The following is a 55,229-nucleotide window of genomic DNA, read 5'->3' on the forward strand; positions in this document are numbered from 1 at the left end:
CAGGGAGATCAGGTACGGGTAGTAGGAGCCGGCGGCGACCCGGATGCCCAGCGGGTGCACGTACCCGTCGCAGGTGTCGGCGCCCAGCGCGCAGCCGGCGGCCAGCTCGGTGACGGTGGTCAGGAACGGGCCGAGGAACACGGTGATGACTGTCGTCTGGAACGCCGAGTTCGCCCAGTCGTAGAGGTACCAGCCGCGCCGCTCCCGGGCGGTGCTGGCAGGCGGCGGGGTCGCCACGTCGGGGGTGACCGTCTCGGCCATCGGTTTCCTCCGCCGATCTCAGGCGGCCCAGTGGCCGCGGCTGCGGTAGACGTCGCGCAGCACGCCGACGTGATCGGTCATGATGCCATCCACACCAAGATCAAGTAACTCGTGCATCTCGGCAGGTTCGTCGATCGTCCAGACGTGCACGTGCAACCCCAGCCCGTGCGCGTACGCCAGGAACCGGCGGTTGACCACCGGCAGCCGGCCGTAGCGCGGCGGCACCTGCACCGCCACCACCGACGGGTGCAGCCGCACCGGCCGTCCGTGCAGCGACGCCACCCGCAGCCGGGCCACCCCGCGCGCGCCCAGCCCCGTGGCGACCCGCCCGTGCGTGGCCGCCCGCAGCCGGGCCAGCCGGGCGTCGCTGAACGAGGCCAGCAGCACCCGGTCGCCGACGGCGACCCGATCGAGCGCGGCGACGGTCGGCGCGATCGCCCCGTCGGCCTTCACGTCGACGTTGAACCGCACCTGCGGCCACGCGCCGAGGACGTCGTCGAGGCGCGGCACCACGGCGGCCCCGCCGACGCGCACCGACGCCAGGTCAGCCCAGCGCAGATCCGCGATGCGCCCCGGCTGCCCGGTGACCCGCCGCAGGGTCGCGTCGTGGAACACCACCGCGACCCCGTCGGCGGTGGCGTGCACGTCGGTCTCGACGTACCGGTAGCCCAGGCCGACGGCGCGGGCGAACGCCTCGGCGGTGTTCTCGTCGCCGTGGGCCGCGCCGCCGCGGTGGGCGAACGCCAGCGGCGCGGGCGCGTCGAGGTAGGCGGAGGGGGAGGGCACGCCCGGCAGTATGCCCCGCCGGGGCCGACGCCGGATGACCGGCAGGTGAGCGGCCCGCCACCCCCACGCGTCAGGGGCGTCAGGGCAGCCGGCGGCGGTGCGCCCGGGAGGTGTCGACGGGACGGCCCGGGTCCACGTGGCGCGGCACGTCGGGCTCGTCGGGGCGCAGCGGCACCAGGGCGTCGGTGATCGCGTCGATGATCCGGTCGGTGACCCGCCGGGCCGCGCCCGGCGCGTCGGCGGCGACGTCGCCCAGCACTACCGGGTCGCCGAAGTGCACCCGCAGCACCGGCCGCCGCCACACCGCCCGGGCCACCGCCCGCAGCATGCCCTTCGGCGCCCGGTACGGCAGCACCTCGTGCGAGCCCCACTGGGCCACCGGCACCACGGTCGCGCCGCTGGCCAGGGCGAGCCGGGCGGTGCCCGTCTTGCCGCGCTCGGGCCACAGGCCCGGGTCCAGCCCGATGCGGCCCTCCGGATACACCAGGATCACCGACCCGGCGGCCACGGCGCACGCCGCGTCGTCCAGGGCCCGGTGCACGGCGGCGGTGCCCCGGTCGACGCGCAGGTGCCCGGCGCGGCGCATCGCCGCCCCCAGCAGCGGGGCGCGGAACAGCCCGCCGGTGGCCATGAACCGGGGGGAGACGCCGCGGGCGCGGCAGGCGGCGGCCAGCACGAGCGGGTCGAAGGGGCTCAGGTGGTTGGCGGCCAGGATCAGCGGCCCCCGGCGCAGCCCTTCGGGCACGTCGCCGGTGACCTCGAGGCGGGCCAGGGCGCCGACGACGGCGCGGGCGAGCAGTTGGGCGCCGCGCCAGATCAGGGGCGGGCGCCAGCGGGCGGTGGGCGTGTCCATCAGCGGTCGATGGTCGCACGCCCGCGCCAGGCCCGGGGGGACAGGGGAGTGCGCTGGCGGGGGCCGCCCGGCCGAGGTGATCAAGGTCATTGGTCCCGGGTCGGGTCGGGACCTCCGCCCCTGCCGGATCGTCTACGACGACGAGTAGTATCTACTACGTCTCGTAGTATGAAAGGCTGGGGGTTCCAGGTGGACGCGTTGGACGTCGCCCGCTGGCAGTTCGGTGTCACCACCGTCTACCACTTCCTGTTCGTGCCGCTGACCATCGGCCTGTCCGTACTCGTCGCCATCCTCCAGACCATGTGGCACCGCACCGGCAACGAGCGCTACCTCAAACTCACCAAGTTCTACGGAAAACTCTTCCTCATCAACTTCGCCATGGGCGTCGTCACCGGCATCGTCCAGGAATTCCAGTTCGGCATGAACTGGAGCGACTACTCCCGCTTCGTCGGCGACATCTTCGGCGCACCCCTGGCCATCGAAGCCCTCGTCGCCTTCTTCCTCGAATCCACCTTCATCGGCCTGTGGATCTTCGGCTGGGACCGACTGCCCAAACGACTACACCTCGCCGCGATCTGGGCCGCCGCCATCGGCACCAACCTGTCGGCCTACTTCATCCTCGCCGCCAACTCGTTCATGCAGAACCCCGTCGGCTTCCGGATCAACCCCGACAGCGGCCGCGCCGAACTCACCGACTTCGTCGCCGTCCTCACCAACAAGGTCGCCCTCGTCACCTTCCCGCACACCCTCGCCGGATCGTTCCTCGTCGCCGGCTCCCTCGTGACCACCGTCGGCCTCTGGCACGTCATCCGCAACCGCGGCAGCGCCGACACCGGCGCATACCGCTTCGCCACCACGTTCGGCTCCTGGGTCGTCCTGATCTCCTCGGCGCTCGTCCTGCTCACCGGCGACATCCAAGGCAAGATCATGACCGAGGTGCAGCCCATGAAGATGGCCGCCGCCGAAGGCCTCTACACCACCGAGAGCCCCGCCTCGTTCTCCGTGCTCACCGTCGGCAGCCTCGACGGCAGCCGCGAGGTCTTCGCCCTCAAGATCCCCTACCTGCTGTCGTTCCTCGGCACCGGCGACCCCAACGGCACCGTCCAGGGCATCAACGACCTCCAGGCCCAATACGCCACCCAGTACGGCCCCGGCAACTACGCCCCCATCATCCCCGTCACCTACTGGAGCTTCCGCTTCATGATCGGCTTCGGGCTCGCCGCCGCCGCGATCGCCCTCTTGGTCCTCTGGAGCCAACGCAAGGGCCGCACCCCCACCAGCCGCTGGCTCCTCCGCGCCGGCCTGGTCATGCCCGTACTGCCACTGCTGGCCAACTCCTTCGGCTGGATCTTCACCGAAATGGGCCGCCAACCCTGGATCGTCTTCGGCGAAATGCTCACCCGCAACGGCGTCTCCCGCACCGTCTCCCTCACCGAAGTCCTCACCTCCTTCACCGCCTTCACCCTCATCTACGCCACCCTCGCCGTCATCGAATTCAAACTCCTCCTCCGCTACGCCAAAGCCGGCGTACCCGAACTCAGCCCCGAACCCGAACCCACCGACGACGACACCGAGCGCCCGCTCGCCTTCGCCTACTGACCCGGAGCCCCACCGTGGAACTCACCACCATCTGGTTTCTCCTCGTCGCCGTGCTCTTCACCGGCTACTTCATCCTCGAAGGCTTCGACTTCGGCGTCGGCATGCTCCTGCCCGTCCTCGGCCGCGACGACCGCGAACGCCGCGTCCTCATCAACACCATCGGCCCCGTCTGGGACGGCAACGAGGTCTGGCTCATCACCGCCGGCGGCGCCATGTTCGCCGCCTTCCCCGAGTGGTACGCCACCCTCTTCTCCGGCTTCTACCTGCCCCTGCTGCTCATCCTGCTCGCCCTCATCGCCCGCGGCGTCGCCTTCGAATACCGCCACAAGCGCCCCGAACCCACCTGGAAACGCCGCTGGGACCAGGCCATCTTCTGGGGCTCCGCCATCCCCGCCGTCCTGTGGGGCGTCGCCTTCGCCAACATCTTCCGCGGCGTACCCCTCGACGCCGACCACGAATACGTCGGCGGCCTCACCGACCTGCTCCACCCCTACGCCCTCCTCGGCGGCCTCACCACCCTCGGCCTCTTCCTCACCCACGGCGCCGTCTTCCTCGCCCTCAAGACCACCGGCGACATCCGCCACCGCGCCCGAAACCTCGCCCTCAAACTCGGCACCGGCACCGCCGTCGTCGCCGTCGCCTTCCTCACCTGGACGCTCACCATCCGCGCCAACACCACCGCCATCGCCCTCGCCGCCGGCGCCGCCATCGCCCTCCTCGCCGGCCTCGCCGCCGCCCGCGCCCGCCGCGAAGGCTGGGCCTTCACCGGCACCGCCCTCGCCATCGCCCTCGCCGTCGCCACCCTCTTCACCGCACTCTTCCCCAACGTCATGCCCTCCACGCTGGACCCCGCCGGCACCCTCACCGCCACCAACGCCGCCTCCACCCCCTACACCCTCAAGATCATGACCTGGGTGGCGGTCATCTTCACCCCCATCGTCCTGGCCTACCAAGGCTGGACCTACTGGGTCTTCCGCAAGCGCATCGGCATCGCCCACATCCCCACCCACTGACCACCCACCCGGGGCCGGCGCGACTCCCCACGCGCCGGCCCCACACACAAAACCGCCCCCGCCGCACACAGCGACGGGGGCGGAGGACCAACACCATCAACCCGCCTCGCGCAACTCCGCCAACCGCGCCTCGATCTCCGCCAACTCCGCCCGCAACTTCTCCGCCTGCTGCTCCGCCTCCGCCCGCTCCGCCGCCAGAATCTGCTCCACCGCCTCCTGCACCCCCGGAACATCCACCAACGCCACCATCCGCAACGCCTCCGCCGGCTTCACCACATAAGGCTTCGCCAACGCCTTCGCACCCTGCTGCGCCGCCACCGTCCACTCACCATCCGCATACGCCAACGTCACCGTCAACCCCGCCGGCCCCTTCGGCTTCACCACCTTCGCCGCCTTCACCGGCCTACGCGCCGGCTTCACCTCCGCCAACTCCTGCTCCTGCTCCACCCTCGGCTCCTCCCGCCGCTGCGCCGGCACCCGCGGCGTGTCCAACACGAACTCCGGCTCCACCACCACCGGCTCAGGATCCGGCTCCGGCTGCGCCTCCACCGACACCGCAGCCGCCTTCCGACCCGCCCCCCTCGGCGCCACCGCCACATCAGCGGGGGAGAACGGCAACTCGTCACGCCCGAACCGCACCACCACGAACTCGTCCGACACCGCCGGATCCGTCAACTCCACCACCTGACCCACCTGACCAGCGATCTGACCAGCCGACGAGGTGAACACCACCCTCGGCTTCCGGCCCGCCGCCAATGCCTCCCGGATGCTCTGCACCTCGTCAGTGGACAAACCCTGGCCCGCGGCAACCATCACAACCCTCTTCCGTACACCTGTTTGATCCTGCCTTGATACCAGCCCACCCCGACACCCCGAAGATCAACCCCCCAACGCCCGCAACGCCCGATCCGCATGCTCGTTCATCCCCAACTCGCTGTGCACCACCTCCACCACCCGCCGATCCACACCGATCACGAACGTCATCCGCCGCGTACTCAACGGCCCCAACGGCAACCGCCGCAACACCCCGAACCGCCGCGCCACCACACCGTCGACATCCGACAACAACGGATAGTCGAACCCGTGCAACCGCGAAAACTCCGCCTGCCGCTCCACCGCATCCCGACTGATCCCCACCCGAGACGCACCCACCGCCGCGAACTCCGCCGCCAGATCACGGAAATGACAACTCTCCGCCGTGCAACCCCGCGTCATCGCCGCCGGATAGAAGAACAACACCACCGGCCCCGACGCCAGGAACTCCGACAACCGCCGCGACGCACCCGTCTCGTCCGGCAACTCGAAATCCTCGACCAGGTCACCGACCCGCACACCCGCCACCACAACCCCCTCGCCACGAACCGACGCCGGCAGCGTAAGCGATCACACCCGCCAACGCCCCCACCCCACCGGTAACGTCACCACCACCCCCGGGGGAGGAGCACCCGATGCAACCCGTCACCATCGTCACCGGCGGCAGCCGCGGCATCGGCGCCGCCACCGCCCGCCGCCTCGCCCACGCAGGCCACCACGTCGCCATCGCCTACCGCCGCGACCACACCGCCGCCACCGATGTCGTCGCCGACATCCAGGCCACCGGCCGAAACGCCATCGCCGTCCAGGCCGACACCACCGACCCCGACGCCGTCACCCACCTCTTCGACACCGCCGCCACCCTCGGCCCCCTCACCGGCCTGGTCAACAACGCCGGCGTCACCAGCCCCATCGGCCCCATCACCGACCTGCGCGCCGAAGACCTACGCCACGTCGTCGACGTCAACCTCATCGGGTACGTCCTCTGCGCCCAACAAGCCGCCCGCCGCCTCACCCGAGGCGGCGCCATCGTCAACGTCTCCTCCGCCGCCGCCACCCTCGGCAGCCCGGGGGAGTACGTCCACTACGCCGCCGCCAAAGCCGCCACCGACACCCTCACCATCGGCCTCGCCAAGGAACTCGCCCCCCACGGCATCCGCGTCAACGGCGTCGCCCCCGGCATCATCCGCACCGACCTGCACGCCCTCTCCGGCGCACCCGACCGCGCCGACACCGCCGCCGGCCGCATCCCACTCGGCCGCGCCGGCGAACCCGACGAGATCGCCACCGCCATCGCCTGGCTGCTCAGCCCCGAAGCCAGCTACGCCACCGGCACCGTCCTACGCGTCTCCGGCGGCCTCTGACCAGCACACCCCACCCACCGACACGGCGTGGGCCGCCACCCCAGACCGAGGTGGCGGCCCACGACACCCACGTCAGCCGGCCGACTTCTCCTGGCACGGCACGCAGAAGCGGGCGTACGGCACCACCTCCAGCCGCTGCACCGGAATCGCCCGCTCGCACCTCTCACACACGCCGTACCCACCCTCGTCGATGCGCCGCAACGCGTCGGCGACCTGCTCGACGCCGCGCCGGGCGGCCACCACCAGCGCCGCCCGGGTGTGCGCCTCGCCCGGGTCGCCCGTGTCGGCGTTGAGCTCGGTCAGTTCCCGCAGCCGCGCCGTCTGCGTGGCGAACTCGTCCGCCAGCGACACGCGGAGCTCGGCCAGCCACTGCTGGTCGACGGTGCGATGATCCAGACTCATGGTCGATCCTTCCGATCAGAAACCCGGGAACAACGAGAAACCCGGGAAAAAGAAAAAGGGCCGAAGCTCTACGGCTTCGCCCTGGCGGTCGTTTCGGGGAGGGGACCGCCGCCGGAGGGCCACGGCCGGTCGGGCTCGGCAGCCCGTACGTCACCACCGCGCTCGCCTGGCAGACGACGACCGACGCGGCCGGGACGACCGCACGGCGCGCGACGCGCGCCCGCGTCACGGACGTGACGGCGGGCGCACAGGTCGACGGCGGGTACATCGGACCAGCATAGGTTGATCATCAGGGGGAAGCCAGCGGTAATCGTCACGCCCGGCGGCGATTCGATAATTCACATTATGTCAAGTTGACCGGTCGGGGGCTCCTCCGAGAGGGGTCGAGCCGCGACCCGGCGGCGGCCGACCGCCCTTCCCCCGCCGGTGGCCGCCACCGGGCACCCGCCCCGGTCGCCGGCGGCACGCCCGCCCGGAGCCGGCGCTCATCCTCGGCGGGTCGCCCGCGCCCGCAGGCAGGGCCAACACTGCGTCCCGGCACGCCGCCAGGCCCGGCGCAGACGCCTTCGCGGCCCGTGCGGGCCGGCACCGGCCGGGTGCTCCCGACGGCAAGCGGCCCACGTTATGACCGCCTGCGGCGTCGACCGGGCCGGGCAGGGCGTCCCGCTCCCCCTCGCGGCGGGTCGCCGCGAACCCGAGAATCATGCATAATATCCCTTATGCATGACAAACAGGACGAATCAGTGACGAGCCTCGTCGAGGAGTTCCTGACCGCCCTGGCGACGCGCAAGCCGTCCCCGCACACCCTCGCGGCGTACCGGCGGGACCTGCGGGCGGTGGCGGCGCTGGCAGCGGAGGTCGTCACCCCGGCCCTACCGGCCGAGGCGCTGGACGTCGCCGCCCTCTCCCCCAGGGTCATGCGGGCCGCGTTCGCCCGGTTCGCCGCGCCCCGCGCGGTGGCGTCGGTGCACCGTGCCTGGTCGACGTGGAACAGCTTCTTCTCGTTCCTGGTGGCGGAGGGCGTGGTGGCGGGCAACCCGATGCCGGCGGTGGGCCGTCCCCGCGCCCCGCTCCCCCAGCCCAAGCCGCTGCGCGGTGAGGACACCCCGGAGCAGCTGCTCGCGGCGGTGTCCCGGGAGGACGGCCGGCAGCGTGATCCGTGGCCGGAGCGGGACGTGGCGGTGTTGGCGTTGGCGCTGTGTGCGGGGCTGCGCCTGGCGGAGTTGTTGGCGCTGCGGGTGGCGTCGCTGGCGGGGCGGCCGGGTGAGCGTCGGGTGGAGGTGGCGGGCAAGGGGGGTCGGCCGCGGGTGGTGCCGGTCGAGCCGGAGCTGGACGGGGTGCTGGTGGCGTATCTGGAGAGTCGGGCGCGGCGGTTCGGGTCGCGGTCGGTGCGGCCGGAGTCGCCGTTGCTGGTGGATCGGCAGGGTGAGCCGTTGCGGCGGGGTGGGTTGCAGTATCTGGTGGAGTCCTGTTATCGGCGGGCGGGGGTGGCCGATCGGGTGCCGCGGGGGGCGCGGTTGCACGCGTTGCGGCACACGTTCGCGACGCGGTTGGCGGAGGACGGGGCGAGCGCGGCGGAGATCATGCGGTTGTTGGGGCATGCGTCGTTGGCGTCGTCGCAGACGTATATCGAGGTGACGGCGGGTCAGCAGCGGGCGGCGGTGCGGTCGAACCGTACGAATCGGGTGTTGGGGGGGTTGGTGGCGGCGCGGGGGGACGTGGGGTGAGGGGTGGGTGGGGCAGGATGGGGTGGTACGCGACTGGCGGCACCGGGGATGGGCTTGACCATCGGGGAGCTCGTCGTGGGGGTCGTCCGCCTGGGCCCCTGCGGGCGGGGTGGTGTCATGTCCTCTTCCGTGGATTCCGTGGGTGTGGCTCGGTTGTTGCCGGGTGGGCCGGTGGCGGATCGGGTGTTGGGTGAGGTGGCGGCGGAGGTCGTCGCGTTGCGGGCGGCGGGGGTGACGCCGTCGTTGGCGACGGTGTTGGTCGGTGACGACGATGCGAGTGTCGGGTACATCCGGATCAAGCAGCGGCTGGCGGCGGAGTTGGGGTTCGTGTCGCCGCATGTGCGGTTGCCGGCGTCGGCGTCGCAGGTGGATCTGCATCGGGTGATCGAGGATTTCAATGCCGACCGTGGGGTGCACGGGGTGTTGGTGCAGCATCCGGTTCCGGGTGGGCTGGATTACGGGCGGGCGTTGCAGGTGCTGGATCCGGACAAGGATGTGGATGGGATGCATCCGGTGAGTCTGGGGCGGTTGGCGTTGGGGTTGCCGGGGCCGGTGCCGTGTACGCCGGCGGGGATCGAGGCGTTGTTGGCGTTTCACGGGGTGTCGGTGGCGGGCCGGGAGGTGGTGGTGCTGGGTCGGGGTGCGACGTTGGGGCGGCCGTTGGCGATGTTGTTGGCGCAGAAGCGGGCGACGGCGAATGCGGCGGTGACGGTGGTGCACACGGGGGTGGCGGATTGGCCGCGGTTTGCGCGTCGGGCGGAGGTGTTGGTGGCGGCTGCGGGGGTGCCGGGGATCGTGCGGCCGGAGCATGTGCGGCCGGGTGCGGTGGTGGTGGGTGGTGGGGTGCGGTATGCGGGGCGGCGGTTGTTGCCGGATGTGGATCCGTCGTGTGCGCGGGTGGCGGGGGCGATCACGCCGCGGGTGGGTGGGGTGGGTCCGACGACGGTGGCGATGTTGTTTCGTAATGCGGTGGGGGCGGTGCGGCGGGCGGTGGGTGGTTAGCCGAGGTCGACGAGGAGGGGGCGGTGGTCGGAGATGGTGGAGAGGGGGGTGGCGGTGGCGGTGACGGGTGGTAGTCGGTGGCGGAGGTGGCGGTCGGCGAGGATGTGGTCGAGTTGGATGCGGGGGTGGGTGGCGGGGTAGGTGGGGCGGCGGGCGAGGGGGGTCCAGCCGGAGATGAGGCGGGCGGGGGTGGCGGGGAGGTTGAGGTCGCCGAGGAGGATGCGGGGGGCGGGTAGGGCGCGGAGTGCGCGGACGGTTTGGCGGAGTTGGTGGGCGTTCCAGCCGGGGACGAAGGAGAGGTGGGTGGCGGCGACGGTGATGTCGCCGTGGGGGGTGTCGAGGACGGCGGCGAGGACGACGCGGGGTTCGTCCTGTAGGAGGAGGAGGCCGCCGTCGGGTCCGGGGATGTAGACGGGTGAGCGGACGGGGGCGGGTTTGAGGCGGGTGACCTGCCAGGTGCGTACGGGGTGGCGGGTGATGAGGCCGATGCCGTAGCGGGGTTCGCCGTGTCCGTCGTCGTCGTGGCGGAGGGGGCGGAAGTGTTCGCCGGGGGTGCCGACGAGGGCGGCGGCGAAGCGGTGTTCGGGTGCGTGGAGGGCGTGGGCGGCGATGGTGGTGAGGTCGTGGTTGCCGCTGCGGGTTTGGTCGCGGTCGACTTCTTGCAGGGCGAGGACGTCGGCGTCGAGGGCGGCGACGGCGGCGGTGAGTCGGTGTGGGTCGACGAGTCCGTCGGTGAGGGATCGGCCGTGGAGCAGGTTGAAGGTGGCCAGGCGCACTCTGTGCAGCCTACGTGGGTGAGGGGAGGGTGGTGGGGTGCTGAGGATGTTGGTGTGTTCGATGGTGGTGTTCGTGGTGGTGGGTTGGGTGGGTGTGTGGTTGCGGCGGCGTCGGGGGTTGTGAGGGTGGTGCCGGGCCGGCGTGCGGTGGGCGCGCGCCGGCCCGGTGGGGTGGGTCAGGCGTGGCGGACGACGTCGTCGTAGTCGAGGCGGGGCAGGCGGGGGAACCAGGCGTCGGGGCCGGGCTTGCCGATGTTGACGACGAGCAGGGAGCGCCAGCTGCTGTCGGTGAAGAATTCGCGGTCGACGCCGGCGGCGTCGAAGCCGGCCATGGGTCCGGCGGCGAGGCCGGCGGCGCGGACGGCGAGGAGCCAGTAGGCGATCTGCAGGGTGGCGTTGAAGCGGGCCATGGTGTCGCGGGCGGCGGGGTCGGCGGCGAGGCCGTCGCGCAGTTCGGGGCGGATGGGGAAGATGCGGGGGATGTGGTCGTGGAAGTCGGTGTCGGCGGCGAGGACGGCGACGACGGGGGCGTTGGCGGTCTTGGTGCGGTTGCCTTCGGCCATGTGGGTGAGGAGGCGGTCGCGGGCGTCGCCGGGGCGGATGTAGAGGACGCGGAGGGGTTGGGTGTTGGCGGCGGTGGGTGGGTACTTGGCGAGGTCGAAGATGGCGCGCAGGTGTTCGTCGGTGACGGGTTCGTCGGTGAAGGTGTTGGCGGTGCGGGCGTCGGTGAAGAGTTGGGCTTGGGCGTCGGGGTGGAGGGTGATCAGGGGCGTGGTCGTGTCGGTCATGGTGTCCTCCTGGGGTGTGGGGTTGTTGCTGCGCCTACGGTAGCAGCTAGCTTTTTCGAAGCTGCTGTGGTCGTGGTGGATGCCACGTATCCTGGGGTCATGACGCTGCGCTCCCCCGCCGACGAGGCTCCCCGTGTGTGTGACCGGGGTCTGACGCGGGCGTTCGCGTTCCTGGGCAAGCGGTGGAACGGGGTGTTGCTGGGGACGCTGGGGCTGGGGCCGGCGGGGTTCGCGGAGTTGGCGCGGGCGTTGCCGGGGATCAGCGAGTCGGTGTTGTCGGACCGGTTGGGTGAGTTGGTGCGGGTGGGGTTGGTCAGTCGCACGGTGCGGGAGGGTCCGCCGGTGGGGGTCAGTTACGAGCTGACGGAGCGGGGTGCGGCGGTGTTGCCGGCGTTGGACGCGTTGGCGCGGTGGGCGCACGAGAATCTGCCGGCCGAGGGGTGCCGCTGAGCGGGTTGGTGCGTGCCGAGCACGACCGTGGGTTGTTGGGTCGGCTGCTGGGTCGGGATCCGGCGTTGCACGCGTACGAGTTGGGTGATCTCGACGACTTCTTCTGGCCGTACACGTCGTGGTTTCGTCGTGGTGGGCAGGTGGCGTTGCTGTATCACGGTGCGGTGCCGCCGACGCTGTTGGCGTTCGCCGGGCCGGGTGGGCGGGCGGAGTTGGCGGGGCTGTTGGCGGATCTGACGCCGGTGTTGCCGGCGCGGCTGCACGCGCATCTGTCGCCGGGTCTGGTGGCGGCGGTGGGTGGCGGGTTCGACGTCGGTGGTGGCGTGGGGCACGTGAAGATGGCGTTGACGGATCGGGCCCGGTTGGCGGGGGTGGTGGCCGAGGGGCGGCCGTTGACGGTGGCGGACCTGCCGGAGTTGCGGGGTCTGTACGCGGCGGCGTATCCGGGGAACTGGTTCGACGCGCGGATGCTCGACACGGGCCGGTACGTGGGGGTGCGTCGGGGTGGTGCGCTGGTCGCGGTGGCGGGGGTGCACGTGTATTCGCCGACGTGGCAGGTGGCGGCGTTGGGGAACGTGACGACGCATCCGGGGTTTCGGGGGCGGGGGCTGGGTGCGGCGGTGGTGGCGGCGTTGTGTGGGCGGTTGGTCGGTGAGGTGGAGCATGTGACGTTGAACGTGCGGGGTGACAACGTGGCGGCGTTGCGCCTGTACCGGGGGTTGGGGTTCACGGCGGTGGCGGAGTACGGGGAGTACACGTTGACGGCCCGGTTGGGCTGAGGGCGGTGGCGGTCGGTCGGCGACAACGCCGCGATGACGCCCCGCCCCGCCCGGTCGCGGTTCGCGGGTGGCGCCGGTGTGTCGACCGGGCGGCGGTCAGCGGCGGGGTGTGTCGAAGCGGCCGGCGCGGATTTCGCGCAGGGCCTTGCGTCGGGTGTCGCCGCGCAGGGTGTCGACGTAGAGGCGGCCGTGGAGGTGGTCGGTCTCGTGTTGCAGGGCGCGGGCGAGGAATCCGCTGCCGGAGATGGTGAGTGGTTCGCCGTGCTGGTCGAAGCCGTGTGCGGTGGCGTGCAGGGCGCGGGGGGTCGGGAAGTAGAGGCCGGGGATGGACAGGCAGCCCTCGTCGTCGTCCTGGGTGTCGTCGGACAGTTCCAGGGTGGGGTTGATCATGTGGCCGCGGTGGCCGTCGGCGTCGTAGACGAAGACCTGGGCGGGTACGCCGATCTGGTTGGCGGCGACGCCGGCGCGGCCGGGGGCGCCGAGGAGGGTGTCCATGAGGTCGGTGACCAGGGCGCGGAGGTCGGCGTCGAAGGTGGTGACCGGCTCGCAGGCGGCGCGTAGCACCGGGTCGCCGATGATCCGGATGGGCCGCATCGTCATGTGATCAGGTTATCGGTTGGTGAGGGCGGCGCGGACGGGGTGGGCCTTGGCGGCGGCTTCGGCTACTTCGGCGTCGGGGTCGCTGTCCCAGGTGATGCCGCCGCCGGCCCAGGTGTGCAGGTGGTGGGCGTCGGCGGCGGCGGTGCGGATGGTGAGGCCGAGGTCGAGGTGGCCGGGGGCGATCCAGCCGAGGGCGCCCATGGCGGCGCCGCGGCCGACGGGTTCGCAGGTGGCGATGACGTCGCAGGCGGCGAGTTTGGGTGCGCCGGTGACGGAGCCGCCGGGGCAGATGGCGTGGAGCAGGTCGGCGAGGCCGAGGCCGTCGGCGGGGGCGGCGGAGACGGTGGATTCGGCCTGCCACAGGTCGCACCAGCGGCGTACGGCGAACAGTTCGTCGACGGTGACGGTGCCGGTGGCGGCGACGCGGGCGAGGTCGTTGCGTTCCAGGTCGACGATCATGATGTGTTCGGCGCGTTCCTTGGCGGAGGTGAGCAGTTCGGTGCGGCCGGCGGGGGTGGCGGGGCGGGTGCCTTTGATGGGGCGGGTGACGAGGCGGCCGGCTTCGACGGCGATGAGGGTTTCCGGGGAGGCGCAGCCGATGGCCCAGCCGGGGCCGTGCAGGGTGCCGCCGTAGCGGGCGCCGGGTAGGCGGGCGAGTCGGGCGAGGGCGGGGTGGGGGTTGCCGGTGTAGGGGGCGGCGGCGTGGCCGACGAGGTTGGTCTGGTAGACGTCGCCGCGGCCGATGGCGGCGCGGACGGTGGTGACGGCGGCGGCGTGTTGGTGGGGGGTCCAGCTGGGGGTCCAGTCGCCGACCCACCAGGTGGTGTCGGGTGGTGGTGGTCCGGTGGGGTCGGTGGCGGTGTGGTCGTAGACGACGATGGCGAGGTCGGGCAGGGCGGGGGCGGGGGTGGGTGCGCCGGGTGCGGCGGCGGTCATGGTGGCGGCTGCGGCGGCGGAGAGGTAGAGGGCGGCGCCGCAGGGGCCGTCGGGGCGGTGGGTGGCGGGGCGGGTGAGGTCGTCGGCGCCGAGGCCGTGGGCGGTGAGGAAGTCCTGGGCGAGGGCGGCGGGGTCGCCGCCGTCGGTGAGGCGCCATTCGAGGCGGTCGCGTTCGGCGAGGCGGTCGCGGCAGTGCGCGGGGGCGGCGGGGGCGTCGACCCGCCTCAGTGGGAGCGCTTCCACGCCGTCCGGCCCATTCCGCCTCGTCCGTTCAGTGGATTTCCCGGCAACATGGCGTGAACCTGCTCGATGCGGCTCACTGTAGCTTGGTACTGTGCGTCACTGGTCATGTGAACCATGACACAGTGCCCCCACAGTCCGGAGAACCCGATGTGCCAGCACCAACCCACCTGCCCCTCCGCCGAAGCGACCGACCGGGAAGCCGCCCGGATCCTCGCCTGCTTCCCTGAGCAGGGCTGGAGCCTGCTCTGCAACGGTGTCATCGTTTTCGAGGACACCGGCGAGCTTCTTCCCGACGGCAGCACCATCGCCCCCCACCGCGGCCCCGCCCGACACGCCCTCGTGGCCTGACCGTTCACCCAGCGTCAACCTGACGCACACGTCGACCTCAGGCTAGTCCCCGCTGTCGGGGCCGCCCTCCCCAGGTCGACGCACCGGCCGGGGCGGCCACGTGCACCGCCCCGGCGTCGCGCGCAGGTCCTCGAACCGCGCCACTGCCCCGCGCGCCCGCGGCGCTCAGTCCTCGAACGCCTCCGGCGCCGGACACGAGCAGACCAGGTTCCGGTCGCCGTACGCGCCGTCGACGCGCCGCACCGGCGGCCAGTACTTCCCGGCCCGGTCCACGCCCACCGGGTAGCCACCCACCGACCGTGGATACGGGTGCGGCCACTCGTCGGCCGACACCATCGCCGCCGTGTGCGGCGCGTTGGCCAGGGGGTTGTCGCCGGCCGGCCACCGCCCCGACGCCACCGCGTCGATCTCCGCGCGGATGGCGATCATGGCGTCGCAGAACCGGTCCAGCTCGGCCAGGTCCTCGCTCTCGGTCGGCTCCACCATCAGCGTTCCCGCCACCGGGAACGACATCGTCGGCGCGTGGAACCCGTAGTCGATGAGCCGCTTGGCCACGTCGTCGACGCTGATCCCCGCCGCCTTCGTCACCGGCCGCAGGTCCAGGATGCACTCGTGCGCCACCAGGCCCTTGTTGCCCGCGTACAGCACCGGGAAATGCTCCCGCAGCCGCGCCGCCACGTAGTTCGCGGCGAGCACCGCCACCCCCGTGGCCCGGGTCAGGCCCGCCGCGCCCATCATCCGCAGGTACGCCCACGGGATCGGCAGGATCCCCGCCGACCCGTACCGGGCGGCCGAGATCACCGGCCGGCCGTCGCCGCCGTCGCCGCACGGGTCGCCGGGCAGGAACGGGGCCAGGTGCTGCCGCACCGCCACCGGCCCCACCCCCGGCCCGCCACCGCCGTGCGGAATGCAGAACGTCTTGTGCAGGTTGAGGTGCGACACGTCCGCGCCGAACCGGCCCGGCTTGGCGAACCCGACGAGGGCGTTGAGGTTCGCCCCGTCGACGTACACCTGGCCGCCGGCGTCGTGGACCTTCGCGCACAACTGCGCGATGCCCGTCTCGTACACCCCGTGCGTCGACGGGTACGTCACCATGATCGCCGCGAGCGCGTCCCGGTGCTTGTCGATCTTCGCGTCGAGGTCGACCAGGTCGACGTTGCCGTCGTCGTCGCAGCCCACCACGACCACCCGCATCCCCGCCATCACCGCCGACGCGGCGTTCGTGCCGTGCGCCGACGACGGGATCAGGCACACGTCGCGGTGCCCCTGCCCCCGGTCGGCGTGGTAGGCGCGGATCGCCAGCAGCCCCGCCAGCTCCCCCTGCGACCCGGCGTTGGGCTGCACGCTGACCGCGTCGTAGCCGGTCACCTCCGCCAGCCACCCCTCCAACTGGGCGATCAGCTCGCGGTAGCCGGCCGTCTGCGACGGCGGCGCGAACGGGTGCACGTGGGCGAACTCCGCCCAGCTCACCGGCTCCATCTCCGTGGTCGCGTTCAGCTTCATCGTGCACGAGCCCAGCGGGATCATGCCCCGGTCCAGGGCGTAGTCGAAGTCCGCCAGTCGCCGCAGGTAGCGCAGCATCGCCGTCTCGGAGCGGTGCGCGCCGAACACCGGGTGGGTCAGGAACGCCGACGTGCGCGCCAACCCCGCCGGCCACGCCGCGTCGACGGCGCCGTCGAACGCGGGCACCCCGAACGCCGCCCACACCGCCGCCAGGTGCGCCGCGGTGGTCGTCTCGTCGCACGAGACCCCCACCCGGTCGGCGTCGACCAGCCGCAGGTTCACCCCCCGCCGCTGCGCGTCGGCGACCACCTCAGCGGCGCGGCCCGGCACGGTCGCCACGACCGTGTCGAAGAACGCGACGTCCGCGACGCCCACCCCGCCCGCGCGCAACCCGGCCGCGAGCCGCGCCGCCATGGCGTGGGTACGCCGCGCGATCTGCCGCAGCCCGTCGGGGCCGTGGTAGACGGCGTACATGCCGGCCATCACCGCCAGGAGCACCTGCGCGGTGCAGATGTTGCTGGTCGCCCTCTCCCGCCGGATGTGCTGCTCGCGGGTCTGCAACGCCAGCCGGTACGCCGGGTTGCCGGCGGCGTCGCGGGACACCCCGACGAGCCGGCCGGGCAGCATCCGCTCCAGGCCGGCGCGCACCGCCAGGTAGCCGGCGTGCGGGCCGCCGAAGCCCATCGGCACCCCGAACCGTTGGGTGGTGCCGGCGGCGATGTCCGCGCCGATCTCCCCCGGCGCGCGCAGCAGCGTCAACGCCAGCAGGTCCGCCGCCACCGTCACCAGCGCACCGGCCGCGTGGGCCGCCTCGACCAGCGGCGTGTGGTCGCGTACGGCCCCCGACGCCCCCGGGTACTGCAGGTGCAGGCCGAAGAACTCCCCCGGCAGGTCGTCGGCGTCCAGGTCCACCACCCGCACCTCGATGCCCAACGGCTGCGCCCGGCTGGTGATCACGGCGACGGTCTGCGGCAACGCGTCGGCGTCGACCACGTACACCCCGCTGCGGGACTTCGACGCCCGCCGGGCCAGGGTCATCGCCTCCGCCGCGGCCGTGGCCTCGTCGAGCATCGACGCGTTCGCCGTGGCCAGCCCCGTCAGGTCCGTCACCATCGTCTGGAAGTTCAGCAGCGCCTCCAGCCGGCCCTGGCTGATCTCCGGCTGGTACGGCGTGTACGCCGTGTACCAGGCCGGGTTCTCCAGCACGTTGCGGCGGATCACCGCCGGGGTGTGCGTGCCGTGGTACCCCAAGCCGATCATGGACGCGGCGACGGTGTTGCGGCCGGCGATCTCGCGCAGCTGCGCGAGGGCGTCGTGTTCGCTGGCCGGCTCCGGCAGGTCCAGGGTGCCGTGCCAGCGGATCACCTCGGGGATCGCCGCGTCCATCAGCTCGTCGATCGAGTCGTAGCCGACGACGTCGAGCATGCGGCGCTCGTCGTCGCCGTCGGGGCCGATGTGGCGGGCGGCGAACTGCTCTGCGGTCATGGGCGGCGCTCCCCGGGGTGAGGTCGACAGGTCGGCCTCCCCCTGAGTCGCACCCCGGGCAGGGCGCTCCACAGTGCCTGCCCACGTGGTCCTTCTGCCTGAGAGGTTCCGGGGAGGAAGCTGCCCCTTCGGCGCCGCCCCGAACAGCTCGGGCGGTCTCTCCCACGCGGGGTACCGGCACCGACCACGCTACCAGCGCCACCGTTTCCGGCGGATGTCGTCCCCGGCGGGGATCACCCGCGCGTAACCGCGGCGTCGGCGCCCGACGCGGCCAGGGGCGCGCGGGTGGTGAGGCGATCGGCGAGTTCCGGCAGCACCCCGCCCAGCGGGGCGTCCACGCGCACGGTGGCGTACCCGTCGCCCCGGGTGGGCCCCTGGTTGACGATCGCCACCGGAATGCCCTGTTTCGCCGCCCGGATCACGAACCGGCGCCCCGACATCACCGTCAACGACGAGCCGAGCACCAGCACCGCCCGGGCCCGCTGCACCAGGTCGAAACACGCGGCGACCCGCGCCGGCGGCACCGTCTCCCCGAAGAACACCACGTCCGGTTTCAGCATGCCGGTGCGACACCGCTCACAGTCCACCGGCCGGAACCGGGCCACCTGCGCGTCGGGCAGGTCCACGTCACCGTCCGGGTTGACCGCCGCCACCGCCGCCGAGAACCCCGGGTTCGCCTCCCGCAGCCGCCGGTCCAGCTCCTCGCGGGCGGTGCGGTCGCCGCAGTCCAGGCACACCACCGCGTCGAGACTCCCGTGCAGCTCCACCACCGGCGTCGACCCGGCGGCCGTGTGCAGACCGTCGACGTTCTGCGTGATCACCGCGTCGACGAGGCCGGCGTGCTGCAACCGGGCCACCGCGGCGTGCCCGTCGTTGGGCGCCGCCCGGGCGATCGTGCGCCACCCCAGGTGGCTGCGTGCCCAGTAGCGGCGCCGCGCCGCCGGGTCCCCGGTGAACGCCTGGAACGTCATCGGGGTGTGCCGGCGGGCCACGCCGCTGGGCCCCCGATAGTCGGGGATGCCCGAGTCCGTCGACAGGCCGGCGCCGCTGAGCACCACGACACCACCGCCGGCGAGCAGGCCCGCCACCGCGTCGATCGTCTGCGTCACGTCGTCCATGCTGCCTCGGCGTGCGTCGCGGCGGCGACCGCCGGCCCCGTGACGCTGCTCGCCACCGCTGTGCGGGGCGCGAACCCGGGGCGGGGTCAGCCCGCCCGGCGGCGCGCCCGGCGGGCCGCCAACTCGTCCTGCACGGCGTCGTCGCCCGCCGCCCCCGGCGCCGGCTCGGCCGGCTCCGCCGGCAGGTGCGACAACGAACCCTCGATCTCCTTGAACGCGCCGCCGATGGCGATGCCGAACACGCCTTGGCCGCCCTGCAACAGGTCGACCACCTCCTCCGGCGAGCGGCACTCGTACACCGTCGTGCCGTCCGAGATCAGCGTGATCCCCGCCAGGTCGGCCACCCCGCGCGAGCGCAGCGCCTCGATCGCCTTGCGGATGTTCTGCAACGACACCCCGGCGTCCAGCAGGCGCTTCACGACCTTCAACACCACCAGGTCGCGGAACGAGTACAACCGGGACGTCCCCGAGCCCGAGGCGTCCCGCACGCTCGGCACCACCAGCGTCGTGCGCGCCCAGTAGTCCAGCTGCCGGTAGGTGATGCCCACCGCGTGGCACGCGGTCACACCCCGGTAGCCCACCGCACCGTCACCCTCAGTCGCCGGCCCCGCCGGCACCACACCCGTCTCCTGCGCTTGCGTGCCAGGCTCGGGATCTCGCGGCTCGTGCATCCGGACCAACCTCCCCGCCAGTGCGGTGACACGTCGCATCCGGGACGTGCACCCCTCGACACGGCAACCCTATAGCGCCCTTGAAGAGTTACCGCGCAGGAACGGTCGCGACACGCCGCGCAGCCACGGCAAAGATCACCGACACGCCGGCAGGTCACCCACAGTGACCACCATCCGGTGGGTCGGGAAACGCGGTCAGCCCGCGAAGTCCTCCGGACGCACCTGCTCCAGGAACTCGCGGAACTTCTCCACCTCGTCCTCCTGCTCGTCCGGGATCACGATCCCCGCCTCGGAGAGGACCTGCTCGGCACAACGAATCGGCGCACCGACCCGCAACGCCAACGCGATCGAATCACTCGGCCGCGCCGACACCCGCACCCCGTCGTCGCCGATCAGCAGGTCGGCGTAGAAGACGTTCTCCTTCAGCTCGGTGATCTCCACCGCCCGCAGCGGCGCCTGCAGCGCCGCCAGCACGTCCCGCAACAGATCGTGCGTCAACGGCCGGGCGGGCTTGACCCCCTGCTGCTCGTACGCGATCGCCGTCGCCTCCACCGCACCGATCCAGATCGGCAGGTAGCGATCCCCCTCGACCTCCCGCAGCAGGACGATCGGCTGGTTGCTGGGCAGCTCCACCCGAACCCCGACCACGCTCAGCTCGCGCACCGCCGCCTCCGTGTCGTTGTCACCTACGCCCGTACCGCGACCTTCCCTGCACGGTACACGGACCGCGACACGCACATCCCATGCGCTACCCGCACGCCCCGCGCCAGAGAAGGGTTACCCCGGCAAGCCTACGACACGCCCCCGGAAGCCGATCCCGCCCACCGCGCCCGCCAAACGCCGCGCGGCCCGGGCGTTGGCCCGGGCCGCGCGCACCACCCCAGGGTCACCGACCCAACGTCGAGCGCAGGCCCACGCGCACCAACGCCGCGTGCAACTGCTGGGACAACGCCACCAACTCCCGCGCCGTCTCCGCCGCCCGCGCCCGCGCCGCCGGGTCGCTCTGCCGCACCAACGGCGCCACCAACTGCGCGAACAAACCCACCTCCCGGTCCGCCGCCGTCCGGTAACCCCGCAGGTGCCGAGGCTCCAGCCCGTACGCCGCCAGACCCGCCACCGCCCGCGCGATGATCAACGCGTCCCCGTCGTACCAACCCGGCGGATCGGACACCAACACCCCGAGCCGCTCCAACTCGCCCAACGTCGACTCGTCGATCCCGCTGCGCGCGACCAGGTCGGACCGGCCCAACCGCACCTGGGCCGAATCCACCGGCTGATCCGCCGGCGCGGAACGACCGGGCACCTCACCGCCCGGGCCCACCGCCACCAGCGTCGGCCGCGACGGCGCCGGCCCGTCCTCCGCGTCCCACTGCGCCAACTGCTCACGGATCACCCGCAACGGCAGGTACTGGTCACGCTGCGCGGTCAGCACGAACCGCAACCGCGCCACGTCGTCCCAGCTGTACTTCCGGTAGCCCGCAGCGGTGCGCTGCGGCTCGACGAGGCCCTCGGCCTCCAGGAACCGCAACTTCGAAATCGTGACGTCGGGAAACTCCACCCGCAACTGCCCCAGCACCTCGCCGATGCTCATCAGCGGTTGTGCGCGGGCCGCACCGGGCGGCGTCGAAGCCGCAGGCTCGTTCACCCCCGGCCGGCCTCCTCCTCCGGGCGCGGACCGGCGATGAACACCACTCGGAACTTGCCGATCTGCACCTCGTCACCGTTGCTCAACGTGGCCGCCTCGACCCGCTCCCGGTTGACGTAGGTGCCGTTCAGGCTGCCCACGTCCCGCACCGTGAACGTCCCGCCGTCCCGGTGGAACTCCGCGTGCCGACGCGACACGGTCACATCGTCCAGGAAGATGTCACTGTCCGGATGCCGGCCACTCGTCGTCACGTCGTGATCCAGCAGGAACCGGGCGCCCGCGTTCGGGCCCCGACGAACCACCAGCAGCGCCATACCCGGCGGCAACGAACCGGACATCCGGCTCGGCACCACATCGGTGTCCGGCCCCTCCAGCACTTCGTCGAGCGAACCGAGATTGAGCGTCGAAGTGACGTCGAGCGGGGGGAACTCGTCGTCTGGCCGCGTCATGGGACCACCTCACGGATCTGTTTCGCGTCGGCGTCGGGTGATTCGGGTCTGGCCGCCGGGCAGCACACCCGGCGGCTGGCTCCCCGTGCCCGGAAAGGCAATTCCGCAACGCTCAACTTATGGGTTCTCGGTCGACTGGGCGAGCCTAGCCAGCGCCGAAATGCAGGGCAACCGGACGCGCGGCACGAACACCACACGCCCAACGGGCACTCAGCTCTCGGTGAGCTCGCGGTAAGCCCCGGCGGTCAGCAGCCCGTCCACCGCCGCCGGATCACCCGGCGTGATCTCCACCAGCCAACCCGCACCGTACGGATCAGAGTTGATCACCTCCGGAGTGTCCACCAACGCCTCGTTCCGCGCCGCCACGACCCCGCTCACCGGGGCGTAGATCTCGGACACGCTCTTGGTCGACTCGATCTCACCCAACGAGTCGCCCGCGGCCACCTCCGCGCCCTCCTCGGGCAACTGGACGAAGACGATGTCACCCAACGCGTCCTGTGCGAAGTGCGTGATGCCGACCCGGACCGCGCCCGAACCGTCACCCGCCACCCACTCGTGCTCAGCGGTATACCGCAGATCCTCGGGAATCACCAGACGCGTCCTTCATCGTCGTGCCGACCAGTGGTGCGCCGGCGGACCGGCGCGGGCCGCACCGGTCAGGAGACCGGACGGGCGTGCTCCAACTTCACGGGCGCGTGCAGCGCCGACACGTCGGCGACCTCACGATCCTCGACGATCACGTTACCGCCGTCACCGGCGACCGACGCGGCCACCCCGCCCGGAATCTTCAACGCCGTCGCCATCGTCGTCGGATCACCGATCACCGTGATCGTGAACGGACCCGACAACCGGCGCCCGTCGACCACCAGATCCCCGCCCGAGCCGTCCAGGAAGTACGTCGAGGCGATGATCCGCACCGCCGCGCCGTCGCCGCCCGAGATCTGCATCGCCTCCGCGCCCGCACCCCGCAGCTCCTGCACCGCGTCCAGCACCCGGTACGCCGAGATCGGCTTCGACCCGGCCTCGAAGCGCACGCTCAACCCCGGCCCCCGCGCCGGCAGCGTCCCCGCCAGGATGCCCAACTCGTCGGCCCGCCGCGTCGCCTCCTGCAGCGCCGCCTGCCGCCCCTGCTCACCCGAGCGCAACTGCCGCTGGCTCTCCTCCAACGCCTCGATGTCCTGGCGCAGCCGCTTCTCCCGCGAATCCAGATCCGAGAAGATCCGCACCAGGTCCTCCTGGCGGGTCGCCGCCGACGTCGGATCCGTCGACGTCGTGCGCAACTGCACCACCAGGGTGAACCCCAACAGGCCCAGCAACAACGCGATCATCGCCCCGGCCGACGTGAAGCGCCGCGCCACCGCGGCCGGCCCCGCCGGCGGGGTCTGCTCCGCGCCCGCCGGCGGGGTCACCGACGACAGGTCCACCGTCACCGCGTCGCCGGCATCCGGCTCGTCCGGCGGCGACTGGCGGCCCGGCGGCTCACCCTGCGGCGAAAGCGGCGACATCTCGTCGGAATCGGGTGCCCCCGGCCGCGGGTCCGGCCCGGTGGGCCGGCCCGGAACCGCCGGCTGCGGCCATCCCGTGCCCGTCTCGGACTGCTCCTCGCTCATCGCCTCGAGCCTACGCCCGGAACAGGTGGCGACGGATCGCCGCCACGTTGCCGAAGATCCGCACCCCGAGCACCACCACCACGCCGGTGGACAACTGCCCACCCACGCCCAACTGGTCACCCAGATACACGATCAGACCCGCCACCAGCACGTTCGAGATGAACGACACCACGAACTGCTTGTCGTCGAAGATCCGGTCCAGCTTCGCCCGCACCCCGCCGAACACCGCGTCCAACGCCGCCACCACCGCGATCGGCAGATACGGCTGCAACGCCGCGGGAACCGTGGGATCGAGGTACACCCCGAGCACCACCCCGGCGAGCAACGCCAGCACCGCGATCATCGGCCACCTCCGGAAGGACTGGGAGACGAACCAGAGCCGGACGGCTCAGGACCGGACGAACCCTCGACGCCCGAACCCGACACGGACGGGCTCGGACTGACCGAAGGCTCGGCGTAGCGTAGCCGTGGCTCCGGCGCCGCCGGCAGGGTGAGGTCCTCCACCTCCCGGACCTGGAACGACAGCCCGACCGAGTTCACCAGCTCCCGCATCAGGAAAGCGGCCCGGCTGTCGTCGAACCGGTCCCGCAGCGAGCCCGGCCCGATCGCCGACACCTCGTACGGCCCCGTCACCGGCCGGAAGTCCACCAGGATCGCCGCGCCCGCCGACCGGATCGTCGACGTCGCCGTCAGCCGTTGGCCGTTGATCGCCACCGCCTCCGCGCCCGCCGCCCACAGGTCGTTGGCCACCTTCTGCAGATCCGTGTACAACACCTGCGGCGGCCCGCCCGCGGAGCCGGTCACCGTCCCGTCGTCCTTCGGTGGCGCGTCCGCCAACCGCACCACCACGCCGTCGCCGCGCACCCGCCCCAGGCCGGTGCCCGCCTCCAGCCGCCGCAACCGCGACGCCTGCGATCCGCTGAGCGCCGCGTCCCGCTGCCGGCCGACCTCCTCCCGCAGCCGGTCGGCCCGGGCCGCCATCTCGTCGGTCTCCGCCTCGCGCTCCTTGATCTGCGCCACCAGGTCGGCCCGCGCCTTGCTGCGCCCCGGCTCCTCCGCCATCGTCTGCCGGTACGCCACCGCGAACAGGAACCCCAACGCCACGAGCACCACCAGGCTGACCGACCGCGCCGACCGACCGCGCCACCCCGACGGCGGCGCGTCCCGGCGCCGGGCCGCCGCGTCGGCGTACCCCGGGTCCAGCGGGTTGCGGAACAGCTCGGTCAGGAAGTCCGGCGCGTACACCCGGGCCGCCGGGCCGTCGCCCTGCGGGGCGTCGGGCCGCCGCTGCGGGGCGGTCACGCCGCCGCCCCTGTCGCCGGGGACCGCACCGCCCGCACCAGCCGCGCCGCCTGCAGCACGTAGAGCGCACCGGCCGCCCAATACAGCACCAGACCCCACCAGGCCAGCCCCCAGCCGACCGCCCCGGCCACCGTCGCCGTGACCGCCGACGTGGCGTGCGCCAGCAACAGGACCGGGAAGGCGGCCAGCAGCAGGAAGGTGGCGGTCTTGCCGACGTAGTGCACCGGCGGCGGGCCGTACCCGTGCCGGCGCAGCACCCCCAGCGACCCCAGCAGCAGCAGCTCCCGGGCCAGCAGCGCCACGGTGAACTGCCAGGGCACCACCTCGCGGGCGGTGAACGCCAGCAGGGTCGCCAGGATGTAGAGCCGGTCGGCCAGCGGGTCCAGCAGCTCGCCCAGCCGGCTGACCTGCCGCAGGCGGCGGGCGATCCAGCCGTCGACCCAGTCTGTGGTGCCCCCGAGCGCCAGGACCACCACCGCGGCGACGTCGGCGTGGGCGACCAGCAGCAGATAGAGGAAGAGCGGCACGCCGAGCAGCCGGACGAAGCTGATCAGATTGGGCAGGGTGAGGACGCGGTCCCCGGTCGGCGCGGCGTGCGGGCCGTGGGTCTCATCCGGGGGTGGGCCCCCCGCCGGCCGACGCGACACCGAACCTCCCTCCGCAGCACGGTCCGGCGCCCGGGACGGGCGCTGCGGAGGGACGTGCGCGTTGCCGGGCCGGCCGCCGCCGGCGCCCTCGGATCCCGGGCTGGGACCTCCCCTGGTGCGGCCCCCGATCGCAGGATCAGGGGCCGGTGAGTTGCGCTGCCACTATATCGGGCCTGGTTCCGGCTCCCGGCGGCCCGCGTTCGCCTCGCCGGGGCGGTCGCGTCAATGTGGCTCAGCTCACGTCGCGCTGGTCGTCGCGGCGCGATCAGCCCGCGGCCGATCATGCCGCAGCGCGGGCCGGGGGCGCGGTCAGGCCGTCCGGGCGCCCGGCTCGGGTTGGGCCACCGCCGGCGCCGGGGCCGCCGCCTGGCCGAACGCCAGCAGCGCCAACAGCAGCTCGTGCTGCGTACGCGACGGCATCCGCTCCAGCACCGCGCGGACCGCCCGGTGCCGGCGCTCGGTGAGCTCCCGCAGCAGCGCCTCGGCCGCCGCCGTCGGCACCAGCCGCACCTCCCGCCGGTCCCGCGGGTCGGCGACCCGGCGCAGCAGCCCGATCGCCTCCAACCGGTCACACAGCCGGCTCGCCGACGACGGCACCACGTCGAGCAGCTCGGCGAGGCGGTTCACGTTGGTGCGGGGGCGGGCGCTGATCAGCGACAGCACCCGCAGCTGCGTGGGTGAGACCGTCATCTGGTGGCGGGAGCCCGTGGGGTCGAGCACGCGCACGAGCGCCTCGGCTGCGGCGTCGACCGCCGCGGCGAGATCCGGTTGCTCCACCCGACGTCCCCTGCGATGTCCGTGTCCCGCTACCGCCCCGTCACCGCGCCCCGCCGCCCGGACCGCCGGCCCGGCCGTGCCAGTCGAGGCAGACGACCACCGCGTCGTCGCGCAGATCGGCGTCGGCGTGGTAGGACTGCAGCCCGCGCATCACCGTACCAACTGCCTCGGTCGCCGGCTGCAAGCGCGTCGCGCGCATCGAGCGCGCCATGGCCCGCTCGCCGTACGGTTCGCCGCCGTCCGGCGCCGCCGCGTACACGCCGTCGCTGACCACGAAGAGCCGGTCGCCCGGTTCGACGGTGAACTCCTGCACCTCGTAGCGGGTCTCGGCGAACATGCCCAGCGGCAACTGCTGCTCCAGCGGCACCCGCTGCACCGAGCCGCCCCGCAGCCGCAGCACGTGGGGCGAGCCCGCGTCCACCGCGCGGACCCGCCCGTCGGTGGCGTCCAGCTCCAGCAGCAGCGTTGCCACGTGCCGCTCGCCGCGGTGCTGGAAGAAGACGGTGTCCGAGGCCAGTTCGGCCTGCTCGACCAGGCCGCCGCCGGAGCGGCGGGCGTTGCGCATCGCGTTGACCGCCACCGCCGTCAGCAGCGACGCCGACAGGCCGGTGCCCGCGCCGTTGAGCACGGTCAGCGCGAGCCGGTCGCCGTCGACGGACCAGTCGAAGTGGTCGCCGCCCACGGTGTAGGCCGGCTCCAGCTGCCCGGCCAGCAGGAACGCGCCGTGCGTGACGCTACGGCCCGGCAGCAGGTCCCACTGCATCTCGGCGGCCATGCTCAGCCGCTCGCGGCGGCGGGCCCGGCGGTACCGGTCGGTCCCCCGGTCGGCGGCGCGCAGCGCCAGCGCCAGCTCACCGGCGATGTCCCGGGCCGCCTCCACGGTCGACGCGGCCGGGGTGGCCGGCAGCTCGACCAGGAGCACGCCGAGGCGCTCGCCCCACACGGTCAGCGGCAGGTAGACCCGGCAGCGGCCGTCGTCTCCGCCGTCGAGGACCGGCTGCTGGCTGCTGAAGCAGCGCTGCGCCACGCCGTGGCAGGCGAGGAACCCGGCGTCGGGCAGGTCCGGGTCCAGCACCGGCCACAGGCCGCTGATGCGGTAGTCGGCGACGAACACGTCGGTGCGGGACGCACCGAGAGCAGCGCGGATGGCCCGGTCGGCGGCCTCCGCCAACCGGTCGGGCGGCGCCTCGCGCAGCGCGCGGGACACCGTTCCGGACGCCTCCGGCATGATCACCCTCCGACAACTCTTGCTGTAGGGCAAGCATCATACGGAGGGCTCCGGCCAGCCGGCGGGCACGGTCACCCCGAACACCGTCGGGCGCGTCACCGGGCGCTGTGGCAGCCGCCGTCTCAGTCGGCGTGCCGGACGGCGAGCCCGCCGTGGAAGGCGTCGGGCAGGTCCGCCGGCGGGCCGTCGGGACGCCACCGGGCCACCGGGACGATGCCTTCCGGCGTCGGCGTCCACCGGCCGAGAAGCGGACCGAACGCCGTGGGCGGCCGCATCCGGAACGTCGGGCCCATCATCGCCAGGGCCTGCGGATACGCCGCCAACTCCTCGCTGTCGAAGTCCACGGCGAGGAGGCTGCCGGGGGCGGTGGCCGCGTACAGGTCGTCGAGGGTGCGCCGCAGCGTCGCGTCGTCGAGGAACGCCGCGAGGCCGAGGAAGACCACGCCGACCGGGCGGCTGCCCCACCCCGGCACGAACCGGTGCAGCAGCGCCGGGTCGATCGTGGTGAGGTCGGTGGCGTCGCCGAAGCCGTAGCCGGCCCGGTCGCTGCCGGCCAGGATCCGCTGCCCGATGCCGACGGTGACCGGGTCCACGTCGGTGTAGAGCACCGTCGCCTGCGGCGCCGCCTCGTGCACGTTGCCGCGGGTGGGCACGCCCGCGCCGAAGACCAGGAAGGCGTCCACCCCGGCGGCGGCGATCGCCCGCACGGCCCGGCCGAGGAACGCCCGCAGGTCGCGAAACAGCGGGGCGCACGGCCCGTACGCCCCCTCGAAGGCCCGGGCCGCCGTCACGTCGACCGGGAGGTGGTGCTCCCCGCCGAGCCAGAAGTCGATCATGCGGGCGGTGCTCGGCTGCGCGGCGTCGTCCATCGGCGTCCTTTCCTGCGGAGATGTCCGGTCACCGTATCGGCCCCCGGGGCGTGGGCGGTATCGCCTCGGCGACGGCCGGCGGGCCGCGATACTGACCGCGGGGCGCACGGCGAAGGAGGTACGACGGTGAACGCGGCCAACGGCGCGGCGGTGGTGGTCGGCGTGGACGGCTCGCCGTCGTCCCTGCGGGCCGTGGGGCTCGCCGCCGCTGAAGCGGCCCGCAGGGACCGGCCGCTGCGGGTGGTGCACGGTTTCATCTGGCCGCTGCTGCGGGTGCCGCTCGGCCCGGCGGCCGGCGCCCCGCCCGGCGCCGGGCTGCGCCAGCAGGCCGAACAGCTCGTGGCCGACGCCGTCGCCGAGGCCGAGAAGGCCGCGCCGGACGTCCGGGTCACCGGGGAGATCATCGACGGGGAGGCGGCGGCCGTGCTGGTCGGCGAGTCCCCCACCGCCGCGCTGGTCGTCGTCGGCGACCGAGGGCTGGGCGGGTTCGCGACGCTGGTGCTCGGCTCGGTGGCGGTGCAGGTCGCCGCGTACGCCGACTGTCCCGTGCTCGTGGCGCGCGGCGCGGCGCGCCCCGGCGGGCCGGTCGTGGTCGGGGTGGACGGCTCCGCGCTGTCGCGGGCGGCCGTGGAGTTCGCCGCCGAGGCCGCGGCGGCGCGCGGCGTCGCACTGCGCGCGGTGCACGCCTACCGGCACCCCGCCTCCGCCGGGCCCGGCGACATGCAGCCCCTCGTGTACGACGAGGACCGCCTGCGCGGGGAGGAACAGCGGGTGCTGGGCGACTCCCTGGCCGGTCTCGGCGAACGCTGGCCGCAGGTGCCCGTCGAGGCGCAGGTGGTGCGCAGGCGGCCCGTCGCGGCGCTCACCGACGCCTCTCGCGACGCCCAACTGCTGGTGGTCGGCGGGCGCGGCCACGGCGAGTTCACCGGCCTGCTCCTCGGCTCGGTCAGCCACGCCGTGCTGCACCGCGCCGGCTGCCCCGTCGCCGTGGTGCGCGCACCGGCCTGAGCGGCGGCCGGGGGACGGTTGGCCGCGACGCAGGCGGGTAGACGACCTGCGCCAACGGCCCCACCACCGCGAGGAGGCGGCGATGCCAGGACCACGACCGGGCAGCAACGCGTACGACAAGGAGCGGGCGCGACTGCGCGACCTGATCGAGAACTCCGGACGGGCGGCCGACTCCGAGGCCAACCAGGTCGCCAACCGGATCCTGCAGGACGACCGGGGACAACGCGGCATCGTGCGGGGCGAACGGACGTACGGCCCGAAGGGCGAACGCGAACCGGGCGACCCGAAGTGAACCGGACGCCACTGGTCGACGGGGCCGTCGCCGGCGCGGTCGGCAGCGTCGCGCTCAACGCGGTCAGCTACGTCGACATGGTGCTGCGCGCCCGACCGGCGAGCAGCACCCCCGAGGAGAGCGCCCGGCGCGTGGCCGGGCTGGCGCACGTGGACCTGGGACCCGAGGACCGGGCGGCCAACCGCCGCGCGGGCCTCGGGCCCCTGCTCGGGTACGGGCTGGGCATCGCCGCCGGCGCGGCGTTCGCCGTGCTGGTCGCGCGGCGGCGCACCCCGCCCCTGCCGGTGGCGGTCCTGCTGCTCGGCGGGGGCGTGATGGCCGCCTCCGACGCGTCGATGACGGCGCTGGGGGTGACCGACCCGCGTCGGTGGAGCCGCACCGACTGGCTGTCGGACGTCGTGCCGCACCTGGCGTACGGGATGGCGGCCGCAGCCACCTGGAACCGGCTGCGGCCGCCCTCGTCGCGGCGGGGCTAGTCGTCGCTGTCGTCGTCGGCGACCTGCGCCCCCGCCGGCCCGTACTTCGACACCTGGCCCCGTGGGACGGTGCGTCCCCGGTCGCCGGGCGACGCGCCGCCGTGGCGGGGATGGCCGGACGCGCCGGGGCCCTTGGCGTCCTGCACCGCGTCGTTGCGCGCGTTGCGGCGCAGCTCCGGCTGCTGCGGGTTCGTCACGGGATTCTCCCTTCCGGGTGGACGGCGCGGCGTGGGCCGCGCCACGTCGCGTCTACCCGCCACGGCACCCCGCATGCGGCGCAAGGAAGGGCCCCTTGTTAACGCATTCTGTTGTACAAGGGGCCCTTCCTAACCACGTGCACACCCCACGTGTCCGCACGGGTGGGCGGCTGCGGCGTGGGTATCCCGAAGGCGTGGCAGACGATCGCAGGACCGCCCGGGCGCTGCTGGAGCAGCAGGGCCGCACGTACGCGCAGGAGGCCGGCATCCGGCTCGCCGACCGGCCCGGCCCGCTCTACCAGCTGCTGGTGCTGGCCACGCTGTTGAGCACCCGGATCCGGGCGGGCGTGGCGGTGGCGGCGGCCCGGGAGCTGTTCGCCTGCGGCTACCGCACGCCGCAGGCGATGGAGGCGGCGAGCTGGCAGGCCCGCGTCGACGCGCTGGGCCGCGGGCACTACCGCCGCTACGACGAGCGGACCGCCACCATGCTCGGCACCGGCGCCCGGTTGTGCCTGGACCGCTGGCACGGCGACCTGCGCCGCCTGCACCGGGAGGCCGGCGGGTCACCGGCGGCGCTGCGGCGGCTGCTCACCGAGTTCCCCGGGATCGGGCCGACCGGTGCGGACATCTTCCTGCGCGAGGCGCAGTCGGTCTGGCCGGACGTGCGCCCGTACGCCGACCGGCGGGCCCTGGCCGGCGCCGGGCTGCTGGGGTTGCCGGCCGACCCGCGTGGGCTCGGCGGGCTGGTCGACGGGGCGGACTTCGGGCGGCTCGCCTCGGCGCTGGTCCGGGTGACCCTCGACGAGGACTCCGCGCGGGAGGTCAGGCGGGCCGCCGCCCGCTGAGACCGCAGCCGGGGCGCGGTGGGGTCACTTGGCCGCGGTGTCGCTCGGCTTGGTCAGGTGCCAGGCCAGGGCGGCGGCCAGCACGGCGAGGATCACCACCCCGCCGGACACGCCGCCGCCGTCGTCGGCGCTGCGGCCCCTGCTGCCGAAGTAGATGACCGCGAGGCCGGCGAGCACCGCCACGACCGTCCGCATTCCCCGGTCCTTCATCCCCCGCACGGTACGGAGCCCCATTCGCGCATAAGCGGGTGAAAGCCGCTTTTCACCCGACCGGGGTGGTGCCGGTCAGTCGGTCTCCAGGTCGTCGAGGGAGATCGCGTGGGTCATCAGCCAGCGGGCCAGGGCGGCCATCCCGAACAGCCACAGCGGGGCCGACTCGGTGGGGCCGTTCGTGGCGACGATGGCGAAGCGCAGGTCCGGTGCCCGGTACGCCTCGATCCGCCACCGGTGGCTCTTGTCCCGCCAGACCGCCGAAGGGTCCATGACCGCCACGCTAGGCCACCCGTTGCCCGCCGGGGCCGCGCCTGCGAAAACCGCCCGGTCAGCCGGGGACGAGCGCGCCGCCGAGCAGCCCGCGCAGGGCCACCACCGCGAGGGACAGCCCCACCGTGGCCAGCAGGCTCCATCCCAGGCCGGCCCACCCGGACCGGCGGGCCACGGCCGGCGGCGTGGACCCGTGCCGGCGCGACGGGCGCCACCGTTCCCGGTGCAGCCAGGCGAGCACGCCCAGCCCGAACGGCAGCGAGCCTAGCCAGAACCAGAACCAGCGGGTGCCGACGACCGGGTCGGGGCCGACGACGAGCATCGCCAGCCAGCCCAGCGTCACGGCGGCGGCGAGCACCTCCGCGGCGGCGGCGATCCGGTGCGCGGGCGCGGAGGTGCTCGGCCAGGCCTCCGCGACGCGGGTCAGGCGGCCGTCCGTCCCGTCCGGCGTGGGTTCCGGGTCGCCCAGCGGCACCCCCACGTCGGCGTAGCGGATCCGGCCGTCGGGCAGGCTCCAGGCGAGCGTCGGGCCCCGCGGGCCGGGCCGCAGGTTCGGCGTCGTGCCCCAGAAGGCACCCGGGCGCTGCCAGCCGTCGCCGCGCTCGACGGTGACGACCCGGCCGGCGGCCACGTCCCGCCCCAGTTGCCCGACGTCGGACTCGCGGGGCGCGGCCCACCAGGCCAGCACCGCCCAGACCGACCAGCCCAGCGCCATCGTCAGGAGGAACACCCGACCCCACCGGCCCCCGCTGGCGGAGGCGGGAGCCGAATCGGTCACCACGCCACGATCGCAGCACCGCGCAACAAAGCACCCCGGCCGGGTCAGGGCGGCGGGGACACGACGCTGCGGGCGTCGTCGGGCAGGCGACGGGTGACGCCCCGGCGGTCCAGCAGCTCCAGCAGCGGCACCGCCACCCGGCGGGTGGTGTCCAGGGCCTGCCGGGCGGCGCTGAGCGTGAACGGCTGCGGCAGCCCGGCGAGGACCCGGGCGGCGGCGTCCACGGCGCCGGGCAGCAGCACCACCGTGTCGGCCAGCCGCAGCAGCGCCCCGGCCCGCACCGCCGCCCCGAGTTCCCGGGGCCCGAGCCCCCACTCGGCGAGGCGGTGCGCCTCCGGGGCCTGGAACGGCCGGTCGGCGTACTCGGCGCGGACGCGGGCCACCGCGCGGGCCACCGGCTCGGGCAACGCGTCGCCGGCCGACGCAGTGACCCGCCCGCCGGCCACCCGCAGCGGCGGGCGGACGAGGGCCTCGACCAGGGCCCGGTCGGGCAGGCCGAGGCGGTGGCGCAGCACGTCGACGGGGACGCCCGCCTCCAGGGGGTGCGCGGCGGCGTACCGGGTGGTCTCGGCGGTCAGCCGGGCGGCCAGGGACCGCCAGTGCTCGGGGTCGGCCAGCCAGTCCCCGGCGACGGGGGCGGCGGTGACGGGCACCCCCATCCGGGTCAGCTCCCCGACCCGGGCCAGGGCGCGGCGGCGCAGCTCCCCGGCCAGGTCGGGACGGCCGTCGAGGTCGGCGAGGACCCGGCCGCGGGCGGCGGCGGCCCCACGCCGGGTCAGTGGCGGCGGGGCCACGTCCAGCACGGTGACCCCGCCGGCGATCAGGTGCCGGCCGGGGTCGCGCAGCAGCGCCCGGTCGCCGACGAGCAGCGGCAGCGGCCGGGCCAGCCGCAGCCGGACGGTGTCGATGCCGAGCGGGCGCACCCGGGCGGGCACGGCGGCGGAGCCGACGTGCAGGGTGAGGGTGGCCGGCAGGTCGGCCGCCGGTTCCCCGGTGACGCGCACGTCGAGCAGGTCGGTGCGGCCGAACCGGCCGGGGGTGAGCAGCGCCTCGCCCCGACCGAGCCGGTCGCGGGACACGTTGCGCAGGTTCACCGCGACCCGGGCCACCGCGTCGACCCGGTCGCAGGCGACGCCGAGGCGGTGCAGGCCCCGCACCCGCACCTGCTCGCCGGTGCCCGCCAGCTCCAGGTGGTCGCCGACGGCCAGCCGGCCGCCGCCGAGGGTGCCGGTGACCACCGTGCCGGAACCGGTGATCGTGAACGACCGGTCCACCCACAGCCGCACCGGCGCGTCGGCCGGCGGGTCGGGCAGCCGGGCCGCCAGGCGGTCCAGGGCCGCCCGCAGATCGGGCAGTCCGGCCCCGGTGACGGCGCTGACCGCGACGGCCTCCACGTGGCCCAGCGAGGTGGCGGCGAGCTCCGCGCGGGCCCGGGCCAGCGCCGGCCCCGGGTCGGCCAGGTCCGCGCGGGTCACCACCAGCAGCCCGTACGCCACGCCGAGCGCGTGCAGCGCGGCCAGGTGCTCGGCGGACTGGGGCATCCAGCCCTCGTCGGCGGCGACGACGAACAGCGCGGCGGGCGCGGGTCCGACCCCGGCGAGCATGTTCGGCACGAACCGCTCGTGGCCGGGCACGTCGACGAACGCCACCGTGCCGCCGGAGGGCAGCGTGGTCCAGGCGAAGCCGAGGTCGATGGTCATGCCCCGGCGGCGTTCCTCGGCCCACCGGTCCGGTTCCATCCCGGTCAGCGCCCGCACCAGGGTGGACTTGCCGTGGTCGACGTGCCCGGCGGTGGCCACCACCCGCACGTCAGCCCACCGCCCGCAGGTCGGCTTCCGCCGGCACGTCAGTCCTCCGCCGGCACGGCCAGCACGGCGGCGCGCAGCGCGTCGTCGGCGGCGGCGGGGACGCAGCGCAGGTCCAGCAGCAGCCGACCCCGGGCGACCCGGCCGAGCACCGGCGGGTCGCCGAGGCGCAGCGGCCCGGCGTACCGCTCGGGCAGGGCGAGGGCCCACGAGTCCAGCTCGACGCCGGGCGCGCCGCCACCGCCGACCACAGCGGCCGTGGGCACCACCTCGGCCTTGCAGCCGTCGGCGGCCAGCCGATCGCGCAGGCGCTCGGTGCGCCGCCGCAGGGCGGCCGGGTCGGCGTGCAGGGCCGCCCGGGTGGGGGTGTCGGGGCCGTGCAGGGTGGCCGCCAGCGCGGCGAGGGTCAGCTTGTCGACCCGCAGGGCGCGGGCCAGGGGGTGGCGGCGCAGCCGGTCGACCAGGTCGGCGTCGCCGAGCAGCAGCCCGGCCTGCGGGCCGCCGAGGAGCTTGTCGCCGCTGGCGGTGACCAGGTGCGCGCCGGCGCGCAGGGTGCTCGCCGCGTCGGGCTCGGCGGGCAGCAGCGGGTCGGCGGCGAGCAGCCCGGAGCCGATGTCGGCGACGACCGGCACGCCCAGGGTGGCCAGCCGGTCGACGCCGACGGCGCTGGTGAAGCCGGTGACCACGAAGTTCGACGGGTGCACCTTCAACACGAACCCGGTGTCGGGGCCGAGCGCGTCGGCGTAGTCGGCGAGGCTGGTGCGGTTGGTGGTGCCGACCTCCCGCAGCCGCGCGCCGGTGCTGGCCAGCAGGTCGGGCAGGCGGAACCCGTCGCCGATCTCCACCAGCTCGCCGCGGCTGACCACGATCTCCCGCCCGGCGGCGAGGGCGGTGGCGGCCAGGACGAGGGCCGCCGCGCCGTTGTTGACCACGTGCACGCCGCCCGCGTCGGGCACGGCGGCGGCGAGCGCGGCGAGGGCGTCGCGGCCCCGCCTCGCCCGCCGGCCGGTGGCCAGGTCCAGCTCCACGTCGGTGTGCCCGGCGGCGGCGGCCACGGCGGCCACGGCGGCGGCCGACAGCGGGGCCCGGCCCAGGTTGGTGTGCAGGACGACGCCGGTGGCGTTGAGCACCGCCGCCGGCGTCGCGGCGGGCAGCGCGGCGAGGGCGGCGTCGCGTACCCGATCGGGGGTGATCTCACCGGCGCGGGCGCGGGCCTGCGCGGCGCCGATCGCGGCCTTGACCCGGTCGCGGCCCAGCCGGTCGACGGCGGCGGCCAGCCGGGGGTCGGCGAGCAGGACGTCGGTGCGCGGGACCCGCCGTCGGGGATCGGCGTCGCGCATCGCGTCCTTCCCACGGGTTGCCTGGCGGAGACGGACGGGAATCGAACCCGCCTGGCCCGGGTCCCGGACCACACCGGTTTTGAAGACCGGGAGGGGCACCAGCCGCCTGAACGCCTCCACCGGCCATTTGACCACAGCACCCCGCCCGGCGTGCGGGGAGGGCGTCAGGCGTCAGCCCTGCGCGGCGCGGCGGTCGACGCGTGCGCGCTGCGGCACCACCGTGTACTTCGGGTCGCGGGCGGAGGCGACACCGCCGTGGAAGATGCCGAACCGGGTGGCGACCGACGCGGCGAGCAGCGCCGCGCCGGACAGGCCGGACAGCAGCCGGCTGCGGCGGCCGACCAGCGCGCCGAGGACCCCGGCGGCGGTCAGCGTCCGGCCGGCGCGCAGCAGCCGGCCGGGCACGCCGGTGCGGTAGGGCTCGCTGAGCAGGCCCAGGCGGGTCTCCACCCGGTGCGCGCCCCACAGCTCCAGGGCCGCGCCGGCCACGGCCATCCGCCGGGCCGGGCCGGCCTGGGCGCAGGGCGCGGCGAGCAGGCCCACGCCGGCGCCGCTGGCCAGGGCGCTGCCCGCGAAGATGGTCGGCAGTTCCGGGTACGCCTCGTGCCACGACGGCACGGCCGTGTCGGCGAGCAGCACCCCCGTGTACGTGGCCAGGGCCGGCGCGGTGGCGGCGGCGACCAGCCCGGCGGCCCGCCCGGTGGCGGGCAGCAGCCGTCGCCCCACGCCGAGCACGCCCCGCTCGGGCAGCCACGGCGCGGCCTCGGCGACGGCGGCGACCCCGGCGGCCGGGCCGAAGACGGTGAGGATCCAGGTGCCCACCGACATCGGGGAGGTCGGCTTCGCCACCCGCAGCATGTGGTGGAAGCGGGCCGGCCGGCCCAGGTCGTTGACGAGGAAGTACGCGCTGGCGGTGACCGCCGCCAGCGAGGTGACCCGGCCGGCGCGGCGCAACGCCGGCCGGCCGGTGAGCTGCCCACCGGCGGCCAGCAGCGACGACCCGGCGGCCAACCCGCCGGTGAACAGGTATGCCGCGATGTCCCACTTCCACACCGGCGGCTTCAGGATCGGGCGGCCGTAGTAGGAGGTGAACTCGGCCGGCGGGACGGTCAGCTGTTCCCCGCCGCCGCGTCCGCTGCGGTAGCGGCGGAACCGGTCACCGACCGGCTTCTGGGGTGTGCTCACGAGGACCCTCCGACGAACGCGGCGACGGCGGCCGCCGCCATGGCCAGGGCGGCCAGCCCGGCCCGCTTCCACATCCGGGGCAGGTCCCGGGTGGTGACCACCGGGTCGGGTGGCAGCCCGTACACCTCGGGGTCGTCGAGCAGCAGGAAGAACGCGCCGTCGCCGCCGACGCCGTCGGTGGGGTCGTGGCCGTAGAGCCGGGCCTGCGACACGCCGCGCTCGTGCAGGGTGGCGACCCGCTGCGCGGCCCGTTCCCGCAGCTCGTCGAGGGGGCCGTACTGGATGGACTCGGTGGGGCACGCCTGCGCGCAGGCCGGTGTGCCGCCCGCGCCGAGCCGGTCGTAGCACAGGGTGCACTTCCAGGCCCGGCCGTCGCCCTTGCGCTGGTCGATCACCCCGTACGGGCAGGCGGGGATGCAGTAGCCGCAGCCGTTGCAGATGTCCTCCTGCACCACGACCGTGCCGAACTCGGTGCGGAACAGCGACCCGGTGGGGCACACGTCGAGGCAGGCGGCGTGGGTGCAGTGCTTGCACACGTCCGACATCATCAGCCAGCGGAAGTCGGAGCGGGTCTCCGCGCCGGTGCCGCGGCCGGGCGGCCGCGCCCCGGGCATGCCGAGGAACTGGGGGCCGGCGACGCTGCTGCCCGGCGCGTCGGCGGCCGGGGCGGCGGGGCGGGGCTGCTCCACGAACGCCACGTGCCGCCACGAGTTCGCCGTCAGCGCGCCGGTGTTGTCGTAGGACATGCCGAGCAGGTCCAGCCCGGAGCCGGGCACGTCGTTCCACTCCTTGCAGGCGACCTCGCACGCCTTGCAGCCGATGCAGACGCTGGTGTCGGTGAAGAAACCCATCCGGGGCTGGGCGTCCGGGGCCGGGTCCAGCGGCCCGTAGAGGCTGTTGGCGTCAGGCATCGCCGCTCCCGTCCCGCTCGTCGGCCGACGCGCCCGCCGAGCGCTCGTCGGTGCTGCCGGCCGCGTCGTCGCCGCCGGCCGCGTCGGTGGTGACGATCGGGACGCGGCGCTGCGGGGTCATCCCGGCCCGCCGCCGGTAGTCGGCGACCAGGTCGAGCAGGGCCGGCCCGGTGGGCCGGCGGCCGGGCCGCACGTCGCAGGTGCCGACCTTGCTCTCCTGGATCAGCACGTTCGGGTCCAGGGTGATGCCGAACAGGTCGTTGGCCGAGTCGCCGGTGACCAGCCCCTCCGTGCCGAAATGGTACGGCAGCCACAGCTGGTGGATGATCCGGCCGTCGACCCGCAGCGGGGTGAGCCGGTCGGTGACCAGCACCTTCGCCTCGATCGCCGCCCGGCCGCTGACCAGGTGCGCCCAGCCCAGGTGCGTCAGTCCCGCCTCGGCGGCCAGCTCCGGGGACACCTCCACGAACATCTCCGGCTGCAACTCGGCCAGCGGACGCACCGTGCGGCTCATCCCGCCGGCCGTGTGGTGCTCGGTGAGCCGGCTGACCGTGAACACGTACGGGAAGACGGCGCTGTGCGCCTCCGGCGGGCTCGGGTTGACCGAGTTGACCGGATGCTCGTAGACCTTGCGGGTCGGGTTGGCCTGCTGCCCGTACAGGGGGTTGCGCATCGGGGACTCGGCCGGCTCGTAGTGCGCCGGAAGCGGGCCGTCGAGCACGCCGCTGGGCGCGTACAGCCAGGCCTTGCCGTCGCCCTGCATGACGAACGCGTCGTCGCCGGCGATGGCCGCCACCCCGGAGGCCCCCTCCGGCGGCCGGTACGTCGGCGGCTTCGTCTTCTCGAAGTCCGGCACGTCGTAGCCGGTCCACTCCCCCGCGTCCGGGTCCCACCACACGTACTTCTTGCGTTCGCTCCACGGGCGGCCCTGCGGGTCGGCGGAGGCCCGGTTGTAGAGGGTGCGTCGGTTCGCCGGCCACGCCCAGCCCCACTGCGCGGCCACCCAGTCCTGCTCGTGGCGGGAGCGACGGCGGGCGGCCTGATTGACGCCGTCGGCGTACACGCCGGTGTAGATCCAGCAGCCGATCGCGGTGGACCCGTCGTCGCGGGCCTGCGTGAACGCCGACAGCGGGCGGCCGGTGGCCACCTCGTACCCGTTGATCTCCCGCAGCACCGCCTCGGCGCTCGGCTCCGCGTGCGGGCCGTGCGTCGGGTAGTCCCAGGTCAGGTCGAGCAGCGCCCGGTCGCGCGGGTGCGGCGACCCGGCCAGCCTCTCCCGCAGCCGCCGGCCGAGGTGGTAGAAGAACCACAGCTCCGAGCGGGCGTCGCCCGGCGGGTCGACGGCCTTCTCCCGCCACTGCAACAGCCGCTGGGTCTGGGTGAACGTGCCCTCCTTCTCCACGTGGGAGGCCGCCGGCAGGAAGAACACCTCGGTGCGGCACTGCTCCGGCACGATCTCCCCGGTGGCCACCTCGGGGCTGTTCTTCCAGAACGTGGCGCTCTCGATGAGGAACAGGTCGCGCACGACCAGCCAGTCGAGGTTGGCCATGCCGAGGCGCTGGGCGCGGCCGTGCGCGGAGCCGACCGCCGGGTTCTGGCCGAGCAGGAAGTAGCCCCGGATCTTCCCGTCGATCATGTTGAGGACCTGCTGGTAGGTGCCGTGGTCGCCGGTCATCCGGGGTAGGTGGTCATAGCAGAAGTCGTTCTCCGGCGTCGCCGCGTCCCCCCAGTACGCCTTGAGCAGGCTCGCCGCGTACGCCCGGGAGTCGCCCCAGAAGCCCTTCTGGCCGGGGTGGCGGATGCTGTCGACCCAGTCGTCGAACGTCTCGTGGTCGGCGTGGTGCGGCATCGGCAGGTAGCCGGGCAGCAGGTTGTAGAGCGTGGGGATGTCGGTGGAGCCCTGGATGCTGGCGTGCCCGCGCAGCGCCAGGATGCCCCCGCCCGGGCGGCCCATGTTGCCCAGCAGGGTCTGGATGATCGCGCCGGTGCGGATGTACTGCACACCGACGCTGTGCTGCGTCCAGCCCACCGAGTAGACCAGCGCGCCGGTGCGTTCCCGGCCCGAGTTGGCCGCCCACGCGTCGGCCAGCTCCAGGAACTTGTCCTGCGGGATGCCGCAGACCCGTTCCACCATCTCCGGGGTGTAGCGGGCGAAGTGCCGCCGCAGAATCTGGTAGACGCAGCGCGGGTGCTGCAGCGTCTCGTCGCGCTGGGTCGGCGTGGGCACCGGCATGCCGTGCGACTCGTGGCGCAGCCCGGCCGCGCTGTCGCGTTCCTTGCCGGTGCCGGTGATCTCGGCGTGGCCCTCGTGGCCGGCGTACTGCCAGCTCGAGGTGTCGTACGAGCCGGTGTCGGGGCGGTAGCCGGAGAACAGGCCGTCGAGGTCCTCGGTGTCGGCGAACTGGTCGCTGACGATCGTCGCCGCGTTCGTGTACGCCAGCACGTACTCCCGGAAGTCCAGCTCGTTCTCCAGGATGTGGCGCACCACGCCGCCGAGCAGCGCGATGTCGGTGCCCGCCCGGATCGGCAGGTAGGAGTCGGCGACCGCGCTGGTGCGGGTGAACCGGGGGTCGACGTGGAAGACCTTCGCGCCGCGCCGCTTGGCCTCCATCACCCACTGGAAACCCACCGGGTGGGCCTCGGCCATGTTGGAGCCCTGGATGACGATGACGTCAGCGTTGACCAGGTCCTGTTGGAAGTCCGTCGCGCCGCCGCGACCGAAGCTGGTCCCCAGACCGGGGACGGTGGCGGAGTGTCAAATGCGGGCCTGGTTCTCGATCTGGAGCGCCCCCATCGCCGTGAACAGCTTCTTGATGAGGTAGTTCTCCTCGTTGTCCAGCGTCGCCCCGCCGAGGCTGGAGATGCCCAGCGTGCGGTGCAGCGGCCGGCCCGCGTCGTCGACGTCCTCCCAGGTGTCCTCGCGGGCGGCGAGGATCCGGTCGGCGATCATGTCGAGCGCGGTGTCGAGGTCCAGGTCCTCCCACTCGGTCGCGTAGGGCCGGCGGTAGCGCACCGTCGTCTGCCGCAGCGGGCTGGTGACCAGGCTCTTGCTGGCCGAGCCCTTCGGGCACAGCCGGCCCCGGGAGATCGGGCTGTCCGGGTCGCCCTCGATCTGGGTGACCCGGCCGTCGGTGACGAAGACCCGCTGACCGCAGCCGACGGCACAGTAGGGGCAGACCGAGCGGGCGACGCTGTCGGCGGTCTCGGTGCGGGCCGTCAGCGCCGCCGAGCGGGCCGACTGGGCCGCCGCGCCCCGGCCGAGCGGGTCGGTGCCGGTGAGCTGCCGGTAGACGGGCCAGCCCGCGAGGAACGTCCGCAGGCCCATCGGCGCGCACCCCTTCCCCGGCGACAGAAGCTGACGTTCTGAACATAGGCCAGCGCCCGCCGCGCCGCGACCCTCAGCGGATCTTTTTCCGCCGCCGGGGGCGGTGCTCACCGGTGCTCACCGCTGCCGGGAGCGGACCTTCTCGGCGCACGCCAGCAGCGCGGCCCGCGCGTCGCCGCCGAGGCTCTCGATGGCCACCAGCGCCGTGAACGCCGCGTCGGCCAGCTCGGCGGTCACGTCGTCGCGGGTGTGGGTGACCCCCTTGCGGGGGTTCTGCCCGAGCGCGCCGATCCACGCCCCGGCGGCCTCACCCGCCTCCTCGGTCAGCTTGAGGATCCGGCAGGTCAACTCCGCGTCCCCGGCGCCGTTGGCGGCGTCGAGCCACCCGCGCGCCGCCCGCACCGCATCCCAGATCGGCTCGTCCATGCAGGAAGTGAACCCCGACGGCCGCGCCGGGCCGCACCCGGGGAGGCAAACGCCCCCGTGCCGATACGGCACGGGGGCGTTCAGGTGTCGTCACGTCACCACAGCTGCGCGACGATGTCGGCGGCCTGCTCCTCCCACTGGGCGTACGCGTACGGGTACGCCGACACCTGCACCGTCTGCGCCGCGGCGGTCAGCGGCAGCTCCCGCCAGCCGCCGACGTTCTTCAGCGCCCCGAAGAACGCCTTCGACGCGTACTCCGGGTCGGTGATCTGATCGGGCGAGCCCCAACCGGACGACGGGCGCTGCTGGAACAGACCCTGCGAGTCGTGGTCGTTGTACGCGCCGAGGTGGCCGAGGTTGTACAGCTTCGATTCCTGCAGCGAGGTGGCCACGCCGATCACCGCGCCGCGTTCGCCGACGCCGCTCTCCTTGGCGGCCTCGACGATGGCCCTGGCGTTGGCCACCTGCGCGTCGTCGAGCGGGATGCGCGACTGCGCGCCCTCGACGCCGTGCGGGATCAGCTCGTCGCGGCTCGGCTTGCCCGTCGACGGGGTCGACGTGCCGGCGCCCGCGCCGGTGGTCAACGCGGACTCGGCGGTGGCACCCTCCCGGGTCTTGCCGGTGGCCAGGTCGATGGCGGCGACGGCGCCCGCGTGCGGGCCGGTGGTGACGGGGGCGGCGACGGCCGTGGGGCCGAACGCCAGACCGCCGAGGACGGCGACGCCGCTGATGGTCAGGACGGTCCTGCGGTTCGTGGTCTTCGCGATGGCCGGGAGCCATCGAGTGAAGTCAGCCTTCACGATGGTTGCCCTTTCGGTCGACACGACGCGCTCCGGGGTGAGCGCCCCTCGGAACCCGCCCCGGCCGGTGGGGTTTACCGGCGGGCGGTACGGGGGACACAACCAGCTTCACGTGTCCGTCATTCCGGATACGGGTGGCAGCGGCCGGGTTGCGGCCCCGGTCACGCCCGGAACCGGACACGACGGCCGGCACCGGTCAGCGGGCGCGCGGCGCCCCGAACCGGACGAGGACGTGCCAGAGCATCTTGAGGTCCTGCAGCGTGGCCGCCAGCGGGCCGCGGTCGGCCCACCGGTCAGGCTCGGTGACCGCCGAGGCGGCGGCCCGGCCGATCAGCGCGGCGTCGACCGGCTCGCCGGGGCGGGCGAACTCGGCGTGGATCCGGGCGGCCAGCGGCGGGATGCCGGGGCCCCGGAACTCGGCGTCGACCCCGTCGACCGGCAGCTCGAAGCCCGCGTGCCAGTGCAGCGCCGCCCCGTGGCGGGCCGCCAGGTCGGCCAGCACCCGGCCCACCCGGGTGCCCGCGAACGACGGGTCGAGCACGAACGCCTCGACGTCGCGGCCGAGGTCCACCGCACCGTGGATCTGCGCCTCGACGTAGTCGTCCAGCGCGCGGACGGCCGGGCCGGCGCGCCAGGCGTCCCGGTCGCGGCGGCGCAGCAGGGCCCCGAGCAGGGTGGCCGGGTCCGTCCCGGCGACGCCGAGGCTGACGCCCGTGCCGGCGGTGGCGTCGAGCAGCTCCGCCAGCACCGGCTCGGGCACGTCGACGGTGCCGAGGTGGGGCGGCTCCAGGTGGCTGTCGCCGAAGCAGAACGTGGCGCGGGCCAGCACCTGCGGCCGCAGCCGCAGGTGGCAGGAGCCGAACCGGGGACACGCGCCGTCGGGGTGGTCGAGCAGGTTGAGCCCGCCGTACGTCGGGCGGTCGGCCGGAAGCACGCCCGCCTCCTGGTAGGCGCCGCCGAACATCGCCTCCTCCCAGCGGTCCCGGTCGCCGCCGGGGAACGCGGTCAGGCCGCCGTTGGAGATGCCCGTGGCGAACTGGCTGCGGTAGACGCCCTGCGCGGCCAGCGCGTCGGCCACCGTCCGTCCGTCGGCGAGCAGCCGGTCGGGGTGGAAGTTCACGGTCAGCCGGCCGTGCGCGCCGACCGCCGCGACCAGCTCCTGTGGCCGGCGGCCGACGCCGGAGGCGACCAGGTGCCGCGCGATCACGGCGCGGGCCGCGGGGCGCCGGTGTAGCGCCGACCGGCGTACGTGCGCCAGGGCGGCGGCCTGCGCCGGGGTCAGCGGTGGGTGGCCGGTGGCAGGGGCGGGGCGCGCCGTTCGGGGTGGGTGGGACACAAGCGCCGATTGTGCCTGGCCGGCACCCGAGGCTCGTAGCGCATTTCGCGCCGGCGGCCGGTTGACACGGGCCGGGCCCGATTCGAATAATTCATCTGCTGAACAAATTCCCGCCCGTGTCCCCGAGCCGCAGGAGGGCCCGTGCCGCTCGTGGCCGGAGTCGACTCGTCGACCCAGTCGTGCAAGGTCGTCGTCCGCGACGCCGAGACCGGCAGGCTGGTACGCGAGGGGCGCGCGCCGCACCCGGCCGGCACGGCGGTGCCGCCGGCCGCGTGGGAGGCCGCGCTGGCCGACGCCGTCGCGCGGGCCGGCGGCCTGGACGACGTGGAGGCCGCCTCGATCGCCGGGCAGCAGCAGGGCATGGTGTGCCTCGACGCCGACGGCGCGGTGGTCCGGGACGCCGTGCTGTGGAACGACACCCGCTCGGCCGGTGCCGCCGCCGAGCTGATCTCCGACCTGGGCGGCGGTGAGGCGGGCCGGCGGGCCTGGGCCGAGGCGGTCGGCCTGGTGCCGGTGGCCAGCTTCACCGTCACCAAGCTGCGCTGGCTGGCCTCGGCGGAGCCGCGCAACGCCGCCCGGACCGCTGCGGTGTGCCTGCCGCACGACTGGCTGACCTGGCGGCTGTCCGGCGCGCCGGGGCTCGACGCGCTGCGCACCGACCGCAGCGAGGCCAGCGGGACCGGATACTGGTCGGCCGCCACCGGCGACTACCGCCGGGACCTGTTCGGGTTGGCGTTCGGCCGCGACGACGTGCTGCTGCCGCAGGTGCTCGGGCCGACCGGCCGGGCCGGTCGGCTGCGCACCGGCGCGCCGCTGGGCGCCGGCGCCGGCGACTGCGCCGGGGCGGCGTTGGGTGTCGGCGCCGGGCCGGGCGACGTGATCGTGTCGATCGGCACCTCCGGCATCGTGTCCACCGTCTCCGACGTGCCGGCCGCCGACCCGAGCGGGATCGTCGCCGGGTTCGCCGACGCGACCGGCCGGTTCCTGCCGCTGGTGTGCACGCTCAACGCCGCCCGGGTGCTGGACGCGGCCGCGGCCATGCTGCGGGTGGACCACGCGGGGCTGTCGGCGCTGGCGCTGTCGGCCCCGGCGGGCGCCGACGGGCTGGTCCTGGTGCCCTACCTGGAGGGCGAGCGCACCCCGAACCGCCCGCACGCCACCGGCGCCGTGCACGGGCTGACCCTGCGGACCTCCACGCCCGCGCACCTGGCCCGGGCGGCGGTGGAGGGCATGCTGTGTGCGCTCGCCGACGGGCTGGACGCGATGCTCGCGCAGGGCACGACGGTGAACCGGGTCATCCTGGTCGGCGGCGGCGCCCGCTCGGAGGCGGTACGCCGGATCGCGCCCGCCGTCTTCGGCCGCCCCGTGCTCGTCCCCCCACCCGGGGAGTACGTCGCCGACGGCGCCGCCCGCCAGGCGGCCTGGATGCTGTCGGGCGGGCCACAGCCGCCACCGTGGACGATCGGGCAGGCGGAGACGCACGAGGCGGACGTCGTGCCGGCGATCCGCGAACGGTACGCGGCCGCCAGGGCGAACATCGTCGACCGTGCCGACTGACGGCGGCACCGCCGCGACCCCGGGCGCGAACCGGCGCTTGAAGACCAACGTCGGATCGCGTGCTTCAATCCAACCGGCACCTTCATTCTCGACAAGGACAAGCGTCTCGACCTCGCCGCGAGGGCTTCGGGGAGGTTGTCCGCACGACGGGCACGGCATCGTCCAGCCATGAACGACACCGCGCCCCGGGCGTACCCTTCCTTCATTCCGAACGGTTAAGCAACGCCGTCGCGACGGCAACCTGCGCCGACTCGAGTCTTGGCTTACCGTCTTCAATGTCCCACAGTGCGTTCTGCAGAACGCGGCCGAGTGTCCAGCCGGCCGCGCGCTGACGGTCCAGGCCAAGAATCTCGGTCAACTGGTCGAAGCGGCGAAGCACGGTGCGTGTCACGTCACCAGTCGCCACTACCGCATCCCAGCGGCTGTCGAGGGCTGGCCACAGATCGAAGCCGGGGTCGCCGGCAAGCGGTTCGGGATCGATGGCAAGCCACGGTTCGCGCTCTGCCGCAAGGACGTTGTCGTAGTGCAGGTCCCAGTGCAGCAGGCGGTCGCCGGATTCGCCGATCAGTTCGGCCACGGCGGACGCACACGTGCGCACCAGCCGCTGTTCAGCGGGATCACACAGCGTCGGCAGGGCCTGCGGGGCCTGGTCGAGCATCGCGGCGGCGATGTCGGCCAACTGTCGCAGGCCCATCGGGGCGGGTACCGAGGTCAGGCGGGCCATCAACTCGGCCAGTATCTGCATGGCCGTGTGATCGTCGGCCACCGAGGACAAGGTTCGGGTCGCGTCCAGCCGTTCCAGTAACTGGGTGCCGCTCTCCTCGTCATGGTCGAGTAGGCGCACCACGCCGTTGCCCTTCCACGCCCGTAGACCGGTCACGGCCCCGGCGGTTTCCTCCCGTAGTTGCTGGAGTTTGAGGACGGCGGGCGTGCCGTCGGCCCGGAGCACAGGCAGGACCAGTGAAGCCATGCCGTACGCGGCGGGACCGTCGAGGCGTAGCTTCCAGCGGCGCAGGAAGTTGCCGCCGAGGCGAGGCAGTTCGGCGACCCAGGCACGCGCCGAACTGCTGCTCACACCATAGGACGCGGCGAACGCGTTCGGGACGTCGATGCACGTTGACGTGTCCATGGGAAGGGTCTCCTTCGTGGGGATCCAGATTCTGGATGCTACGCACGAACAACACCATCGGTCGCTGCCGCTTGACCTTCGCTCAGCGCGGCTTTCCCGAACGTTGGTCCTCAAGCGCCGAACCGGGTCGGGGTTACAGTGACAGGTGCGTCGACCGGAAGGCGATGAGGTGACCACAGCCGCAGTGGTGGACCAGATGGAGCTGGGCGACCACGTCTGCTGGTTCCACGACGACGAGACCGACGGCCTCGACGCCGTGGGCCGGTTCGCCGCCGCCGGCCTGCGGCTCGGCCACCGGGTCGTCTGCTTCCTCGACGTGCTGTCCGCCGATGACGTGCGGGCGTCCGCCGCCCGCCACGGCGCGGCCCCCGGGCCCGCGCCGCACGCCGGTGAGCTGCGCATCGTGCCCTGCGGCGACAGCTACCTCGCCGGGGGCCGGTTCCAGCCCGAACGGGTCGTCGACGCCCTCGCCGCCGAGATCGCCTCGGCGCACCGCGAGGGCCACCCCGGCGTACGGCTGGTCGGGGACATGGCCTGGGCGGCGCGCCGGCAGGTCGGCATCGACACGCTGCGCCGTTACGAGGCCGCCGCCAGCGCGCTCTTCCTCGACGGCCGGGCGGCCGGCCTGTGCCTCTACGACCGGCGGATCTTCTCCACCGAGTGGTGCCAGGCGATGATGTCCGCGCACCCGGCCGCCGCCGCCCCGGCGTGCGGGCCGCGGTGGACGCCGCTGCTGCGCGCCCACCGCACGGCCGACCCGGCGGGGCTGCGGCTGGTGGGGCAGGTCGACCGCAGCAACCGGGACGCCTTCGCGGCGCTGCTCGCCGCGGTCACCGCGGAGACGCCGGCGCGGCAGCCCGTCGTGCTGGACCTGTCCGGGCTGACCTTCGTCGACGTGCGCTCGGCCGCGACGCTCGTGCGGGCCGGCCCGCGCGGCGTGCAGCTGGTCGGCTGCCGGCCGGGGCTGGCGCGGCTGCTGGAGCTGGTGCGCGGCGGCCTGGCCGACGAGGACTGACGCCGGCCGGCCGGGCACCCCCGGCCGGCCGCGTGCTGACCGTCAGTGGCCCCGGGCCAGCCACTGCGCGAGGTGCGGCTCCTCCGCGCCGATGGTGGTGCTGTCGCCGTGGCCGGTGTGCACGACCGTCTCCGGGGGCAGGGTGAACAGCCGGGTCCGGATCGACTCGATGATGGTGCCGAAGTCGCTGTACGAGCGGCCCGTCGCCCCCGGCCCGCCGGCGAAGAGGGTGTCGCCGGTGAAGACGACGCCGAGCTGCGGGGCGTGCAGGCTGCACGCCCCCGGGCTGTGGCCGGGGGTGTGCAGCACCCGCAGTTCGGTGCCCGCCACCTCGACCGTCGCGCCGTCGCGCAGCTCGCCGTCGGGGGCCACGTCGGGGTGCACCATGTCCCACAGCACCCGGTCGTCGGGGTGCAGCAGCACCGGCGCGCCGGTGGCCCGGGCGAGCTGCGGGGCGACCCGCACGTGGTCGTCGTGGGCGTGGGTGGCCAGGATCGCCACCACCCGCCGGCCGCCGACGGTACGCAGGATCGCGTCGACGTCGTGCGGGGCGTCGACGACGACGCACTCGCTGTCGTCGCCGATCACCCACACGTTGTTGTCGACGTCGAAGGTCTGCCCGTCGAGGGAGAACGTGCCGGAGGTGACGGTGTGGTCGACGCGGGCGGTCACGGGAAGACCACCACCGACCGCAGCACGTCACCGTGGTGCATCCGGGTGAACGCCTCCTCGACCTGGTCCAGGGCGATCTCCTCGGTGACGAACGCGTCCAGGTCGAGCCGGCCCTGCAGGTACAGCTCGGTGAGCAGGGGGAAGTCGCGGCTGGGCAGGCAGTCGCCGTACCAGCTGGACTTGAGGGCGCCGCCGCGGCCGAACACGTCCAGCAGCGGCAGCTCCACGCTCATCTGCGGGGTGGGCACGCCGACCAGCACGACCGTGCCGGCGAGGTCGCGGGCGTAGAACGCCTGCTTCCACGTCTCGGGCCGGCCGACGGCGTCGATGACGACGTCCGCGCCGAATCCGCCGGTGGCGGCCCGGATCGCCTCCACCGGGTCGTCCTCGGAGGCGTTGACGGTGTGGGTGGCGCCGAACCTGCGGGCCCAGTCGAGCTTGCGGGAGTCGGTGTCCACCGCGACGATCGTCGTCGCGCCGGCCAGGGCCGCGCCGGCCACGGCGGCGTCACCGACCCCACCGCAGCCGATGACGGCCACGGAGTCGCCGCGGGTGACACCGCCGGTGTTCATGGCCGCGCCGAGACCCGCCATCACCCCGCAGCCGAGCAGGCCCACGGCGGCGGGCCGGGCCGCCGGGTTGACCTTCGTGCACTGCCCGGCGTGCACGAGGGTCTTCTCGGCGAACGCGCCGATGCCCAGCGCCGGCGACAGGACGGTGCCGTCGGTGAGCGTCATCTTCTGGGCGGCGTTGTGGGTGGCGAAGCAGTACCACGGCCGGCCCCGGCGGCAGGCGCGGCAGACCCCGCACACGGCCCGCCAGTTGAGCACCACGAAGTCGCCGGGGGCGACGTCGGTGACGCCGTCGCCGACCTGCTCGACGATCCCGGCGGCCTCGTGGCCGAGCAGGAACGGGAACTCGTCGTTGATGCCGCCCTCGCGGTAGTGCAGGTCGGTGTGGCAGACCCCGCACGCCTGGACGCGGACCACCGCCTCGCCGGGCCCCGGGTCGGGCACCACGATGGTGGTGACCTCGACCGGCGCGCCCTTGCGCCGTGAAATGACTCCCCGGACTTCCTGGCTCACGATTCCTCCTGGTCCACGCGCTTGTCGGTGTCGCCGCCACCGGGCCCCGGCCGACGACGTGGTACGCGCCGGCGGGCTGCCCGCGCCGATCACGTTCCCCGGCGAAACTACCGCCGATCACCTCGCCGGACCCACCGACGTGCGGGGGTTACCACCGGCGGGGCGGCCTGGACCGGTTCGGCCGGTCGGCCGATGCTCTGCGCGGCGGCGAGGACCCGGCGGGCGGCGGTGCGGTAGCGCAGCACCTGGACCGCGCCGAGCGCCCAGAGGGCGTACTGCACGGCGAAGGCCCACCGGAACGCGGCCAGGTCGGGGGCGGCCCGGCCGGCGGGGGTCGCCAGGTCCAGCACGATCCCGACGGCCAGCACGAGCGCGATCGAGGCGACGAAACCGCCCACGTTGACGATGCCGATGGCGCTGCCGATCCGGCTGGCCGGGTTGAACGTGCGGGCGTAGTCGAAGCCGATGACGGAGCCGGGGCCGTTCGCGGCGAGCACCAGCACCAGCACGACCAGCAGCCAGCCCGGGGCGCGGCCCGGCCAGGCGAGCACCACCGCCCACACCGCGGCGGTGGCCGCGGTGACGGCGAGCACGAGCACCGAGCGGCGCAGCGGGTAGCGGGCACACAGGTGGGCGACGACCGGGCCCGCCGCCAGGCTGGCCAGGGTCATCAGGGTGAGCAGGGACGCGGCGGCGGTGGGTGCCATCTGCTGCCCCTGCACCAGGAACGGGTACCCCCACAGCAGGGCGAACACCGAGCCGGAGAACTGGGCGACGAAGTGCGTCCACAGTCCCAGCCGGGTGCCGGGCTGCGCCCAGGCCGCGGCGAGCTGTCGGCGTACCGTCGTCAGGTCGGGGGCGGGCCCGGCGGCCGGCCCGCGGTGCGGGGTGTCCCGGACGACCGCGACGACCATGGTGAGCACGGTCGCGCCGAGCGCGGCGGCGCCGAGGAACGCCGGGGTCCAGCCCGCGTGGTGCAGCAGCGCGACCAGCGGCACGGCGCCCAGCACCGCGCCGAGCTGACCGAGGGTGCCGGTGAGCTGCACCATCATCGGGTTGCGCCGGCCGGGGAACCAGAACGCGACGATGCGCAGCACGCTGATGAACGTCATCGCGTCGCCCAGGCCGACCAGCACCCGGGCGGCGACGGCGAGGCCGACGTCCGTGGCGACCGCGAAGCAGAGCTGACCGGCGACCATCAACGCGCCGCCGGCGAGGAGCAGCCGCCGCGAGCCGTACCGGTCGAGCAGCACGCCCACCGGCACCTGCATCGCCGCGTACACGGCGAGCTGGGCGACGGTGAAGGTGGCCAGCGTGGCCGCGCTGATGTCGAAGCGGTGCGCCGCGTCGACCCCGGTGACGCCGAGCGAGCCGCGGTGGAACACCGCCGCCACGTACGCGCTGAGGGCGACGGCCCAGACCCCGACGGCCCGGCGGCCGGGCGCGGCGGTCGCCTCGACCGCGGCGGCGGCCTCCACGGCGGTGGCGTGGAACGCCCGGTCGGCGGCCATCAGCGCGGCGACGTCGCCGGCCGCCGCGCGGCGGCGCCCGCCACCGGGCTGGGATGCGTCATCCATCCATGATGGGCGTCGCTCGCGCCGGTGTCCGCCACGGGCGGGCGGAACGTGGCGCGGCCCACCCGGGTGGCGCTGTGGCGTGCGCCACCTGATGGACACGCCGGTGCCGGGCGGCGGCGTCGGAACGGACTGGGCAGAATCGACACATGTCTTCCCGCCGGTGGCTGCTCGCCGATCAACTCGGGCCCCACTTCCTCGACGACGCGGCGCAGCCGGTGCTGCTCGTGGAGGCCCGGGAGCTGTTCCGGCGCCGCCCGATGCACCGACAGAAGGCGCACCTGCTGCTCTCCGCGCTGCGGCACCGCGCCGCCGAGCTGGGCGACCGGGCCCTGCTGGTGCGCGCCGACACGTTCCGGCAGGCCCTGGAGCGCGTCGACGGGCCGGTCGAGGTCTGCCACCCGCCGTCGCGGGCCGGGCTGGCCTTCGCCCGCTCGGTGTCGGGGCTGACCGTCCTGCCACCGCGTGGTTTCCTCGTCCGCCGGGAGGACTTCGCGGCGTGGGCAGACGCCGACCGCCGGGGGCCGCTGCGGGTGTCCGACTTCTACCGCTGGGCGCGGCGCGAGCACGGCGTGTTCGAGGGCCCGCCGGGGCGGGTTCCCCGCCGTCCCCGCCGCGCCGCCACCGCCGGGCTGGTGGCGCCGGCTCCCCCACCGATCGTGGAGGACGACATCGACGCGGAGGTCCGCGCCGAGCTGGACGGCTGGGAGCGCGACGGCGTGCGGTTCGTCGGCCGCGACGGCCCGCGCCGCTACCCGGCCACCCACGCCGAGGCCGACGCGAGGCTGCGGCACTTCGTGGCGCACCGGTTGCCCGACTACGGCCGCTACCAGGAGGTGATGAGCGCGGGCGACCCGCTGCTGACCCACAGTGTGCTGTCGTCGTCGTTCAACCTGGGGCTGCTCGACCCGGCGGAGGCGGTCCGGGCCGCCGAGGGCGCCTGGCGGGAGGGGGCCGCGTCGCTGTCGGCGGTGGAGCCGTTCATCCGGGGGCTGCTGGGCTGGCGGGAGTTCCTCTGGCAGCTCTACTGGTATTACGAGCCGGGCTACCGGGGCGGCAACTGGCTGGCCGCGACCGAGCCGCTGCCCGACTGGTTCGCCGGGCTCGACGCCGACGCCGTGGAGGCGCGCTGCCTGGCCGACGTGCTCGCCGGGGTCCGCGACCGCGCCTGGGCGCACCACGCGCAGCGCCTGCTGGTGCTCGGCAACTACGCGTTGCAGCGCGGCTGGCGGCCGGCGGAGCTGGCGGACTGGTTCCGGGACTGCTTCGTCGACGGCACCGACTGGGTGATGAACGCGACCGTCATCGGCATGAGCCAGTACGCCGACCTGGGCCGCATCGACACCCGCCCGTACGCCGTCGACGGCCGCTACATCGACGAGCTCAGCGACTACTGCACCGGGTGCCGCTACCAGCCGGAGACGACGCTGGGCGACCTGGCCTGCCCGTACACCGGGGGGTTCGACGCGTTCCTGCACCGAAACCACGACCGGCTCGTCGGCGACGCGCGGCTGGCCGCGGAGCTGGCCGAACGCGACGATCCGCAGCTACGCGACGCGGTGCTGGCGCAGGAGGACAAGCGCGGCAGCAGCCCGCCCTGACGCAGACGGCGGCGTGTCGGTTCACCCGCGCCGCCGGTCGGCGTGCGTCAGTGGTCGGCGGGGCGGCCCGCCCAGAAGCCGGTGACGAGGCGGTGGAACTCCTCGGCCCGCTCGATCTGCGGCAGGTGCCCCGTGTCGGCGAACAGGTGGGTGCGGGCCCGGGGCAGCCGGGCCCGGGCGGCGTCGAGGTGGGCGGCGGGCAGGATCAGGTCCCGGTCGCCCCAGACGACCAGGACGGGCAGGTCCAGCCGGGCCACCGCGTCGAGCAGTTCCTGACGCCACGGCGCGGCGACGCCCCGCACCGTGCCGAGGCTGGCGACGAGTTCGCCCATCACCCGGGCGGCGTGCGGGCGGCGGGCCACCGCCAGCGCCTCGGCGAGGCGGGCGGCGGTGACGTGCCGCCGGTCGTGGAACAGGGTCCGCTCGGTGCGGCGGGCCACGGCCCGGCTCGGCCGCAGCAGCAGCCGGGCCAGCGGTCGCACCGCCAGCAGCCGCAACCCGATGGTCACCTCGCGGCCGAAGCCGGCGCTGGCGACCAGCACCAGGCTGGCCACGCGGGCCGGGTCGTCGACGGCCAACCGCATGGCCACCGCCCCGCCGAGGGAGTTGCCGACCAGGTGGGCGGGGCCGGTCACGCCGAGCGCGTCGAGGCAGTCGGCGGCGGCCCGGGCCAACGCCGGCAGGGTGTGCGGCTCGTCCAGCGGCGCGGACCCGCCGTGCCCGGCCAGGTCGAGGCTGATCACCCGGTGGTCGCGGGCGAGCCGCCCGTGCAGCTCGGCGAAGTCGGCGAGGGTGCGGCCGATGCCGTGCAGCAGCACCACGGGCGGGCCGTCGCCGGTGACCCGGCACCGGGCGACGCGCCCCCGCACCGTGACGATGGTGTCGGCCGGTCCGCTCACCCCGGCTCCCCCGCCGCCCCGCTGCCCCGGTTGCCGGCCGGCGCGGCGGGGCCGGGCACCGCAGGCCGGTTCACGGCGAGGGCGAGCACCCGGCCGTACCCTGCGGGGGCGAGCCGGGCCAACAGGTCGGGCAGCCGCGCCGACCAGCCGATCAGCACCCGCCCCCGACGCCGCTGCACACCACGCAGGATGGCCTCGGCGGCGGTCGCCGGGTCGATGGACAGCAGCCGCTCGAAGCGGCGGCGGGCGGCCTCGTACTCCTCGACGGGCACCCCGCTGCCGACGCGGGCGTCGGCGGCGATGCGGGTGCGGATGCCGCCGGGGTGCACGCACGTCACCCCGACGCCGTCGCCGGCCAGCTCCTGGCGCAGCGCCTCGGTGAAGCCCCGCACGGCGAACTTGCTGGCCGCGTAGGCGGCCTGCCCGGCGGGGGCGATGAGCCCGAAGAGGCTGGACACGTTGACCAGGTGCGCGCCCGGCTCGGCCTTCAGGGCGGGCAGCAGGGCGTGGGTGAGCTGCACCACGGCCCGGAAGTTGACGTCGACCACCCAGCCGAACTCGTCCAGGGTGACCTGGTCGAAGCGGCCGCCCAGCGCGACACCGGCGTTGTTGACCAGCAGCCGCAGCCGCGGGTGCCGCCGCCGCAGCTCCTCGGCCACCCGGGCCGTGGCGGCGGCGTCGGCCAGGTCGACCACGACGGTGTCGACCTGCCGGCCGGGGTGGGCGGCGCGCAGCGCGGCGGCCACGGCGGCGAGCCGGTCGGCGTCGCGGTCGAGCAGCACCAGGTCGGTGCCGCGCCGGGCCAGGCCGTGGGCGACGGCCTCGCCGATGCCGCCGGCCGCCCCGGTGACCACGGCCCTGCCGGCCGTGAAGTCGAACCTGCGCACGTCGATCTCCCTTCGCCCCGCCCGGTCAGCCGACGCCGCTGCCGGCCGGGTGGGCCGGGTCGCGTCGCTGTGTCGGGGACACCTGCGGGGCGCGCGAGAACCGCACGCCGGCGTCGGTGAGCCGGCCGTGCCGCATGAGCAGCACGTCACGGACGTAGTTCTGGTGCAGCCGCCACGGCGCGGACGCGCCCTGCTTGGGCAGCGCGTCGACGCTGCGCAGCACGTAACCGGCCTTGAGGTCGATGATCGGCTCCAGCGGGCCGCCGGTGGGGGCCAGCGGGGTGACGATCTGCTGGCCGGTGGCGTCCAGGTGCCGCAGCAGCCGGCACACGTACGTGGCGACGAGGTCGGCCTTGAGCGTCCAGGAGGCGTTGGTGTAGCCGATGGTCATCGCGAAGTTCGGCACCTGCGACAGCATCATGCCCTTGTAGGCGACCGTCGCGCCGAGGTCGACGTCCCGCCCGTCGACGGTGAGCGTCATGCCGCCGAGGGCGAGCAGGTCGAGGCCGGTGGCGGTGACGACGACGTCGGCGGTCAGCTCGACGCCGGAGGCGAGCCGGATGCCGGTGGGGGTGAACGTGTCGATCCGGTCGGTCACCACGTCGGCGCGGCCGGTGCCGAGGGCGGCGAACAGGTCCCCGTCGGGGGCCACGCACAGCCGCTGGTCCCACGGGTCGTAGCGGGGGGAGAAGTGCCGGTCGACGTCGTAGCCGGCCGGGAGGCGGCCGGCCGCCGCGCGCCGCAGGAACCGCTTGACCAGCGTCGGGGCGCGGCGGCTGAGCTGGAAGTTGGCGGTGCCGAGCAGCACGTTCTTCCACCGCACCACCGGGTACGCGGCCTTCGCCGGCAGCCAGCGCCGCAGCGCGTCGGCGAGCACGTCGCGCGACGGCAACGCGATGACGTACGTCGGTGAACGCTGCAGCATCGTCACGTGGGCGGCCCGCCGCGCCAGGGCCGGGACGAGGGTGACGGCGGTGGCGCCGCTGCCGACCACGACCACCCGCGCGTCGGTGTGGTCGAGGTCGGCCGGCCAGTGCTGCGGGTGGACCAGCCGCCCGGTGTACGAGTCGACGCCCGGCAGGTCGGGGGTGTAGCCGGCGTCGTAGCGGTAGTAGCCGGAGCAGACGAACAGGAATCCGCAGGTGACGGTGACGTCCTCGCCGGTGTCGTCGCGGCGGGCGCGCACCGTCCAGCGGGCCGTGGCGCTGTCCCACTGCGCGGCGAGGACCCGGTGGTGGAACCGGATGTGCCGGTCCACCCCGTACTCGCGGGCGGTGTCGCGCACGTATGCGCGGATCGACTCACCGTCGGCGATGGCGCGCGGGTTCGTCCACGGCTTGAACGCGTAGCCGAGGGTGAACATGTCCGAGTCCGACCGTATGCCCGGGTAGCGGAACAGGTCCCAGGTGCCGCCGATCGCGTCGCGGGCCTCCAGCACCGCGTACGTCTTGTCGGGGCAGGTGCGGCGCAGGTGGCAGGCCGCGCCGACGCCGGAGAGGCCGGCGCCGACGATCAGCACGTCGACGTGCTCGCAGGCCATGACGTGCCTCCCGTCGCAG

At 74.3% G+C, this 55,229-nt stretch carries 58 protein-coding genes, 1 tRNA gene and 2 riboswitches (1 of these 61 running past the window's edge); of the genes, 15 read left to right on the forward strand and 44 right to left on the reverse strand.

Annotated elements, in window-relative coordinates:
- The 3 genes from ACVMYR_RS21870 to ACVMYR_RS21880 all read right to left on the reverse strand — a co-directional run.
- Nucleotides 1–261: the 5' portion of an MFS transporter gene (locus ACVMYR_RS21870; RefSeq protein WP_457122593.1), read on the reverse strand. The gene continues 1,128 nt to the left of window position 1, outside the view; 261 of the gene's 1,389 nt are visible here — the first part of the coding sequence; its start codon is at nt 259–261; its stop codon lies off the left edge, out of view.
- Nucleotides 262–279: 18 nt separating this feature from the next.
- Nucleotides 280–1,047, reverse strand: coding sequence for a glycerophosphodiester phosphodiesterase (locus ACVMYR_RS21875; RefSeq protein ID WP_457122594.1), 768 nt, complete (start codon nt 1,045–1,047; stop codon nt 280–282).
- A 79-nt stretch (nt 1,048–1,126) separates the two neighbouring features.
- Nucleotides 1,127–1,900, reverse strand: a complete 774-nt coding sequence (locus ACVMYR_RS21880; RefSeq protein WP_077940320.1) for a lysophospholipid acyltransferase family protein — start codon at nt 1,898–1,900, stop codon at nt 1,127–1,129.
- Between the two features lie 189 nt (nt 1,901–2,089).
- Here ACVMYR_RS21880 and ACVMYR_RS21885 point away from each other — a divergent pair, with 189 nt between their 5' ends.
- Complete coding sequence (locus ACVMYR_RS21885) at nt 2,090–3,499, forward strand: cytochrome ubiquinol oxidase subunit I (RefSeq protein WP_198956783.1); 1,410 nt, start codon at nt 2,090–2,092, stop codon at nt 3,497–3,499.
- 14 nt (nt 3,500–3,513) lie between these two features.
- On the forward strand, nt 3,514–4,512 hold the full coding sequence (gene cydB / locus ACVMYR_RS21890; protein ID WP_457122595.1) for a cytochrome d ubiquinol oxidase subunit II: 999 nt from the start codon (nt 3,514–3,516) through the stop codon (nt 4,510–4,512).
- Between the two features lie 96 nt (nt 4,513–4,608).
- Here the strand turns inward: cydB and ACVMYR_RS21895 are convergent, their stop codons facing one another.
- Both ACVMYR_RS21895 and ACVMYR_RS21900 read right to left on the reverse strand, forming a co-directional pair.
- Nucleotides 4,609–5,325, reverse strand: coding sequence for a hypothetical protein (locus ACVMYR_RS21895; protein WP_431896086.1), 717 nt, complete (start codon nt 5,323–5,325; stop codon nt 4,609–4,611).
- A gap of 66 nt (nt 5,326–5,391) precedes the next feature.
- Complete coding sequence (locus ACVMYR_RS21900; protein ID WP_091286290.1) at nt 5,392–5,853, reverse strand: peroxiredoxin; 462 nt, start codon at nt 5,851–5,853, stop codon at nt 5,392–5,394.
- A 107-nt stretch (nt 5,854–5,960) separates the two neighbouring features.
- Between ACVMYR_RS21900 and ACVMYR_RS21905 the strand changes: the two genes are divergently transcribed.
- Entirely contained in the window at nt 5,961–6,689 is a 729-nt protein-coding gene (locus ACVMYR_RS21905) for an SDR family NAD(P)-dependent oxidoreductase (protein ID WP_091286253.1), read from the forward strand.
- Nucleotides 6,690–6,761: 72 nt separating this feature from the next.
- Here ACVMYR_RS21905 and ACVMYR_RS21910 read toward each other — a convergent pair whose 3' ends face one another.
- The gene (locus ACVMYR_RS21910; protein ID WP_043969132.1) at nt 6,762–7,091 is read right to left on the reverse strand and encodes a TraR/DksA family transcriptional regulator; all 330 of its coding nucleotides are present in this window, start codon (nt 7,089–7,091) and stop codon (nt 6,762–6,764) included.
- A 719-nt stretch (nt 7,092–7,810) separates the two neighbouring features.
- On the opposite strand from ACVMYR_RS21910, the gene ACVMYR_RS21915 reads away from it, so the two are divergent.
- Both ACVMYR_RS21915 and ACVMYR_RS21920 read left to right on the forward strand, forming a co-directional pair.
- Nucleotides 7,811–8,818: a tyrosine-type recombinase/integrase gene (locus ACVMYR_RS21915; protein WP_396792791.1), complete on the forward strand. Its 1,008-nt coding sequence runs from the start codon at nt 7,811–7,813 to the stop codon at nt 8,816–8,818.
- Between the two features lie 26 nt (nt 8,819–8,844).
- A riboswitch (ZMP/ZTP riboswitch) is annotated at nt 8,845–8,921 on the forward strand.
- Nucleotides 8,922–8,935: 14 nt separating this feature from the next.
- Complete coding sequence (locus ACVMYR_RS21920; RefSeq protein WP_457122596.1) at nt 8,936–9,820, forward strand: bifunctional 5,10-methylenetetrahydrofolate dehydrogenase/5,10-methenyltetrahydrofolate cyclohydrolase; 885 nt, start codon at nt 8,936–8,938, stop codon at nt 9,818–9,820.
- Here the strand turns inward: ACVMYR_RS21920 and ACVMYR_RS21925 are convergent.
- Nucleotides 9,817–10,596, reverse strand: coding sequence for an endonuclease/exonuclease/phosphatase family protein (locus ACVMYR_RS21925; protein WP_396792787.1), 780 nt, complete (start codon nt 10,594–10,596; stop codon nt 9,817–9,819). The genes ACVMYR_RS21920 and ACVMYR_RS21925 overlap by 4 nt on opposite strands.
- Before the next feature lie 176 nt (nt 10,597–10,772).
- On the reverse strand, nt 10,773–11,384 hold the full coding sequence (locus tag ACVMYR_RS21930) for a malonic semialdehyde reductase (RefSeq protein WP_457122597.1): 612 nt from the start codon (nt 11,382–11,384) through the stop codon (nt 10,773–10,775).
- A gap of 99 nt (nt 11,385–11,483) precedes the next feature.
- Here ACVMYR_RS21930 and ACVMYR_RS21935 point away from each other — a divergent pair, with 99 nt between their 5' ends.
- Together ACVMYR_RS21935 and ACVMYR_RS21940 are read left to right on the forward strand one after the other, a co-directional pair.
- Nucleotides 11,484–11,834 (forward strand): winged helix-turn-helix transcriptional regulator, encoded by a 351-nt coding sequence (locus tag ACVMYR_RS21935; RefSeq protein WP_043969645.1) that lies wholly within the window; start codon nt 11,484–11,486, stop codon nt 11,832–11,834.
- Between the two features lie 8 nt (nt 11,835–11,842).
- A complete protein-coding gene (locus ACVMYR_RS21940) occupies nt 11,843–12,613 on the forward strand; it encodes a GNAT family N-acetyltransferase (protein WP_457122598.1) in 771 nt (256 codons plus the stop codon).
- A gap of 96 nt (nt 12,614–12,709) precedes the next feature.
- Here the strand turns inward: ACVMYR_RS21940 and def are convergent, their stop codons facing one another.
- Nucleotides 12,710–13,213: a peptide deformylase gene (gene def / locus ACVMYR_RS21945; RefSeq protein WP_077940314.1), complete on the reverse strand. Its 504-nt coding sequence runs from the start codon at nt 13,211–13,213 to the stop codon at nt 12,710–12,712.
- A gap of 9 nt (nt 13,214–13,222) precedes the next feature.
- Complete coding sequence (locus tag ACVMYR_RS21950; protein WP_457122599.1) at nt 13,223–14,392, reverse strand: chorismate-binding protein; 1,170 nt, start codon at nt 14,390–14,392, stop codon at nt 13,223–13,225.
- 147 nt (nt 14,393–14,539) lie between these two features.
- Here ACVMYR_RS21950 and ACVMYR_RS21955 point away from each other — a divergent pair, with 147 nt between their 5' ends.
- Nucleotides 14,540–14,740, forward strand: a complete 201-nt coding sequence (locus ACVMYR_RS21955) for a DUF5999 family protein (protein WP_074476393.1) — start codon at nt 14,540–14,542, stop codon at nt 14,738–14,740.
- Nucleotides 14,741–14,905: 165 nt separating this feature from the next.
- On the opposite strand, the gene gcvP is transcribed toward ACVMYR_RS21955, so the two are convergent.
- The 14 genes from gcvP to ACVMYR_RS22025 form a co-directional block, all read right to left on the reverse strand.
- Nucleotides 14,906–17,728, reverse strand: a complete 2,823-nt coding sequence (gene gcvP / locus ACVMYR_RS21960; protein WP_457122600.1) for an aminomethyl-transferring glycine dehydrogenase — start codon at nt 17,726–17,728, stop codon at nt 14,906–14,908.
- A 76-nt stretch (nt 17,729–17,804) separates the two neighbouring features.
- Nucleotides 17,805–17,903: riboswitch (glycine riboswitch) on the reverse strand.
- Between the two features lie 58 nt (nt 17,904–17,961).
- On the reverse strand, nt 17,962–18,837 hold the full coding sequence (locus ACVMYR_RS21965) for an NAD-dependent protein deacetylase (protein WP_457122601.1): 876 nt from the start codon (nt 18,835–18,837) through the stop codon (nt 17,962–17,964).
- A gap of 95 nt (nt 18,838–18,932) precedes the next feature.
- The gene (locus ACVMYR_RS21970) at nt 18,933–19,517 is read right to left on the reverse strand and encodes a MerR family transcriptional regulator (protein ID WP_043969120.1); all 585 of its coding nucleotides are present in this window, start codon (nt 19,515–19,517) and stop codon (nt 18,933–18,935) included.
- Between the two features lie 195 nt (nt 19,518–19,712).
- A complete protein-coding gene (locus ACVMYR_RS21975; RefSeq protein ID WP_043969119.1) occupies nt 19,713–20,180 on the reverse strand; it encodes a bifunctional nuclease family protein in 468 nt (155 codons plus the stop codon).
- Between the two features lie 223 nt (nt 20,181–20,403).
- Nucleotides 20,404–21,108, reverse strand: a complete 705-nt coding sequence (gene ftsR / locus ACVMYR_RS21980; RefSeq protein WP_176734447.1) for a transcriptional regulator FtsR — start codon at nt 21,106–21,108, stop codon at nt 20,404–20,406.
- 50 nt (nt 21,109–21,158) lie between these two features.
- Complete coding sequence (odhI, locus tag ACVMYR_RS21985; protein ID WP_007071101.1) at nt 21,159–21,611, reverse strand: oxoglutarate dehydrogenase inhibitor Odhl; 453 nt, start codon at nt 21,609–21,611, stop codon at nt 21,159–21,161.
- A 210-nt stretch (nt 21,612–21,821) separates the two neighbouring features.
- Nucleotides 21,822–22,202, reverse strand: coding sequence for a glycine cleavage system protein GcvH (gene gcvH / locus ACVMYR_RS21990; RefSeq protein ID WP_043969117.1), 381 nt, complete (start codon nt 22,200–22,202; stop codon nt 21,822–21,824).
- 65 nt (nt 22,203–22,267) lie between these two features.
- Nucleotides 22,268–23,221 (reverse strand): DUF881 domain-containing protein, encoded by a 954-nt coding sequence (locus ACVMYR_RS21995; protein WP_457122602.1) that lies wholly within the window; start codon nt 23,219–23,221, stop codon nt 22,268–22,270.
- Between the two features lie 10 nt (nt 23,222–23,231).
- On the reverse strand, nt 23,232–23,564 hold the full coding sequence (locus tag ACVMYR_RS22000) for a small basic family protein (RefSeq protein ID WP_007071104.1): 333 nt from the start codon (nt 23,562–23,564) through the stop codon (nt 23,232–23,234).
- The gene (locus ACVMYR_RS22005) at nt 23,561–24,523 is read right to left on the reverse strand and encodes a DUF881 domain-containing protein (protein ID WP_353902041.1); all 963 of its coding nucleotides are present in this window, start codon (nt 24,521–24,523) and stop codon (nt 23,561–23,563) included. The genes ACVMYR_RS22000 and ACVMYR_RS22005 overlap by 4 nt, the downstream gene beginning before the upstream one ends.
- On the reverse strand, nt 24,520–25,170 hold the full coding sequence (locus tag ACVMYR_RS22010; protein WP_457122603.1) for a CDP-alcohol phosphatidyltransferase family protein: 651 nt from the start codon (nt 25,168–25,170) through the stop codon (nt 24,520–24,522). Before ACVMYR_RS22010 ends, ACVMYR_RS22005 begins: the two co-directional genes overlap by 4 nt.
- Nucleotides 25,171–25,479: 309 nt before the next feature.
- The gene (locus ACVMYR_RS22015; protein WP_431896067.1) at nt 25,480–25,947 is read right to left on the reverse strand and encodes a MarR family transcriptional regulator; all 468 of its coding nucleotides are present in this window, start codon (nt 25,945–25,947) and stop codon (nt 25,480–25,482) included.
- Between the two features lie 40 nt (nt 25,948–25,987).
- The gene (locus ACVMYR_RS22020) at nt 25,988–27,175 is read right to left on the reverse strand and encodes a PP2C family protein-serine/threonine phosphatase (RefSeq protein WP_457122604.1); all 1,188 of its coding nucleotides are present in this window, start codon (nt 27,173–27,175) and stop codon (nt 25,988–25,990) included.
- A gap of 122 nt (nt 27,176–27,297) precedes the next feature.
- On the reverse strand, nt 27,298–28,044 hold the full coding sequence (locus ACVMYR_RS22025) for an SAM-dependent methyltransferase (RefSeq protein WP_457122605.1): 747 nt from the start codon (nt 28,042–28,044) through the stop codon (nt 27,298–27,300).
- A gap of 126 nt (nt 28,045–28,170) precedes the next feature.
- Between ACVMYR_RS22025 and ACVMYR_RS22030 the strand changes: the two genes are divergently transcribed.
- The 3 genes from ACVMYR_RS22030 (at nt 28,171) to ACVMYR_RS22040 (ending at nt 29,820) form a co-directional block, all read left to right on the forward strand.
- On the forward strand, nt 28,171–29,052 hold the full coding sequence (locus tag ACVMYR_RS22030; RefSeq protein WP_396792766.1) for a universal stress protein: 882 nt from the start codon (nt 28,171–28,173) through the stop codon (nt 29,050–29,052).
- Between the two features lie 82 nt (nt 29,053–29,134).
- Complete coding sequence (locus ACVMYR_RS22035) at nt 29,135–29,344, forward strand: hypothetical protein (RefSeq protein WP_043969110.1); 210 nt, start codon at nt 29,135–29,137, stop codon at nt 29,342–29,344.
- Nucleotides 29,341–29,820, forward strand: coding sequence for a hypothetical protein (locus tag ACVMYR_RS22040; protein ID WP_043969109.1), 480 nt, complete (start codon nt 29,341–29,343; stop codon nt 29,818–29,820). Before ACVMYR_RS22035 ends, ACVMYR_RS22040 begins: the two co-directional genes overlap by 4 nt.
- Here ACVMYR_RS22040 and ACVMYR_RS22045 read toward each other — a convergent pair.
- Nucleotides 29,817–30,017, reverse strand: a complete 201-nt coding sequence (locus tag ACVMYR_RS22045; protein WP_431896061.1) for a hypothetical protein — start codon at nt 30,015–30,017, stop codon at nt 29,817–29,819. The two genes, ACVMYR_RS22040 and ACVMYR_RS22045, sit on opposite strands and share 4 nt — an antisense overlap.
- Before the next feature lie 194 nt (nt 30,018–30,211).
- Between ACVMYR_RS22045 and ACVMYR_RS22050 the strand changes: the two genes are divergently transcribed.
- Entirely contained in the window at nt 30,212–30,862 is a 651-nt protein-coding gene (locus ACVMYR_RS22050) for a hypothetical protein (RefSeq protein ID WP_457122606.1), read from the forward strand.
- 24 nt (nt 30,863–30,886) lie between these two features.
- On the opposite strand, the gene ACVMYR_RS22055 is transcribed toward ACVMYR_RS22050, so the two are convergent.
- The 12 genes from ACVMYR_RS22055 to ACVMYR_RS22110 all read right to left on the reverse strand — a co-directional run bounded on the left by ACVMYR_RS22055 (nt 30,887) and on the right by ACVMYR_RS22110 (nt 43,251).
- Complete coding sequence (locus tag ACVMYR_RS22055) at nt 30,887–31,072, reverse strand: hypothetical protein (protein ID WP_077940302.1); 186 nt, start codon at nt 31,070–31,072, stop codon at nt 30,887–30,889.
- 75 nt (nt 31,073–31,147) lie between these two features.
- Nucleotides 31,148–31,345: a hypothetical protein gene (locus ACVMYR_RS22060; protein WP_077940301.1), complete on the reverse strand. Its 198-nt coding sequence runs from the start codon at nt 31,343–31,345 to the stop codon at nt 31,148–31,150.
- A gap of 58 nt (nt 31,346–31,403) precedes the next feature.
- On the reverse strand, nt 31,404–32,123 hold the full coding sequence (locus ACVMYR_RS22065) for a hypothetical protein (RefSeq protein WP_457122607.1): 720 nt from the start codon (nt 32,121–32,123) through the stop codon (nt 31,404–31,406).
- A 44-nt stretch (nt 32,124–32,167) separates the two neighbouring features.
- Nucleotides 32,168–33,931: a selenocysteine-specific translation elongation factor gene (gene selB / locus ACVMYR_RS22070; protein ID WP_457122608.1), complete on the reverse strand. Its 1,764-nt coding sequence runs from the start codon at nt 33,929–33,931 to the stop codon at nt 32,168–32,170.
- Nucleotides 33,932–33,969: 38 nt separating this feature from the next.
- Nucleotides 33,970–35,268 (reverse strand): L-seryl-tRNA(Sec) selenium transferase, encoded by a 1,299-nt coding sequence (selA, locus tag ACVMYR_RS22075; protein ID WP_457122609.1) that lies wholly within the window; start codon nt 35,266–35,268, stop codon nt 33,970–33,972.
- A 22-nt stretch (nt 35,269–35,290) separates the two neighbouring features.
- A tRNA-Sec gene (locus tag ACVMYR_RS22080) sits at nt 35,291–35,386 on the reverse strand.
- Between the two features lie 53 nt (nt 35,387–35,439).
- Nucleotides 35,440–36,453 (reverse strand): NrfD/PsrC family molybdoenzyme membrane anchor subunit, encoded by a 1,014-nt coding sequence (gene nrfD / locus ACVMYR_RS22085; protein WP_457122610.1) that lies wholly within the window; start codon nt 36,451–36,453, stop codon nt 35,440–35,442.
- A complete protein-coding gene (locus ACVMYR_RS22090) occupies nt 36,450–37,364 on the reverse strand; it encodes a 4Fe-4S dicluster domain-containing protein (protein WP_457122611.1) in 915 nt (304 codons plus the stop codon). The genes nrfD and ACVMYR_RS22090 overlap by 4 nt, the downstream gene beginning before the upstream one ends.
- Nucleotides 37,357–40,689, reverse strand: coding sequence for a formate dehydrogenase (fdh, locus tag ACVMYR_RS22095; RefSeq protein WP_457122612.1), 3,333 nt, complete (start codon nt 40,687–40,689; stop codon nt 37,357–37,359). Before fdh ends, ACVMYR_RS22090 begins: the two co-directional genes overlap by 8 nt.
- A gap of 117 nt (nt 40,690–40,806) precedes the next feature.
- Nucleotides 40,807–41,115: a MazG-like family protein gene (locus ACVMYR_RS22100; RefSeq protein WP_396792752.1), complete on the reverse strand. Its 309-nt coding sequence runs from the start codon at nt 41,113–41,115 to the stop codon at nt 40,807–40,809.
- Nucleotides 41,116–41,210: 95 nt separating this feature from the next.
- Nucleotides 41,211–41,915 carry a hypothetical protein gene (locus ACVMYR_RS22105; RefSeq protein WP_043969095.1) on the reverse strand — a complete coding sequence of 235 codons (705 nt, stop codon included), beginning with the start codon at nt 41,913–41,915 and terminating at the stop codon, nt 41,211–41,213.
- A gap of 196 nt (nt 41,916–42,111) precedes the next feature.
- The gene (locus ACVMYR_RS22110; protein ID WP_457122613.1) at nt 42,112–43,251 is read right to left on the reverse strand and encodes a DUF3626 domain-containing protein; all 1,140 of its coding nucleotides are present in this window, start codon (nt 43,249–43,251) and stop codon (nt 42,112–42,114) included.
- A 141-nt stretch (nt 43,252–43,392) separates the two neighbouring features.
- Between ACVMYR_RS22110 and ACVMYR_RS22115 the strand changes: the two genes are divergently transcribed.
- Nucleotides 43,393–44,808 (forward strand): FGGY-family carbohydrate kinase, encoded by a 1,416-nt coding sequence (locus ACVMYR_RS22115; RefSeq protein ID WP_457122614.1) that lies wholly within the window; start codon nt 43,393–43,395, stop codon nt 44,806–44,808.
- A 202-nt stretch (nt 44,809–45,010) separates the two neighbouring features.
- Here the strand turns inward: ACVMYR_RS22115 and ACVMYR_RS22120 are convergent, their stop codons facing one another.
- Nucleotides 45,011–45,937: an aminoglycoside phosphotransferase family protein gene (locus ACVMYR_RS22120; RefSeq protein ID WP_457122615.1), complete on the reverse strand. Its 927-nt coding sequence runs from the start codon at nt 45,935–45,937 to the stop codon at nt 45,011–45,013.
- A gap of 169 nt (nt 45,938–46,106) precedes the next feature.
- Here ACVMYR_RS22120 and ACVMYR_RS22125 point away from each other — a divergent pair, with 169 nt between their 5' ends.
- Entirely contained in the window at nt 46,107–46,952 is an 846-nt protein-coding gene (locus ACVMYR_RS22125; protein ID WP_457122616.1) for an MEDS domain-containing protein, read from the forward strand.
- Nucleotides 46,953–46,994: 42 nt separating this feature from the next.
- Here the strand turns inward: ACVMYR_RS22125 and ACVMYR_RS22130 are convergent, their stop codons facing one another.
- From ACVMYR_RS22130 to ACVMYR_RS22140, 3 genes are all read right to left on the reverse strand, one after another.
- On the reverse strand, nt 46,995–47,624 hold the full coding sequence (locus ACVMYR_RS22130; protein WP_353902025.1) for an MBL fold metallo-hydrolase: 630 nt from the start codon (nt 47,622–47,624) through the stop codon (nt 46,995–46,997).
- On the reverse strand, nt 47,621–48,709 hold the full coding sequence (locus ACVMYR_RS22135; protein WP_091275019.1) for an S-(hydroxymethyl)mycothiol dehydrogenase: 1,089 nt from the start codon (nt 48,707–48,709) through the stop codon (nt 47,621–47,623). Before ACVMYR_RS22135 ends, ACVMYR_RS22130 begins: the two co-directional genes overlap by 4 nt.
- A 107-nt stretch (nt 48,710–48,816) precedes the next feature.
- Nucleotides 48,817–50,286: an MFS transporter gene (locus ACVMYR_RS22140; protein ID WP_457122617.1), complete on the reverse strand. Its 1,470-nt coding sequence runs from the start codon at nt 50,284–50,286 to the stop codon at nt 48,817–48,819.
- A gap of 146 nt (nt 50,287–50,432) precedes the next feature.
- Between ACVMYR_RS22140 and ACVMYR_RS22145 the strand changes: the two genes are divergently transcribed.
- Nucleotides 50,433–51,884: a cryptochrome/photolyase family protein gene (locus tag ACVMYR_RS22145; protein ID WP_457122618.1), complete on the forward strand. Its 1,452-nt coding sequence runs from the start codon at nt 50,433–50,435 to the stop codon at nt 51,882–51,884.
- Nucleotides 51,885–51,931: 47 nt separating this feature from the next.
- On the opposite strand, the gene ACVMYR_RS22150 is transcribed toward ACVMYR_RS22145, so the two are convergent.
- Genes ACVMYR_RS22150 through ACVMYR_RS22160 form a run of 3 tightly spaced genes read right to left on the reverse strand, consistent with a single transcriptional unit; the run spans nt 51,932 to nt 55,210 of the window.
- On the reverse strand, nt 51,932–52,783 hold the full coding sequence (locus tag ACVMYR_RS22150) for an alpha/beta fold hydrolase (protein ID WP_396792740.1): 852 nt from the start codon (nt 52,781–52,783) through the stop codon (nt 51,932–51,934).
- Nucleotides 52,780–53,670 (reverse strand): SDR family NAD(P)-dependent oxidoreductase, encoded by an 891-nt coding sequence (locus tag ACVMYR_RS22155; RefSeq protein WP_457122619.1) that lies wholly within the window; start codon nt 53,668–53,670, stop codon nt 52,780–52,782. The genes ACVMYR_RS22150 and ACVMYR_RS22155 overlap by 4 nt, the downstream gene beginning before the upstream one ends.
- 25 nt (nt 53,671–53,695) lie before the next feature.
- Entirely contained in the window at nt 53,696–55,210 is a 1,515-nt protein-coding gene (locus ACVMYR_RS22160) for a flavin-containing monooxygenase (protein ID WP_457122620.1), read from the reverse strand.
- Between the last annotated feature and the right edge of the window lie 19 nt (nt 55,211–55,229).

This window comes from Micromonospora sp. PTRAS2 (assembly GCF_054052245.1).

Coding starts and splice junctions, on each gene's coding strand:
- ACVMYR_RS21935 (WP_043969645.1), top strand. CDS start 11,484: ATGACGCTGCGCTCCCCCGCCGACGAGGCTCCCCGTGTGTGTGACCGG.
- ACVMYR_RS22145 (WP_457122618.1), top strand. CDS start 50,433: ATGTCTTCCCGCCGGTGGCTGCTCGCCGATCAACTCGGGCCCCACTTC.
- ftsR (WP_176734447.1), bottom strand. CDS start 21,108: ATGAGCATCGGCGAGGTGCTGGGGCAGTTGCGGGTGGAGTTTCCCGAC.
- ACVMYR_RS21995 (WP_457122602.1), bottom strand. CDS start 23,221: ATGAGCGAGGAGCAGTCCGAGACGGGCACGGGATGGCCGCAGCCGGCG.
- ACVMYR_RS21955 (WP_074476393.1), top strand. CDS start 14,540: ATGTGCCAGCACCAACCCACCTGCCCCTCCGCCGAAGCGACCGACCGG.
- ACVMYR_RS21970 (WP_043969120.1), bottom strand. CDS start 19,517: ATGCACGAGCCGCGAGATCCCGAGCCTGGCACGCAAGCGCAGGAGACG.
- gcvP (WP_457122600.1), bottom strand. CDS start 17,728: ATGACCGCAGAGCAGTTCGCCGCCCGCCACATCGGCCCCGACGGCGAC.
- def (WP_077940314.1), bottom strand. CDS start 13,213: ATGACGATGCGGCCCATCCGGATCATCGGCGACCCGGTGCTACGCGCC.
- ACVMYR_RS22025 (WP_457122605.1), bottom strand. CDS start 28,044: ATGGACGACGCCGCGCAGCCGAGCACCGCCCGCATGATCGACTTCTGG.
- ACVMYR_RS22160 (WP_457122620.1), bottom strand. CDS start 55,210: ATGGCCTGCGAGCACGTCGACGTGCTGATCGTCGGCGCCGGCCTCTCC.
- ACVMYR_RS21910 (WP_043969132.1), bottom strand. CDS start 7,091: ATGAGTCTGGATCATCGCACCGTCGACCAGCAGTGGCTGGCCGAGCTC.
- odhI (WP_007071101.1), bottom strand. CDS start 21,611: ATGACGCGGCCAGACGACGAGTTCCCCCCGCTCGACGTCACTTCGACG.
- ACVMYR_RS22035 (WP_043969110.1), top strand. CDS start 29,135: ATGCCAGGACCACGACCGGGCAGCAACGCGTACGACAAGGAGCGGGCG.
- ACVMYR_RS21905 (WP_091286253.1), top strand. CDS start 5,961: ATGCAACCCGTCACCATCGTCACCGGCGGCAGCCGCGGCATCGGCGCC.
- ACVMYR_RS22120 (WP_457122615.1), bottom strand. CDS start 45,937: ATGGACACGTCAACGTGCATCGACGTCCCGAACGCGTTCGCCGCGTCC.
- ACVMYR_RS22055 (WP_077940302.1), bottom strand. CDS start 31,072: ATGAAGGACCGGGGAATGCGGACGGTCGTGGCGGTGCTCGCCGGCCTC.
- ACVMYR_RS22000 (WP_007071104.1), bottom strand. CDS start 23,564: ATGATCGCGGTGCTGGCGTTGCTCGCCGGGGTGGTGCTCGGGGTGTAC.
- ACVMYR_RS22090 (WP_457122611.1), bottom strand. CDS start 37,364: ATGCCTGACGCCAACAGCCTCTACGGGCCGCTGGACCCGGCCCCGGAC.
- ACVMYR_RS22020 (WP_457122604.1), bottom strand. CDS start 27,175: ATGCCGGAGGCGTCCGGAACGGTGTCCCGCGCGCTGCGCGAGGCGCCG.
- ACVMYR_RS22140 (WP_457122617.1), bottom strand. CDS start 50,286: ATGGATGACGCATCCCAGCCCGGTGGCGGGCGCCGCCGCGCGGCGGCC.
- ACVMYR_RS21930 (WP_457122597.1), bottom strand. CDS start 11,384: ATGACCGACACGACCACGCCCCTGATCACCCTCCACCCCGACGCCCAA.
- ACVMYR_RS21895 (WP_431896086.1), bottom strand. CDS start 5,325: ATGGTTGCCGCGGGCCAGGGTTTGTCCACTGACGAGGTGCAGAGCATC.
- ACVMYR_RS22100 (WP_396792752.1), bottom strand. CDS start 41,115: ATGGACGAGCCGATCTGGGATGCGGTGCGGGCGGCGCGCGGGTGGCTC.
- selA (WP_457122609.1), bottom strand. CDS start 35,268: ATGCGCGACGCCGATCCCCGACGGCGGGTCCCGCGCACCGACGTCCTG.
- ACVMYR_RS21915 (WP_396792791.1), top strand. CDS start 7,811: ATGCATGACAAACAGGACGAATCAGTGACGAGCCTCGTCGAGGAGTTC.
- ACVMYR_RS21880 (WP_077940320.1), bottom strand. CDS start 1,900: ATGGACACGCCCACCGCCCGCTGGCGCCCGCCCCTGATCTGGCGCGGC.
- ACVMYR_RS21920 (WP_457122596.1), top strand. CDS start 8,936: ATGTCCTCTTCCGTGGATTCCGTGGGTGTGGCTCGGTTGTTGCCGGGT.
- ACVMYR_RS22060 (WP_077940301.1), bottom strand. CDS start 31,345: ATGGACCCTTCGGCGGTCTGGCGGGACAAGAGCCACCGGTGGCGGATC.